Genomic DNA, 56,628 nt, shown 5'->3' with positions numbered 1-56,628 from the left:
CGCGCAGAAGGCCGTGCAGTCGGCGCTGCTCGAGCAGGAGGCCCACCAGGCCGAGCTCACGGTGCAGGTGAAGGTGCTGAAGGCCGCGGCCGACACCACCGAGTCGCAGTACAACGACGGCGTGGAGGCCGAGCGTCAGCGGCGCATCGCCGAGGAGCAGGCGGCGGCCGCCGCGGCGGCGGCCGAGGCCGCGGCGCAGCAGGCGGCCGAGGAGGCCGCCCAGAACGCCGGTGGCGGCGGCGGCTCCGACGAGGGCGGCTCGTCCAGCGGTGGCAGCGGCGGTGGCGGCTCGTCCAGCGGCGGCAGCGGTGGCGGCTCCGGCGGAGGCGGCGGAGGTGGTGGCGGCATCGTCGTCAGCCCGCCCGCGCAGTCCTACAGCGGCGCCGCCGTGGTGGCGTACGCCGAGCAGTTCGTCGGCGTGGTGCCCTACGGCTGGGGCGCGAACCCCAATGACTCCTTCGGCTGCGACGGCCTGACCCAGTACGTCTACGGACAGTTCGGCATCTCGCTGCCCCGCATGGTGAGCAACCAGGCCGCCATGGGCGTGCGGGTCTCGGCGCAGGACGCGCAGGCCGGCGACCTCGTGGTCTGGCCCGGAGCGCACATCGGCATCTACGACGGCAATGGCGGAGTCATCCACTCGCCCGACTGGGGCCGCTACGTGACCCACGCCACGAACCTCTGGGGCAGCTACTACTTCGTGCGCCTCGTCTAGAGCGAGCGTGGGCCCGGAAAGCGAGAAGTCCGCCGCAGCCAGGCTGCAGGCGGACTTCTTGTCGCGAGAAGATACTCACGAGGACATCTGTGCCCCCAGTAGGATTTGAACCTACGGCCTTCTGCTCCGGAGGCAGACGCTCTATCCCCTGAGCTATGGGGGCCCGGGGTGCCTGAACAGATTAGCAGGCAACAGCCGTCACGTCCGCCACACGCCACACCGGTACCGCCACCGCCACACCTCCCCGACCCGAGAGGAACGACGCATGCAGCGCTCCGTCACCGCCGCGATCGACGCCACGATCGACCGCGCCACCACCGTCGTGTTCTCGATCGCCGCCGCCGAGGGGGCGGAGCTCTCCCGCGAGGTGATCGAGTACCGCCTCGACGGCGAGCCCGTCGACTTCGAGACGGTGCTCGACCAGCACGGCACCCGACTGCACGTGTTCGACGTGCAGCCCGGCAGCTTCTCGGCCCGCTACGAGGCCACCGCCGAGGGCCGCACGGTGCCGGCGCCGACCGAGACGGTCGACCTCATCCGCTACCTCCGCCCCAGCCGGTACTGCGAGAGCGACACCCTGCTGCCGACCGCGCAGGCCGAGTTCCGCGGGCTCGCCGGCCGCGACCTGCTCACCGCGGTCAGCTCGTGGGTGGGGGAGGAGCTCAGCTACGTGCCCGGCTCGAGCGCTCCCACCGACGGCGCGGTGCAGACCCTGCTCCTGCGCCAGGGCGTCTGCCGCGACTACGCCCACCTCGTGATCGCGCTGCTGCGCGCGCTCGACGTGCCGGCCCGCCTCGCCTCCGTCTACGCCCCGGGCCTGTATCCCATGGACTTCCACGCGGTCGCCGAGGCGCACATCGACGGCGAGTGGCAGGTGGTCGACGCGACCACGCTGGCGCCCCGCGACTCGCTGCTGCGCATCGCCACGGGCCGCGACGCGAGCGACACCGCGTTCCTGACGAACCACGGCGGCTACCTGCGCCTGGATCGCCTCGAGGTCTCGGCCGTCGTCGACGTGCTGCCGAACGACGACATCGACCGCTTGGTGCAGTTGGGCTGACGCCGTCCAGAACCGCCCCGGGCGGTAGGATCGTACGCCGTGACTCCTGAAGCCCTCTCCGCCGCTCTGTTCGCCATCGTGAGCGACCGCCTGGCCGGTGTGCCCGACGTGTCGATCACCGAGTCCGACACCACGGTGGAGCGCCCCCGCAACCGCGACCACGGCGACTGGGCCTCGAACATCGCGATGAAGCTGGCCAAGCGGCTCGGCACGAACCCGCGCGACTTCGCCCTCGAGCTGGCGCCGTTGATCCAGCGCCTCGACGGCGTCTCGGCCGTCGACGTCGCCGGCCCCGGCTTCATCAACATCACCCTCGACGCGGCCGCCGCCGGCGAGATCGCCCGCACCGTCGTCGAGGCGGGCGAGTCGTTCGGCCACAACGCCGTGCTCGCCGGCCACACCATCAACATGGAGTTCGTCTCGGCGAACCCGACCGGCCCGCTGCACATCGGCCACACCCGCTGGGCCGCTCTCGGCGACTCGATCGCGCGCGTGCTCCGCGCATCCGGTGCCGTGGTCACGACCGAGTACTACATCAACGACGCCGGCAGCCAGATGGACACCTTCGGCCTCTCGGTGCTCGCCGCCGCCAAGGGCCTGCCGACGCCCGAGAAGGGCTACCCCGGCCCCTACATCCAGACCCTCGCCCAGCGTGTGCTGGCCGCCGTGCCCGACCTGCTCGACAAGCCCGACGACGAGGCGCTGGCCATCGCCCGCGACCTCGCCTACGACTACCAGCTGGCCGAGATCCAGCAGTCGCTGGAGAACTTCCACGTGCACTTCGACGTGTTCTTCTCCGAGCGCACGCTGCATGCTCCGGATGCGCAGACCGGCCTCACCGCGATCGACGATGCCGAGGCGCGCCTCCGGGCCCAGGGCCACGTCTTCGAGGCCGACGACGCCGTCTGGGTGCGCACCACCGACTTCGGCGACGACAAGGATCGGGTGCTCACCCGCGGCAACGGCGTGGTCACCTACTTCGCGGCCGACGCGGCCTACTACCTCAGCAAGAAGGACCGGGGCTTCGGCGAGAAGATCTACCTCCTCGGCGCCGACCACCACGGCTACGTCGGGCGCCTCAAGGCCCTCGCGGCCGCCGCCGGCGACGACCCCGACACCCTCACGGCGCTGATCGGCCAGCTGGTGAACCTGAACGGCGCGAAACTGTCCAAGCGCGCGGGCAACATCATCGAGCTCGACGACCTGCTCGACTGGCTCGGCGCCGACGCGCTGCGCTACTGGCTCGGCCGCTACCCGGCCGACTCGCCGCTCTCGCTCGACGGCGAGAAGCTGCGCTCGCGCACCAACGACAACCCCGTCTTCTACGTGCAGTACGCGCACGCCCGCACCCGCTCGGTCGCCCGCAACGCGGCCGACGCCGGGGTCACCCGCGCCGACTTCGAGCCGGCGCTGCTCGTGCACCCCACCGAGACGGCGCTGCTGGGTGCGCTGCAGGAGTTCCCGCGCGTGGTCGCGCACGCCGCCGAGCTGCGGGAGCCGCACCGCGTCGCGCGCTACCTCGAGGAGCTGGCCGGCTACTACCACCGCTGGTACGACGCCTGCCGCGTGCTGCCGTTCGGCGACGAGGAGCTCGCCCCGATCCACGGCACGCGCCTGTGGCTGAACGACGCGACGGGCCAGGTCATCCGCAACGGCCTGGAGCTGCTCGGCGTCTCGGCGCCCGACCGTATGTAGGGGAGCGGCCGCGCCGACCGGGCCGTACCGAGCCGTACCGGGCAGGATGGGCTCATGACGACCGAGACGCCGCCCGCCGAGTCCGCGCCCGCCCGCCGCCGCCACCGCCGCTGGCCCTGGGTGCTCCTCGCAGTGCTCGTGCTGCTCGCGGTCGCGCTCGTCGTGGCCGACATCGCCTTCCGCGCCTACGCCCAGAACGAGGCGGCGAGCCAGATCGAGCGGCAGCTGCCCGAGAACGTCGAGGGCGACGTCGACGTGTCCATCGCCGGCTTCTCGTTCCTCGCCCAGGTGGCGGCGGGCCGGCTCGGCGAGGTCACGCTGGACGCCCCGGCCCTCACGGTCAGCGGCATCCCGATCGCGGCCCACGTCGTGGCGACCGGCGTGCCCACCGACCTGACGCAGCCCGTCGAGGACATCAGTGCCACGGTCTCGCTCGAGCAGTCCGCCGTCGACGCGGTCGTCACCCTGCCCGGAGACGCGCAGCTCGCCCTCGGCGACGGCGACGTCTCCTACGAGGGCAGTGTCGACGTGCTGGGGCTGAGCGTCGGCTACCGCGTGACCGGGCAGGTCAGCGCATCCGGAACCGACGTCGTGATCACCCCGCAGAACGCCGAGCTCACCCAGGGCGGCAACTCGCTCGACCTCGGCGGCCTGCTGCAGGGCGTGGCGGGCGACCCGATCACGGTGTGCGTCGCGTCGTACCTGCCGCAGGGCGTCGCGGTCGACTCCCTCGACGTCGCCGGCGGGGGAGCCACCGCGACCCTCTCGGCCCGGGACTTCGTGGTCGACGACGAGAGCCTGCGCACACTCGGCACCTGTTCGTAACAGACGCCGGCGCACCCGCCGCACCCGCTAGAATCGGGGGCACGCGCGGGTGTTCACGCCTCGCGCGACGGCATCAGGGACCAAGCCAGGTCCGCTCGCCCCCAGCGCCGCCCCGCGGCCGCCGCCCGGATCGCCGCCGTCCCTCTGGCCCTCAGCCCGCCCGAGGCCGGCGCCGCTCCCTCCAGCACGCCGCTTCCTCCAGCACTAGGGATCAGCCCCATGACCGTCAGCCCCATCGCCCCCGCCTGGCTGCAGCACCCCGACGACGCGAACGCGCTCGACGCCGCGGTCTGGCCGCGGAACGCCGCCCGCGACGCCTCCGGTGAGATCACCGTCGCCGGGGTCTCCGCCTCCGTCCTGGCCGAGCGCTTCGGCACCCCGCTCTACGTCATCGACGAAGCGGATGCGCGGGGCCGCGCCCGGGGCATCCGCGACGCCTTCGCCGCCGAGGCCGCCGCGATCGGCACCACCGCCACCGTCTACTACGCCGCCAAGGCGCTGCTCACGATCGACGTCGCCCGCTGGATGGCCGAGGACGGCCTCTGGATCGACGTCTGCTCGGGCGGCGAGCTCGCCGTCGCCCTCGCGGCCGGAGCCGACCCCGCGCGCCTCGGCCTCCACGGCAACAACAAGTCCGTCGCCGAGATCGACCGCGCGGTCGGCGCCGGCATCGGCGTGGTCGTCATCGACAGCGCCATCGAGATCGAGCGGGTCGCCGAGGCGGCCGCACGCCACGGCCGCGTGCAGGCCGTGCGCCTGCGGGTGAACAGCGGTGTGCACGCGCACACCCACGACTTCCTGGCGACCGCCCACGAAGACCAGAAGTTCGGTGTGCGGCTCGACCAGGCCGCCGAGTACGCCGCGACCATCCGCTCGCACGACTCCCTGCGCTTCCTCGGCCTGCACTGCCACATCGGCTCGCAGATCTTCGGCTCCGACGGCTTCGCCGAGTCGGCGGCCCGCCTGCTCGAGGTGCACGCCGAACTGCTCGCGGGCGGCGAGGTGCCGGGCCTCAACCTCGGCGGCGGCTTCGGCATCGCCTACACCTCGGCCGATGACCCGAACCCGGTCGCCGAGCTCGCCCACGCCATCGTCGGCTCGGTCGCGCGCGAGTGCGAGCGCCTCGGCATCCCGGTGCCCGCGCTCGCGTTCGAGCCCGGCCGCTCGATCGTCGGCCCGGCCGGCGTCACCCTCTACGAGGTCGGCACGATCAAGGACGTGCTCGTCACCGTGCCGGGGGACGACGCCGCCCCCTCGACCGAGGCCGTGCGCCGCTACGTCAGCGTCGACGGCGGCATGAGCGACAACGCGCGCACCGCGCTCTACGGGGCCGACTACTCGGTGCGCCTGGCGAGCCGGGTGACGGATGCGCAGCCCGCCCTCGTGCGCATCGCCGGCAAGCACTGCGAGAGCGGCGACATCGTCGTGAACGCCGACTACCTCCCCGGGGACGTGCGGCCGGGCGACCTGGTGGCGGTGCCCGCCACCGGCGCCTACTGCTTCTCGCTCTCGAGCAACTACAACTACCTCACCCGGCCGGCCGTCGTGGCGGTCGCCGACGGTGAGGCCCGGGTGCTCGTGCGCCGCGAGACCGAGCACGACCTGCTGGCTCGCGACGCCGGGTACACCGCTGTCGACTACACCGCTGCCAGCAACACCGCCCCCTCCTCTTCCACCGCGAGCAACGGAGCCGCCCGATGATCGACTACCGCAACCTCCGCATCGCGTTGCTCGGCGCCGGCTCCGTCGGCTCGCAGGTCGCACGCCTGCTGCTCGAGCACGGCGACGAGCTGGCCGCCCGGGTGGGCGCCGGCCTGGAGCTCGTGGGCGTGGCCGTGCGCGACGTCGACGCGAAGCGCGACGTCGACATCCCGCGCGAGCTGCTCACCACCGACGCCCTGACGCTGATCCAGTCCGCCGACATCGTGATCGAGCTGATGGGCGGCATCGAGCCGGCCAAGGAGTACATCCTCGCCGCCATCAACTCCGGGGCCGACGTCGTCACGGGCAACAAGGCGCTGCTCGCGACCCACGGCCCCGAGCTCTTCGCCGCCGCCGACCAGGTGGGCGCTCAGCTGTACTACGAGGCGGCCGCGGGCGGCGCCATCCCGATCATCCGCCCCCTGCGCGACTCGCTCGCCGGCGACCGGGTGAAGCGCGTGATGGGCATCGTGAACGGCACGACGAACTTCATCCTCGACCGGATGGACGTGCAGGGCGACAGCTTCGAGAACGCCCTGGCGGTGGCCACCGAGCTCGGCTACGCCGAGGCCGACCCGACCGCCGACGTCGAGGGCTACGACGCCGCGCAGAAGGCCGCGATCCTCGCGAGCCTCGCCTTCCACACGGCGGTGCCGGTCGAGGCCGTGCATCGCGAGGGCATGACCACGGTCACGGCCGCGCAGGTCGAGGCGGCCGAGAAGGCCGGCTTCGTGGTCAAGCTGCTCGCGATCTGCGAGCGGCTGACCGACCCGGCGACCGGTGTCGAGGGCGTCGTCGCGCGCGTGCATCCGGCCCTGATCAGCCGGCGTCATCCGCTCGCCGCGGTGCACGACGCCAAGAACGCCGTCTTCGTGCAGGCCGAGGCCGCGGGCGACCTGATGTTCTACGGCGCGGGCGCCGGCGGCACCGAGACCGCGTCGGCCGTGCTCGGCGACCTCGTCTCGGCCGCGCGCCGCCATGTCGCCGGAGGCCCGGGCGTGGGGGAGTCGGTGCACGCGAACCTGCCGGTGTTCGACATCGGCTCGGTCACCACCCGCTACCAGCTGACCCTCGTGGTCACCGACAAGCCCGGTGTGCTCGCCCAGATCGCCGGCCTGTTCAGCGAGCACGGCGTCTCGGTCGAGGCGCTGCAGCAGACCGTCGCGAGTGCCGCGGCGGGCCGGTCGGGCGATCAGCCGCTCACCGCTACCCTTGTGATCATCACGCACGAAGCCACGGAGGCCGCACTCGCGGCCACGGTGGCCGCTGTCTCGGCCCACGACGCCGTCGTTCGGGTCGAGTCAGTGCTACGAGTTGAAGGAGACACGCCCTAGTGGCCGACACCACCGCCCGCATCCCCTCCCGCGGCATCGAGTCACGCGGCATCGCATCACGCCAGTGGCGCGGGGTCCTGCGCGAATACGCCGACCGCCTCGACATCACCGACGCGACGCCCGTCGTCACGCTCGGCGAGGGTGGCACTCCTCTCATCCCGGCCCCCGCACTGTCGGCCCGCACCGGTGCGAAGGTCTACATCAAGTACGAGGGCATGAACCCGACCGGCTCCTTCAAGGACCGCGGCATGACGATGGCCATCTCCAAGGCCGTCGAGCACGGTGCGAAGGCCGTCATCTGCGCCTCCACGGGCAACACCTCCGCCTCGGCGGCGGCCTACGCCACCCACGCCGGCATCACCGCCGCCGTGCTGGTGCCCGAGGGCAAGATCGCGCTCGGCAAGCTCAGCCAGGCCATCGCGCACAACGCGCAGCTCATCCAGGTGCAGGGCAACTTCGACGACTGCCTCGACCTCGCCCGCGACCTGGCGGCGAACTACCCGGTGCACCTCGTCAACTCGGTGAACCCCGACCGCATCGCCGGTCAGAAGACCGCCGCCTACGAGGTGGTCGAGGTGCTGCAGGATGCGCCCGACTTCCACCTGCTGCCGGTCGGCAACGCGGGCAACTACACCGCCTACTCCCGCGGCTACACCGAGGAGCTCGAGCGCGGCGTCACCACGAAGCTGCCCCGCATGTTCGGCTTCCAGGCCTCGGGCAGCGCGCCCATCGTGCTCGGTGAGATCGTGCGCAACCCCGACACCATCGCCAGCGCCATCCGCATCGGCAACCCGGCGTCGTGGGAGCTCGCGATCGCGGCCCGTGAGGCCACCGACGGCTACTTCGGTGCCATCAGCGACGAGCACATCCTCGCGGCGCACCGCCTGCTCTCGGCCGAGGTCGGCGTGTTCGTCGAGCCCGCGTCGGCGATCGGTGTGGCCGGTCTGCTCGAGCGCTCCGAGGCCGGGGTCATCCCGGCCGGTGCGACCGTCGTCATCACGGTCACGGGCCACGGACTGAAGGACCCGCAGTGGGCCCTCCGCACCGAGGACGGCGGAGAGGTCACCCCGACGATCGTCCCCGTCGACGCCGCGGAGGTCGCGGGCGTGCTCGGGCTGCAGAAGGCGGCCCTGTGAGCGCGGCTGCGGACGGCGGCCCGGTGAGCGCGGCCGCGTCGGCCGGCCCCCGGGTCGGCACCTCGGTCACGGTGCGGGTTCCGGCGACCACCGCGAACCTCGGCCCCGGCTTCGACACGCTGGGCCTCGCGCTCGCGCTCTACGACGAGCTGACGGTCACGGTCCGCTCCGAGCCGGGCGTCTTCGTCGACGTGCACGGTGTCGGTGCGGGGGAGGTGCCCACCGACGAGTCGAACCTCGTGGTGCGCGCGATCGCCCACACCTTCGCGGCGCTCGGCCAGGAGATGCCGGACCTCCACCTCGAGGCGCACAACGTCATCCCGCACGGCCGCGGCCTCGGCTCCTCCGGTGCCGCCATCGTGTCCGGCATCATGGCGGCCAAGGGCCTGCTCGAGGGCATCGTCGAGATCGACTCGCTCGGGCTGCTGGCGCTGGCGACCGAGCTCGAGGGCCACCCCGACAACGTCGCTCCGGCCCTCTTCGGCGGCCTCACCATCGCGTGGGTCACGCCCGAAGGCCCGCAGTCGAAGAAGCTGATCGTGCACCGCGGCGTCTCGCCGCTCGTGCTCGTGCCGCACGAGACCATGTCGACGGCGCTGGCACGGAGTCTGCAGCCCGAATCCGTGCCGCACGCCGACGCGATCTTCAACGTCTCGCGCTCCACGCTCCTGATCGCGGCGCTCATCCAGAGCCCCGAGCTGCTGCTCGCGGCCACCGAGGACAAGCTGCACCAGAGCTACCGGGCGAGCGCCATGCCCGAGACCGACCGGCTCATCCGGGCGCTGCGGGCGGAGGGCTTCCCGGCCGTCGTCTCGGGTGCCGGGCCGAGCATCCTGGTGCTCTGCAGCGACCCCGGACAGCGTCAGGCCGCGGCCGAGCTGGTGGCCGCGAAGGCCGCGACACCCTGGGAATCGCTCGTTCTGGCCGTGGACTTCAAAGGTGCTACAGTGGTCGTGCACCCGGAGAATCAGAACTAGCCTCAGTTTTCGCAGATCTGACATTCTGCGCATCTGATGTCTTGTGCATCTGATCACCATCCCTGGTCGCATTTCCTCAACTCATTTCCTGCCGCGTGCAGAGACGTATCCGGCTCGTGTTGCATCCCGCTGCTTCTGCAGTGTGATTCCTCGCAGCTGTCTGCGTCCCCCTTCCGCAGCAGTTCTCTGCCTCGCCTCTGATGCCGGCAGGGGAAGGACACCATCTCCGTGACTGACGTCAACACCACCCCCGAGCTCTCGACGCTCAAGGTCTCCGAGCTGCAGGCCATCGCCGCGCAGCTCGGCATGGCCGGCGCCTCGAAGCTCCGCAAGGGCGAGCTCGTCGAGGCCATCCGCCGTGTGCAGCAGGGCGACGACCTGCCCGCTGCCACCGCGGCCACGCTCGACCTGCCCGTCGATGCGCTCTCCTCCGAGGCTCCGGCCGCCGATGCCGCGGCGCCTGCTGCTGAGGCGCCTGCCGCCGAGGCCCCTACTGCCGAGGCCCCTGCCGCTGAGGCGCCCGCCACCGAGGCCCCCGCTGCGGAGGCGCCGGCTGCCGACCTGGCCGGCCCCATCATCCCCGACGAGCTGCTCCGCGCGGCTCCCGCCACCGGATCGGCCCCCAAGGAGCCGATCGTGATCGAGCTCCCCGAGGGCCCGGTCTCACCCAAGCGCCGCTCGCGCCGGGTCACGACCGAGCGGGTCAGCACCGAGCGTGTCAGCGCCGGTGGTCACGCCAACCACGAGAGCGCCGAAGCGCCCATCCTCCCGGCCGACGCCGCGAGCACCGCCGGTACGAGCACCGCCGGCACGAGCACCGACGCCCCGGCCGAGGGCGGCAGCGCCGCGTCCTCCACGGAGCAGGGCGAGCAGTCCGAGCAGACCGAGCAGGCGCCCCGCGAGGGTCGCGGCCGTGGTCGCAACCGCCGTGGACGCGGGGGCAACGCCGCCGAGAACACCGACGGCTCCGCGCAGAACGGTCAGCAGCAGAACGGCCAGAACGGGCAAAACGGTCAGAACGCCCAGAACGGCCAGCAGCAGAACGGCCAGAACGCGCAGAACGACCGCCAGAACGGTCAGCAGAATGACCGCGGCGACCGCCAGAACGGTCAGCAGAACGACCGTGGCAACGACCGCCAGAACGGTCAGCAGCAGAACGGTCAGCAGCAGAACGATCGCGGCAACGACCGCACCGACCGCACCGACCGCGGCGACCGCCAGAACGACCGCGCCAACGACCGCGGCGCCGAGCGCAACGACCGCAGCGACCGTTCCGACCGCTCCGAGCGCAGCCAGGGCGAGCCGAGCGAGGCCCGCCAGCAGGAGCAGTTCGACGAGCGCCGCAACGGCGAGCAGGGCGACCGCAGCGAGCGGGGCGCCCGCAACCGCTACCGCGACCGCAAGCGTCGCGGCCAGACCGGTGGCGACGACGTCGAGCCCGAGATCTCCGAGGACGACGTGCTCATCCCCGTGGCGGGCATCCTCGACATCCTCGACAACTACGCCTTCGTGCGCACGAGCGGCTACCTGCCGGGCAACAGCGACGTCTACGTCTCGCTCGGCCAGGTCAAGAAGTACAACCTCCGCAAGGGCGACGCCGTCGTGGGCTCGATCCGCCAGCCGCGCGAGGGCGACTCCAACGGCCGCCAGAAGTACAACGCGATCGTGCGCATCGAGTCGATCAACGGCCTGCCCGTCGACGAGGCGCAGAACCGCGTCGAGTTCGGCAAGCTGACCCCGCTCTACCCCCAGGAGCGCCTGCGCCTGGAGACCGAGCCCGGCAAGCTCACCCAGCGCATCATCGACCTGGTCGCCCCCATCGGCAAGGGCCAGCGCGGCCTCATCGTCGCGCCGCCCAAGGCCGGCAAGACCATCGTGCTGCAGCAGATCGCCAATGCGATCTCGACCAACAACCCCGAGGTGCACCTCATGGTCGTGCTGGTCGACGAGCGGCCCGAAGAGGTCACCGACATGCAGCGCACCGTCAAGGGCGAGGTCATCGCCTCGACCTTCGACCGTCCGGCCGAAGACCACACCACGGTCGCCGAGCTCGCCATCGAGCGCGCCAAGCGACTAGTGGAGCTCGGTCACGACGTCGTCGTGCTGCTCGACTCGATCACCCGACTCGGCCGCGCCTACAACCTGGCGTCGCCGGCCTCGGGCCGCATCCTCTCGGGCGGTGTCGACGCTTCGGCGCTGTACCCGCCGAAGCGCTTCTTCGGAGCCGCGCGCAACATCGAGAACGGCGGCTCGCTGACCATCCTCGCCACCGCGCTGGTCGAGACCGGCTCGAAGATGGACGAGGTGATCTTCGAGGAGTTCAAGGGCACCGGCAACTCCGAGCTGCGCCTCTCGCGTCAGCTCGCCGACAAGCGCATCTTCCCGGCGGTCGACGTGAACGCGTCGAGCACCCGCCGCGAGGAGCTCCTGATGGGCGCCGACGAGACCAAGATCACCTGGAAGCTGCGTCGCGCCCTCGCCGGTGTCGACCCGCAGCAGGCGCTCGAAATCGTGCTCGGCCGCCTCAAGGAGACCTCCTCGAACGTGGAGTTCCTGATGCAGGTGCAGAAGTCGATGCCCGCCCCTGCGCAGGGCCACGGCAACCACAGCGCGTCGAACCACAGCAACGGCTTCGGCGCCCACAAGGGCGAGTGATGTTCGAGTCGGTGGCCACGCTGCAGGCCGAGCACGACGACCTGCAGCGCCAGCTGAGCGATCCCGAGCTGCACGGCGATCCGGCGCGCTCCAAGCGCGTCAACCGCCGCTACGCCGAGCTCAGCCGCATCGTGGCCGCGCACACGGCCTGGCAGCAGAGCGTCGACGACCTGGAGGCGGCCCGCGAGCTGGCCTCGGAGGACCAGGCGTTCGCCGACGAGGTGCCCGCGCTGGAGGCGACGGTCGCCGAGAACGAGGAGCGCCTGCGGCGGCTGCTCATCCCGCGCGACCCCGACGACGCCCGTGACGTGATCATGGAGATCAAGGCCGGCGAGGGCGGCGCGGAGAGCATGCTCTTCGCCGCCGACCTGCTGCGCATGTACCTCCACTACGCCGAGTCGAAGGGCTGGAAGACCGAGCTCCTCGAGCGCACCGAGAGCGATCTCGGCGGCTACAAGGACGTGCAGATCGCCGTCAAGGGCCGCTCCACCGACCCGGCCGAGGGCGTCTGGGCGCACCTGAAGTACGAGGGCGGCGTGCACCGTGTGCAGCGTGTGCCGGCCACCGAGTCGCAGGGGCGCATCCACACCTCCGCGGCCGGCGTGCTCGTCTTCCCCGAGGTCGACGAGCCCGAGGAGGTCGAGATCAGCCCGAACGATCTCAAGATCGACGTCTTCCGCTCGTCGGGCCCGGGCGGCCAGTCGGTGAACACCACCGACTCCGCCGTGCGCATCACCCACCTGCCCACGGGCATCGTGGTGTCGATGCAGAACGAGAAGAGCCAGCTGCAGAACCGCGAGGCCGGCATGCGCGTGCTGCGCGCCCGCATCCTCGCCAAGCAGCAGGAGGAGCTCGACGCCGAGGCGAGCGCCGCGCGCCGGAGCCAGATCCGCACGGTCGACCGCTCGGAGCGCATCCGCACCTACAACTTCCCCGAGAACCGCATCGCCGACCACCGCACCGGCTACAAGGCGTACAACCTCGACCAGGTGATGGACGGCGCGCTCGAGCCGATCATCCAGTCCGCCATCACCGCCGACGAGGAGAGCCGCCTGGCCGCCCTCGGCGGCGACGCGTGACGCCGGAACGACGGACGATCCCCGGATGACCCTCATCGACACCGCGACCGGCGCCCCCGCCACCGTGCGCTCGATCTTCGAGCGCTCGAGCGCGATCCTCCGTGCGAGCGGGGTGACCGACCCCGAGGTCGACGCCGAGCTGCTGATCGGGCACGTGCTCGGCGCCTCGCGCGGCCGGGTGCAGTCGCTCGTGGTGACGGACGTGGCCCTCGGCGCCGAGGACACCGTCGCGATCGCCGAGGCGGTCGAGCGCCGCGCGGCCCGCGAGCCGCTGCAGCACATCACCGGTGTCGCGTGGTTCCGCTCGCTCGAGCTCGCGGTCGGCCCCGGGGTCTTCGTGCCCCGGCCCGAGACCGAGTTCGTGGCGCAGCTGGCGATCGACGCCCTGCGCGCGGTGGTGCCCGCGGAGGGCGCGCATCCGCTCGCCGTCGACCTCGGCACGGGCAGCGGGGCCATCGCGCTGGCGCTGGCCACCGAGGTGCCCCACGCCGAGGTCGTGGCGGTCGAGAACTCGACCGAGGCCTTCATCTGGGCGAAGCAGAACCTGCGCTCGGTGGGCGCCGAGAACGCCCGCATCGTCTTCATCGATCTGGCGGATGCGCTGCCCGAGCTCGACGGCACCGTCGACGTCGTGGCGTCGAACCCGCCCTACATCCCGGTCGGTGCGATCCCGCGCGACCCCGAGGTGCGCCTGCACGACCCCGAGCACGCGCTCTACGGCGGAACGGACGGCCTCGACGTCGTCCGCGACGTGTCCGCGACGGCGAAGCGGCTGCTCCGCCCGGGCGGCAGCCTCGTGATCGAGCACGGCGACCTCCAGGGCGCCGAGATGCGCGAGCTCCTCGGCGCCGACGGATGGCGGGCCGTGGCCACCCACCGCGACCTCACGGGGCGCGACCGGGCGACCACGGGCATCCGCTGATCACGGGACGCCCAGCGCTCTGCCTCTAGGATTCTCGGTATGGAACCCATCAGCTTCACATTCGGCATCGTCGGCCTGATCATCTTCATCGTGACGGTCGTGTCGATCGTCAAGAACCCCAACCACGGCGGGCTCGGCAAGTTCATCTGGATCCTGGTGGCTTTCTTCCTGTCAATCCTCGGCTCGATCCTCTGGCTGATCTTCGGCCGCGGGCGCGTCCCCAAGCGCTGAGCTCCTCCCGGGGCCCCCGGGCCTGCCGGGCCTCCCGGGGCTTCCGGGGGTGCCCCGCTATCATGAAGGTGCAATGGCTTCCCTTTACGACTGCTCCGTGTCCACCGAGCTCCTGAGCGGCATGCGCCTCGCCCGTGCCGCCATCGCCCGTGGCGAGCTCGCCGTCATCCCCACCGACACGGTGTACGGGCTCGCGGCCGACGCGTTCCAGCCGCGTGCGGTGCAGCGCCTGCTCGACGCCAAGGGCCGCACCCGCCAGTCGCCGCCGCCCGTGCTGATCCCCGGATCGCCGACCCTCGACGCCCTCGCCGTCGGCATCCCGGCCTCGGCCCGCGACCTGGTCGACGCCTTCTGGCCGGGCGGGCTGACGCTCATCCTCCGGGCGACCCCGTCGCTCGCCTGGGACCTCGGCGACACCGGGGGCACCGTCGCCCTGCGCATGCCGAGCGACCCGATCGCGCTCGAGCTGCTCGCCGACACCGGCCCGCTCGCGGTGTCCAGCGCCAACCTCACCGGGCAGCCGGCCGCCACCACGGCGCAGCAGGCGCTCGACATGCTCGGCGACAGCGTGACCGTCTACCTCGACGGGGGAGAGCGCCCGCAGGCTGTGGCCTCCACCATCGTCGACGCCACACGCCCCGACGGCACCCTGCGCGTCGTGCGGCACGGTGCCGTCTCCGACGAGCGGCTGCGCGAGGTCGTCGGCGAGCTGCTCCTGCCGGAAGCGGATGGTACGGCCCCCGACTCCTCTCGGCCCGACTCCTCTGGGCCCGGCGCCTGACGTGCGCTTCTACCTCCTCGTCGCCCTCGTCTCGGCCGTCGTCACCTTCGGTCTGACCTGGGTCATCTACAAGCTCAGCCACCGCTACCGGCTGTACCCGAAGATCCGCGAGCGCGACGTGCACACGCGGCCCACACCGCGGCTCGGTGGGATCGCGATGTTCCTCGGTGTCGTCGTCGCCATCGGGGTCGCGTCGCAGATCAGCTGGTTCCGGCTGGTGTTCGCCGAGCCCGGCAAGGTCTGGGCCATCCTCGGCGCCGCGCTGATCATCGTGGTCATCGGCGTGGCCGACGACATCTGGGACCTGGACTGGCTCACCAAGCTCGCCGGTCAGATCCTCGCGGCCGGGCTCCTGGCCTGGCAGGGCGTGCAGATCCTCTCGCTGCCGATCGGCGACACCCGCGGCATCGGCTCGCCGGCCATGTCGCTGATCATCACGATCCTCGCGGTCGTGCTGGTGATGAACGCCATCAACTTCATCGACGGGCTCGACGGGCTCGTCGCCGGGGTCGCCCTGATCGCGAACGGCGTGTTCTTCCTCTACAGCTACCTGCTGGCCCAGGAGACCTCGCCGACCGACTACTTCAACCTCGCCTCGCTGATCACCGCGGTGCTGATCGGCGCCTGCGCCGGCTTCCTGCCGCTGAACTTCCACCCGGCGAAGCTGTTCATGGGCGACGCGGGCGCGCTGCTCGTCGGCCTCCTGATGGCCACCAGCGCCATCGCGGTCACCGGCCAGGTCGACCCGGCCCAGCTCGGCCGCTCGGAGCTCCTGCCGGCGTTCATCCCGATCCTCTTGCCCTTCGCGATCCTGATCATCCCGCTGCTCGACTTCAGCCTCGCCGTCATCCGGCGGCTGCGGGCGGGCAAGAGCCCGTTCAGCGCCGACCGGAAGCACCTGCACCACCGGCTGCTCGACATGGGCCACAGCCACCTGCAGGCCGTGCTGATCTTCTACTCCTGGACGGCCGTCATCTCGATCGGCTGCCTGCTGTTCTTCGTGCTCGACCCGTACTGGCCCGCGTTCATCGTGCTCGGCCTCGGCATCGCGGTCTGCACGGTCGTCACCCTGTCGCCGCTCAGCCGCGCCAAGCGCCGCGAGTTCGCCGCCCAGTCCGCCGACGCGGGCACCCTCGAAGCCCGTGCCAAAGCCGGCGACGACCCGCTCGACGCGGCCGCCGACGACATCAAGGAGTCCACCCCGTGACCGTGAACGAACCCGCACCGCGGGGCAACTACCCGACGCCGTCCTCGACGGGGGTGTTCTCGACGATCCTGAAGTGGGATGCGGTGCTCGCCCTGGTCATCGCCGTCGTCGGGGGAGTGGTCGGCTACCTGGTCGACGGCTGGACGGGGGCGATCAGCGCCCTCATCGGCACGGTCATGGTGCTGGTGTTCGCGGGGATCACCGCGGCGAGCATCCTCGTGGCCAACCGCTTCGCCGCGTCACCGCTGTTCACGACGCTGTTCTTCGTGATCGTGCTCGGCTCGTGGATCGTCAAGTTCGCGCTGTTCATCGTGCTGGTGGTGCTGCTGCGCGGAGCCGACTTCACCAACGACGTCGTGCTGTTCCTCAGCATCGTGGTCGCCGTCATCGGCACCCTCGTGGTCGACGTCGTGGTGGTGGCGCGCAGCCGCATGCCCTACGCCTCGGACGTGCGCCTTCCCGGCCCGCAATGAGGGTCGCCAGGATTCGTCAGGATGCCCTAAGTATTGATAGGGTTGTCAAGATCGTTCCGCCGCGGGACAATGCCTTCGCATTCTCCCTGCAGCACCCCTCCCACCCGCTCGTCGTCGCGAGAACTATGAACAGTTCCACGCCCCGAACAGGAGATAGCGCTGATAGCTAACGCTGTGCACCTGCTAGCCCCCATGGCAACCTCCGATGACGGTGGTTTCCACGGTCCGTCCATCGAAGAGTTCTTCCCCGAAGTCATCTTCTTCGCGGGCACGCCGTTCGAGATGAACCGCATCATCCTCATCCGCTTCCTCGCGGTGCTGGCGATCGTGCTGATCTTCTGGATCGGCACGCGCCGCATGAAGGTGGTGCCCGGCCGCTTCCAGTCCATCGTCGAGATGGGGCTCGACTTCGCTCGGGTCAACATCGCCGAAGACCTCCTCGGCAAGAAGGACGGCCGTCGCTTCCTTCCGCTGATCACCACCATCTTCTTCATGGTGCTGTTCATGAACATCACGGGCATCATCCCGTTCCTGAACATCGCCGGCACGTCGGTGATCGGTGTCCCGCTGGTGCTCGCCGTCGTGGCCTGGTTCGCGTTCATCTACGCGGGCATCAAGAAGCACCCGGGTGCCTTCTTCAAGAACGCGCTCTTCCCGCCCGGTGTGCCGAAGGCGCTCTACATCATCGTGACGCCGATCGAGCTGGTCTCGACCTTCGTGCTGCGCCCGGTGACGCTGACGCTGCGACTGCTCATGAACATGGTCGTCGGCCACCTGCTGCTCGTGCTGTTCTTCTCGGCCACGCAGTTCTTCTTCTTCACGGCGACGCAGACGAACTTCTTCTACTCGCTGTTCGGCGTCGGCACCCTGGCCTTCGGTTTCGTGTTCACCCTCTTCGAGGTGCTGGTCGCGGTTCTGCAGGCCTACGTCTTCGCTCTTCTCACCACTGTCTACATCCAGCTCGCGCTGGCTGAGGAACACTAAGCGGTTCAGGCGTCCGCCCGAACCACCATCACGAAAGGGAACACAACGTGGCAGATGTATCGATCCTCGCTGAGGTCACCGGCAACGTCGCGACCATGGGCTACGGCCTCGCCGCCATCGGCCCCGCCATCGGCGTGGGCATCGTGGTCGGCAAGACCATCGAAGGCGTCGCCCGCCAGCCCGAGCTCGCCGGCCGTCTCCAGGTGCTGATGTACATCGGTATCGCGTTCACCGAGGCGCTCGCGTTCATCGGTATCGCGACGTACTTCATCTTCACCAACTAGTCGTCCATCTTCGATCGATAAGGAGGCTGGAATGCTGAACGCAATTCTGGCTGCTGGCGAAGAAGGCACGAATCCGCTCATCCCGGCGCCATATGACATCATCTGGTCGGCCGTGTGCTTCGTCGTCATCCTCTTCTTCTTCTGGAGGCTCGTCCTTCCGCGCATGAAGAAGCTCCTCGATGAGCGGTCCGCCGCGATCGAGGGAAACATGGAGAAGGCCGACGAGGCCCAGCGCGAGGCGGAGGCTGCCCTCCAGCAGTACACCGCCCAGCTGGCCGAGGCTCGTGCCGAGGCCGCCAAGATCCGTGAGCAGGCCCGTGTCGACGCCCAGCGCATCGGCTCCGAGGTCACCGCTCAGGCTCAGAACGAGGCCGAGCGCACCAAGGCGAACGCCCAGGTCGCGATCGAGGCCGAGCGTCAGGCGGCCCTCGTGTCGCTGCGCTCGGAGGTCGGCTCGCTGGCCATCGACCTCGCCTCGGGTGTCGTGGGCGAGTCCCTCTCCGACGACGCGAAGGCGACGGCCCTGGTCGACCGCTTCCTCGCCGACCTCGAGGCCGACACCTCGGGAAAGAAGTAGCACCATGGGTAGCGCGACCAGAGAAGCCCTCGCCGGTGCCACGGCTCGTCTGTCGAGCGTGGCCGGCGCGGTCGATCTGGCCACGGGAGAAGAGCTCTTCGCCGCTGGTCGGATCATCGGAGATTCGTCGCACCTGCTGGCAGCCCTCTCCGACCCCGGAGCAGAGCGCGCGGCGAAGTCGGCGCTCGTGCGCCGGCTGTTCGCCACCGGCTACAGCGCCACGACGGTCGACCTGCTCGACACGGTGGTGACCAGTCGCTGGTCGTCGAAGAACGACCTGCTCGCGGGCATCGAGGAGCTGGGCATCCGTGCCGTCGCCTTCTCGGCGCCCTCGTCGCTGGCGATCGACCGCGAGCTGTTCGAGTTCGCCCGGGCCGTGTCGAGCGACTCGTCGCTCGAGCTGGCCCTCGGTTCCAAGCTCGGCTCCACCGAGCAGAAGCGCTCGCTCGTCGAGCGCCTGCTCGGCGGTCGTGCCGCGAACGAGACCGTCGCGATCGTGCGTCAGCTGGTCACCCAGCCCCGCGGTCGCCGTATCGGCGAACTCATCCGCTACGCCTCCACGATCGTGGCCGACGAGGCCGGGTCGCGGGTGGCGACGGTCACCGTCGCCGCTCCGCTGAGCTCCGACCGCATCGCCCGGCTGGAGAAGGCCCTCACCGGCAGCTATCGCATGCCGGTGCGCATCAACCAGGTGATCGACCCCTCGGTGGTGGGCGGCGTCCGCATCCAGATCGGTGACGACGTCATCGACGGCAGCGTCGCGACGCGCATCAACGATTTGAGACTTCAGCTCGCTGGCTAATCAGAGGGCACAGGAACACACTGGGGGCATACCCCATCAGAAAAGGGAAAACGATGGCTGAACTTACGATCCGCCCCGATGAGATCCGCGACGCTCTCAAAGACTTCGTCGCCGCCTACGAGCCCGGCAAGGCCTCCACGACCGAGGTCGGCTACGTCATCGACGCCGCCGACGGCATCGCGCACGTCGAGGGTCTCCCCGGCGTCATGGCCAACGAGCTGATCCGCTTCGCCGACGGCACGCTGGGCCTCGCCCAGAACCTCGACGAGGACGAGATCGGTGTCATCGTGCTCGGTGAGTTCACCGGCATCGAGGAGGGCCAGGAGGTCACCCGCACCGGAGAGGTCCTCTCCGTGCCCGTGGGCGACGCCTACCTCGGCCGCGTCGTCGACCCGCTCGGCAACCCGATCGACGGTCTCGGCGAGATCGTCGCCGAGGGCCGCCGCGAGCTCGAGCTCCAGGCGCCCGGCGTCATGGCCCGTAAGAGCGTGCACGAGCCGATGCAGACCGGCATCAAGGCGATCGACGCCATGATCCCGATCGGCCGCGGCCAGCGCCAGCTCATCATCGGCGACCGCCAGACCGGTAAGACGGCCATCGCGATCGACACGATCATCAACCAGAAGGCCAACTGGGACTCGGGCGACGTCAACAAGCAGGTTCGCTGCATCTACGTCGCGATCGGCCAGAAGGGCTCGACCATCGCCTCCGTGCGCGGTGCGCTCGAAGACGCCGGAGCGATGGAGTACACCACCATCGTGGCGTCCCCGGCCTCCGACCCCGCCGGCTTCAAGTACCTCGCCCCCTACACCGGCTCGGCCATCGGCCAGCACTGGATGTACGGCGGCAAGCACGTCCTGATCATCTTCGACGACCTGTCCAAGCAGGCCGAGGCCTACCGCGCCGTGTCGCTGCTGCTGCGTCGTCCGCCGGGACGCGAGGCGTACCCCGGTGACGTGTTCTACCTGCACTCGCGTCTGCTCGAGCGCTGCGCGAAGCTGTCCGACGAGCTGGGCGCCGGCTCGATGACCGGTCTGCCGATCATCGAGACCAAGGCGAACGACGTCTCGGCGTACATCCCGACCAACGTGATCTCGATCACCGACGGCCAGATCTTCCTCCAGTCCGACCTGTTCAACGCCAACCAGCGCCCCGCTGTCGACGTCGGCATCTCGGTCTCGCGAGTGGGTGGCGACGCCCAGGTGAAGTCGATCAAGTCGGTCTCCGGAACGCTGAAGCTCGAGCTCGCCCAGTACCGTTCGCTCGAGGCCTTCGCGATGTTCGCGTCCGACCTCGACGCCGCGTCGCGTCGTCAGCTCGCCCGGGGCGCCCGCCTCACCGAGCTGCTGAAGCAGCCGCAGTACTCGCCGTTCCCCGTCGAGCAGCAGGTCGTCTCGATCTGGGCCGGCACCAAGGGCAAGCTCGACGAGGTGCCGGTGGAGGACATCCTGCGCTTCGAGGCCGAGCTGCTCGAGTACGTCGGTCGCACGACCGACATCCTCACGACGCTGCGCGAGACCAACAAGCTCGACGACGACACCGCCGCGGCCCTCGACAAGGCGGTCGACCAGTTCAAGCTCGAGTTCCAGACGGGTGAGGGCAAGCCGCTCGCCTCGGTGGGCAAGGAGCAGTTCCAGGCGACCGACAAGGCCGACGTCGGCCAGGAGAAGATCGTGAAGGGTCGCCGCTAAGCATGGGCGCTCAGCTCAGGGTCTATCGGTCGAGGATCAAATCGGCCCAGACGACCAAGAAGATCACGAGGGCGATGGAGCTGATCTCCGCCTCGCGCATCCAGAAGGCGCAGCAGCGCGTGGCCGCCTCGGCCCCGTACTCGCGTGCCATCACGCGCGCGGTGTCGGCGGTGGCCACGTACTCCAACGTCGACCACCCGCTGACCAGCGAGCGCGAGAAGCTCGACACCGCCGCCGTGGTGATCTTCACCTCCGACCGCGGTCTCGCAGGTGCCTTCTCCTCCTCGATCCTGAAGGAGGCGGAGCAGCTCGCCGAGCTCCTGCGCAGCGAGGGCAAGAACGTCGTGTTCTACCTCGTCGGCCGCAAGGCGGTGGGCTACTTCAGCTTCCGCAAGCGCGCGAGCGTGAAGGCCTGGACGGGTGGCACCGACCAGCCCCAGTTCGACACCGCGAAAGAGATCGCCGACGCCGTGGTCGAGGCCTACAACCTCGACGACCAGGAGGGCGGGGTCGACGAGATCCACCTCGTCTACAACCGCTTCGTGAGCATGGTCAGCCAGGTTCCCGAGGTCGTGCGTCTGCTCCCGCTCGAGATCGTCGAGGGCGAAGCCCCCGTCGAGCCCTCGAACGAGGTCTACCCGCTCTACGAGTTCGAGCCCGACGCCGCGACGGTGCTGGATGCCCTGCTCCCGATCTACGTCGAGAGCCGCATCTTCAACGCGATGCTCCAGTCGGCGGCAGCCGAGCACGCCGCACGTCAGAAGGCCATGAAGTCGGCCTCCGACAACGCCGACAACCTGATCCGCGATTTCACCCGTCTGGCCAACAACGCCCGTCAGTCCGAGATCACGCAGCAGATTTCCGAAATCGTCGGCGGGGCCGACGCCTTGGCCTCCGCCAAGTAGCCGATCCGGCCTCCGCCAAGTAGTCACAGAGAAGAGAGAGCACAATGACTGACACTGTCATCGCGCCGGCACAGGCGAAGGAGACGCCCCAGGGCGTCGGCCGCGTCGCGCGCGTCACGGGTCCGGTGGTCGACATCGAGTTCCCGCACGACTCCATCCCCGAGGTCTACAACGCCCTCAAGACGACGATCGCCATCGGCGAGAACCGCACCGAGATCACCCTCGAGGTCGCACAGCACCTCGGTGACGACCTCGTCCGCGCCATCGCCCTGAACCCGACCGACGGCCTCGTCCGCGGCCAGGAGGTGCGCGACACCGGTGCCGCCATCTCGGTTCCCGTCGGTGACGTCACCAAGGGCAAGGTCTTCAACGTGATCGGCGACGTGCTGAACGCCGCCCCCGGCGAGAAGATCGAGATCACCGAGCGCTGGCCCATCCACCGCAAGCCCCCGGCGTTCGACCAGCTGGAGTCGAAGACCAACCTCTTCGAGACCGGCATCAAGTCGATCGACCTCCTGACCCCCTACGTGCAGGGTGGAAAGATCGGACTCTTCGGTGGTGCGGGCGTCGGCAAGACGGTCCTCATCCAGGAGATGATCCAGCGTGTGGCCCAGGACCACGGTGGTGTGTCGGTGTTCGCCGGTGTCGGTGAGCGCACCCGTGAGGGCAACGACCTCATCGCCGAGATGGAGGAGGCGGGCGTCTTCGACAAGACCGCCCTCGTCTTCGGCCAGATGGACGAGCCGCCGGGAACGCGCCTCCGCGTCGCCCTGTCGGCCCTGACGATGGCGGAGTACTTCCGCGACGTGCAGAACCAGGACGTGCTGCTGTTCATCGACAACATCTTCCGCTTCACGCAGGCGGGCTCCGAGGTGTCGACGCTGCTCGGCCGCATGCCGTCCGCGGTGGGCTACCAGCCGAACCTCGCCGACGAGATGGGCGTTCTCCAGGAGCGCATCACCTCGACGCGTGGTCACTCGATCACCTCGCTGCAGGCGATCTACGTGCCGGCCGACGACTACACCGACCCGGCTCCGGCGACCACGTTCGCCCACCTCGACGCCACCACCGAGCTGTCGCGTGAGATCGCGTCGAAGGGCCTGTACCCGGCCATCGACCCGCTCACCTCGACCTCGCGCATCATGGACCCGCGGTACTTGGGCGCCGACCACTACCGTGTCGCGACCAACGTGAAGCAGATCCTGCAGAAGAACAAGGAGCTGCAGGAGATCATCGCGATCCTCGGTGTCGACGAGCTCTCCGAGGAAGACAAGATCACCGTGTCGCGGGCTCGCCGCATCCAGCAGTTCCTGTCGCAGAACACCTACATGGCGAAGAAGTTCACCGGTGTCGAGGGTTCCACGGTTCCGCTGAAGGACACGATCGAGTCGTTCGACGCGATCACCAAGGGCGAGTTCGACCACGTGGCGGAGCAGGCGTTCTTCAACGTCGGCCCGATCACGGACGTCGAGGAGAAGTGGGCTCAGATCCAGAAGGAGAACGGCTGATCATGGCTCGTCCTCTGAACGTCAGCGTCGTCTCGGCCGACCAGCAGATCTGGGCCGGCGAGGCCTCGATGGTGGTCGCCAAGACCGTCGAGGGCGAGATCGGCATTCTCGCCGGTCACGAGCCGATGCTCGCGATCCTCGCCGCCGGCGAGGTGCGCGTGAACGCGACGAGCGGTGAGCGCCTCGTGGCGCGCGCCGACGACGGGTTCCTCTCGGTCGAGAACGACACCGTCACGATCGTCGCGCGCGACGCCGAGCTGATCAAGTAGTCACCCTTCGAAGACCGTCGTCCCCGCTCCTCGTGAGCCGGGGCCGGCGGTCTTCGCCGTTCCCGCCGCGCACCGTGTGCAGAAAGGTTCCGGATGCTCGTCCTGCTCCCGCCCTCGGAGACCAAGCACGACGGGGGAGACGGCCCCCCGCTCGACTTCGCCGCCCTGTCGCACGCGGGCCTCACCCCGGTGCGCCGCGCCACCGTGCGGCGCCTGAAGCAACTCAGCCGTGACCGCGAGGACGCGCTGAAGCGCCTGAAGCTCGGCCCCAAGCTCGCCTCGGAGGTGGAGCGCAACCGGGCGCTCACGGTCTCGCCCACCCTTCCGGCCATGGACCGCTACACCGGCGTGCTCTACGAGGCCCTCGACGCGCGCTCGCTCGACGCCGGCGCCCGCTCGTTCGCCGCCCAGCACGTGCGCATCCACTCGGCGCTGTTCGGCCTCGTGGGCGCCGGGGACCCGGTGCCCGCCTACCGTCTCTCGCACGACTCGCGGCTCGAGGGCGACAGCCTGAAGGCCACCTGGAGCGCACCCGTCTCGAAGGCCCTGCTAGCGCATCGGGACGAGCTCGTGCTCGACCTGCGCTCGGAGGCCTACGTGCACCTCGGACCGGTTCCCGCCGCGGTCACCCGCTCGCACTTCCTGCGGGTGGTCAGTGAGGGCCCCGACGGCGTCACGCGCGCTCTCAACCACTTCAACAAGAAGGGCAAGGGGGAGCTCGTGCGCGCACTCGTGCAGCACGGCACCGACTTCGCGGAGGTGGACGAGCTGATCGCGTGGGGGAGCGCGACCGGCCATCGCCTCTCGCTCGCGCCGTCGGGCGAGCTCGTCCTGGAGGTCTGAGGAACTCCATCGTCATCAGCCGGCCGCGAACGCGATGGACTCGTGGGCGAGCAGCCAGGCCTTCGTCGGCACGCCCTCGCCGTGGCTCCAGCCGGTGATGCGCCCGGCGACCGAGAGCACACGGTGGCAGCCGACGAGCAGCGGCGTGGGGTTCAGCGCCACCGCGCCGCCGACCGCGCGCCCGGCGCCCACCTTCCCGACGGCGCGGGCGATGGCGCCGTAGTCGGTGGGCTCGCCCCAGCCGAGCGCCGCCAGCTCCTGCCAGACGGCCACCTGGAACGGTGTGCCGCGGTGCGCCAGGGGAACGGTGAACCTCTGCCGGCTGCCCTCGAAGTAGTCGAGCAGTTGCGCGATCGCCTCGTCGGCGACGCGGTCGGAGTCGAACACGAGCCCGTCGTGCGGCAGCGCCCCCGCAGCCTCGAGCGTCACCCGGGTGACCGCCTCGCCGTCGCTGACGACCTCCACCCGGCCGATCGGGGTGGTGCAGCGCTGCAGGAACGGCGCGGCAGCCCGCAGCTGAATGAGAGTGTCCATGCGGTGAGGGTAGGACGCCCTCGTCGGGCGCCTCGGCGTCAGAGGACGATCTGTGGACAGGGACGAGCATCCGCTCGGCTGTGCAGAAGGGATAACGGGAAGTTGTGCACAGGGGCGCCGCCGATGTGAGCGTTCGGGCCCTGCTGGCTAGACTCGGTGCGTGCCTACACGCCTGTCCAACTACTTCCTCCGCACGCTGCGGGAATCGCCCTCCGACGCCGAGGTGGCGAGCCATGTGCTGCTCGTGCGCGCCGGCTACATCCGCCGCCAGGCCCCGGGCATCTTCGCCTGGCTGCCGCTCGGGCTGCGGGTGAAGGCGAAGATCGAGGCGATCATCCGCGAGGAGATGGAGGCCGCCGGGGCCTTCGAGGTGCACTTCCCCGCGCTGCTGCCGAAGGAGCCCTACGAGGTCACCGGGCGGTACACGGAGTACGGACCCGGCATGTTCCGGCTGTCCGACCGCAAGGACGCGGGCTACGTGCTGGCGCCCACGCACGAGGAGGTCTTCACGCTGCTCGTGAAGGACCTCTACAACAGCTACAAAGACCTGCCGCTGTCGATCTACCAGATCCAGGACAAGTACCGCGACGAGGCCCGCCCCCGCGCCGGCCTCCTGCGCGGCCGCGAGTTCACCATGAAGGATGCGTACTCCTTCGACTACACCGATGCCGGGCTCGATGCGAGCTACCAGGCGCAGCGCGACGCCTACGAGCGCATCTTCACGCGCCTCGGTCTCGAGTACGTGATCGTCAAGGCCGACGCGGGTGCCATGGGCGGCTCGAAGAGCGAGGAGTTCCTGCACCCCACGCCCGTCGGCGAAGACACCTTCGTGCGATCCGCGGGCGGCTACGCCGCGAACGTCGAGGCGTTCACCACCCTGGCGCCCGAGCCCCGTTCGTACGAGGGCCTGACGCCGGCCGAGGTGCACGACACCCCCGAGACGCCCACCATCCAGACGCTCGTCGACGCGGCGAACGCCTCCCACCCCCGGCCCGACGGCCGGTCGTGGACGTCGGCCGACACGCTGAAGAACGTCGTGCTCGCCCTCGTGAACCTCGACGGCACCCGCGAGGTCGTCGTGGTCGGTCTGCCCGGCGACCGCGAGGTCGACCTCAAGCGCGCCGAGGTCGCCTTCGCGCCGGCCGAGGTCGAGGCCGCCACCGAGGCCGACTTCGCCAAGAACCCGGGCCTCGTCAAGGGCTACATCGGGCCCTGGACGCCTGAGGGCGCGGTGCTCGGCGAGGAGTCGAGCACGGGCATCCGCTACCTGGTCGACCCCCGGGTGGTCGACGGCAGCGGCTGGATCACCGGGGCGAACGTGCACGGCAAGCACGTCTTCGGCCTCGTGGCCGGGCGCGACTTCACGGCCGACGGCACGGTCGAGGTGGCCGAGGTGCGGCCGGGCGACCCCGCTCCCGACGGGTCCGGGCCGGTCGAGCTCGCCCGCGGCATGGAGATCGGTCACGTGTTCCAGCTCGGCCGCAAGTACGCCGAGGCCCTGGGCCTGAAGGTGCTCGACGAGAACGGCAAGCTCGTCACGGTGACGATGGGCTCCTACGGGATCGGCGTCACGCGCATCCTGGCCATCATCGCGGAGCTGAACAACGACGCGAAGGGCCTCATCTGGCCGCCCTCGGTCGCGCCCTTCGACGTGCACGTCATCGCGACGGGCAAGGACCCCGAGGTCTACCAGGCCGCGGAGTCGGTGGTGGCCGACCTCGAGGCCACGGGTCTCGACGTTCTCTTCGACGACCGGCCCAAGGTCAGCCCCGGGGTGAAGTTCGGCGACGCCGAGCTGATCGGCGTGCCGCGCATCGTGATCGTGGGCCGCGGTGTGGCCGACGGCCAGGTCGAGCTGTGGGATCGGGCGACGGGGGAGCGCACCCAGGTCGCGCTGGGTGACGTCGCCGAAAGCTTCGGGTAGTCTTTTCGTTTGACCGCCGGAGACATCGGCGGCGACAGATCTGAACAGAGGAGGCCGGAAGTGGACATCGACCTCAGCGTCTTACGCCTCTTGGAGCGTGAACGAGAGATTCCCTTCGAGGAACTCGTGGGAATCATCGAGCAGGCGATCCTGACCGCATTCCTCAAGCACACCGACCGTCCGGCCACGACCGAGGACGGCACCGACTCGGCTCGCGTGCACCTCGACCGCAAGACCGGCCACATCGGCATCTTCGTGCCCGAGCTCGACGAGGACGGCGTGCTCATCGGCGAGGCCGAGGAGAACCCGAGCGACTTCGGGCGCATCGCCGCCTTCGCCGCCAAGCAGGTCATCAACCAGCGGCTGCGCGACATCGGCGACGACAAGGTGCTCGGCGAGTTCAAGGGCCGGGAGGGCGACATCGTCGCCGGTGTCATCCAGCAAGGCCCCAACCCGCGGATGATCCACGTCGACCTCGGCACCATCGAGGCCATCATGCCGCCCGAGGAGCAGGTGCCGGGCGAGGACTACGCGCACGGCTCGCGCATCCGCGTGTACGTCACCAGCGTCGCCAAGGGGCCGAAGGGCCCCGCGATCACGGTGTCGCGCACGCACCCGTCGCTCGTGCGCAAGCTCTTCGCGCTCGAGGTGCCCGAGATCGCCTCGGGTGTCGTCGAGATCGTCTCGCTCGCCCGCGAGGCCGGCCACCGCACGAAGATCGCGGTGCGGGCCACGGAGCCCGGCGTCAACGCCAAGGGCGCCTGCATCGGCGAGCTCGGCCAGCGTGTGCGCGCGGTCACGTCGGAGCTCGGCGCCGAGAAGATCGACATCGTCGACTACTCGGAGGACCTGCCGACCTTCGTCGCCAACGCGCTCTCACCCGCCAAGGTCTCGAGCGCCTTCGTGATCGATCAGGCCACCAAGGCCGTCCGTGCGCTCGTGCCCGACTACCAGCTCTCGCTGGCCATCGGCAAGGAGGGCCAGAACGCCCGACTCGCCGCGAAGCTCACGGGCGCGAAGATCGACATCCAGCCCGACAGCATCCTCGACGGCGACTGATCGGCGCACGTCCGGAGCGGCCTCCGACGGCCGCTCCGGGAATATGGAGTACCATGGAACCCGTTAGAACGTGCGTCGGATGTCGTGCGCGCGCCTCGCGGTCCTCTTTGCTGAGGGTCGTCGCCAGGGAGTCAATCCCTGAGGGACAGGCACTGGTCGTCGATGAGACGGCCTCGCTTCCCGGGCGAGGCGCATGGGTGCATCCGACACTCGCGTGCTTCCACCTCGCGGTCACGCGTCGCGCTTTCGGGCGTGCGCTCCGGGTGGACGGAACACTCGAGACGACAACATTAGAGAACAGGCTGAACGGCACCGTGAACCATGAGTGACAACTGATGAGCGGCTCGAAATGAGACCCGTCCGCTACTAACGGCCTGCCCTGTCTGGGTGGGCCATCCAGACAGGAGAATTGTGGCTGCAAAACCACGTGTACATGAAGTCGCCGCCGAGCTCGGTGTCGACAGCAAGGTCGCCCTTGCGACGCTCAAGGAGATGGGCCAGTTCGTCAAGGGCCCCTCGTCGAGCATCGAGCCTCCCGTGGCTCGTCGCCTCAAAGAGGCACTGATCAAGGCCGGCGCCGGCGCTGCCTCCGGCGGCTCGTCCGCTCCGGCTGCCGGTTCGTCCTCGGCTGCCCCGAAGTCGTCGTCGTCCGGGCCTCGCCCCGGTGGCGCTCGTCCCGGCGCTCCGGCTCCCGGCCCCTCGGCCGGCCGCACCTCGACGCCGGCTCCCGCCGCGCCTGCTGCTCCGGCCGCCGCACCTGCGTCGGCACCGGCTCCGGCTTCGGCCGAGCGCGCCGCTGCGTCCGCTCCCGCGACTCCGGCTGCCGCCGCTCCGGCCGCGCCCGCCGCTGCCGCTCCGCAGAAGCCTGCCGACGCCTCCGCGGCGTCCGGCTCGGCGACTCCTGCGGCTCCCGCCGCTCCGGCCGCCTCCGGTGACTCCGCCGCGCCCCGCCCCGGCGGACCGCGCCCCGGCATCCCGCGTCCGGGCAACAACCCGTTCGCTAGCCAGCAGGGCATGCAGCGCCCCGGCGCCCCGCGTCCGGGCAACAACCCCTTCGCCAGCCAGCAGGGCATGGGCCGCAGTGGTTCGGGTGGTGGCGCCGGTGGTGCCATCCCGCGTCCCGGTGCTCCCCGTCCGAGCGCTCCGCGTCCCGGTTCGCCCCGTCCGGGTGCTCCTCGCCCCACGGGCTTCCAGCGCCCCGGCACCGGTGCGGGCTTCCGCCCCGGCGCTCCTCAGGGTGGCGGCGCGCGTCCGGCTCCCGGTTCGCCCGGGTTCCGTCCCGGTGGCGCTCCCGGCGGCTTCGCGCCGCGTCCGGGTGCCGGCGGTCGTGGCCGTGGCCCCGGCGGTGGAACCGCTGGTGCGTTCGGTCGCGGTGGCGGCAAGAGCAAGGCTCGCAAGTCCAAGCGGACGAAGAGGGCCGAGTTCGAGCTGCGCGAAGCCCCGTCGCTGGGTGGCGTCAGCGTCCCCCGCGGCGACGGCAACACCGTCGTCCGCCTGCGTCGTGGTGCCTCGATCACCGACTTCGCCGACAAGATCGACGCGAGCCCGGGCAACCTGGTGACCGTGCTGTTCCACCTCGGTGAGATGGCGACGGCGACCGAGTCGCTCGACGAGGCGACCTTCCAGGTGCTCGGCGAAGAGCTCGGCTACAAGATCATGATCGTGTCGCCGGAGGAAGAGGACCGCGAGCTCCTCGAGGGCTTCGACATCGACCTCGACCAGGAGCTGGAAGACGAGACCGACGAAGACCTGGAGATCCGTCCCCCGGTCGTCACCGTCATGGGCCACGTCGACCACGGTAAGACGCGACTGCTCGACGCCATCCGCAACGCGAACGTCGTGGCGGGCGAGGCCGGTGGCATCACCCAGCACATCGGTGCGTACCAGGTGGTCACCGAGCACGAGGGCATCGAGCGTCCGATCACCTTCATCGACACCCCCGGTCACGAGGCGTTCACCGCCATGCGTGCTCGTGGTGCCCAGGTCACCGACATCGCGATCCTCGTGGTGGCGGCTGACGATGGCATCATGCCGCAGACGATCGAGGCGCTGAACCACGCCCAGGCGGCCAACGTGCCGATCGTGGTCGCGGTCAACAAGATCGACAAGCCCGACGCCAACCCGGCCAAGGTGCGCCAGCAGCTGACCGAGTACAACCTGGTCGCCGAGGAGTACGGCGGAGACGTCATGTTCGTCGACGTCTCTGCGCGCAACGACATCGGCATCCAGGACCTGCTCGACGCAGTGCTCCTCACCGCCGACGCCGGTCTCGACCTGCGGGCCAACCCGAACAAGGATGCGCGTGGCGTGGCGATCGAAGCCAAGCTCGACAAGGGCCGCGGTGCGGTCGCGACCGTGCTCATCCAGTCCGGAACGCTGCGGGTCGGCGACGCGATCGTGGCGGGTACGGCGTACGGCCGTGTCCGTGCGATGGTCGACGAGAACGGCGAGACCGTCACCGAGGCGACCCCGTCGCGTCCCGTGCAGGTCCAGGGCCTCTCGAGCGTGCCCCGAGCCGGTGACACCTTCCTCGTCACCGAGGAGGACCGCACTGCTCGTCAGATCGCTGAGAAGCGTGAAGCCGCCGAGCGTAACGCCTCGCTGGCCAAGGCCCGCAAGCGCATCTCGCTCGAGGACTTCACCCGTGCACTCGAAGAGGGCAAGGTCGAAGCGCTCAACCTCATCATCAAGGGTGACGTCTCCGGTGCCGTCGAGGCACTCGAGGAGTCGCTGCTCAAGATCGAGGTCGACGACAGCGTGCAGCTGCGCATCATCCACCGCGGTGTGGGTGCGGTCACCGAGAGCGACGTCAACCTCGCCACGGTCGACAACGCCATCATCATCGGCTTCAACGTGCGTCCCGACACGAAGGCGCGCGAGCGCGCCGCTCGCGAGGGTGTGGACATCCGGTTCTACTCGGTCATCTACAACGCGCTCGACGACATCGAGTCGTCGCTGAAGGGCATGCTGAAGCCGGAGTTCGAAGAGGTGCAGTCGGGTGTCGCGGAGATCCGCGAGATCTTCCGCTCCTCGAAGTTCGGCAACATCGCCGGTGTCATCGTGCGGTCGGGAACGATCACGCGAAACGCCAAGGCGCGTGTCATCCGCGAGGGTGTCGTGGTCGGGGACAACCTGGCCATCGAGTCGCTGCGTCGCTTCAAGGACGACGTCACCGAGGTTCGCACGGACTTCGAGGCCGGTATCGGTCTCGGCAAGTTCAACGACATCCAGATCGGCGACGAGATCGAGACCATCGAGATGAAGGAGAAGCCGCGCGTCTAGCCTCGGCTGGAGCAGCGTGAGCTGACGGAGGAGTGGTGCGGCGATGTCGCATCACTCCTCCTCCCATATACGGTCTCCCATGTACGGTCCCTGATACGGAGATCCCGTATTCAGAGATCGCGTATTCAGAGATCCCAGAATCAGAAAGAGGGATGATCATGGCCGATCCGGCTCGTGCCGCCAAGATGGCGGACCGCATCAAGGTCATCGTGGCCAAGCGCCTCGAGAAGGGCATCAAAGACCCGCGCCTCGGCTTCGTCACGATCACGGATGTGCGGGTGACGGGTGACCTGCAGCACGCGTCGATCTTCTACACGGTCTACGGCGACGAGAAGGAGCGGGCCGACTCGGCTGCGGCTCTGAAGTCGGCGACCGGGATGCTCCGCAGCGAGGTCGGCAAGAACATCACGGCTCGGCTGACGCCGTCGCTGGAGTTCATCGCCGACGCGCTGCCGGAGAACGCGAAGGTGCTCGACGACCTGCTCGCCGAGGCGCGCGCTCGTGACGCCGAGGTGGAGGGTCTGGCGAAGAAGGCGCAGTACGCCGGCGACGAGGACCCGTACGTGAAGCCGAAGGTGATCGAGGAGGACTAAGTCCTTCCGCGCACCCCGGTGTGCGAGCGAATGGCTCCATTTCGAGAGAAGTGGGGCCATTCGTCGTTTCACGGGATGGGTGTGCGGCCGCATCGGGCTGAAGCACGGTGGGCGCGCGGGTCGCGAGGGGCGCGGTGGGGTCGTCGGTGCGATCGTCAGTGCGGGGGCGGGTCGGGGGGCTCGGCGGTGAGGGAGTGGAGTTCGGGGGTGGTCGTGTAGGGGGCGCCGCGGGGGCTGGTCCAGTGGAGGGTGCGGGTGCCGTCGCGGGAGGGAGTGACGCGCCAGCCGCCCTCATGCTTCAGGTGGTGGTGGCGGGAGCAGAGGTGCGCGAGGTTGTCGGGGGTGGTGCGGCCGCCCTCGCTCCAGGCGTGGGTGTGGTCGAGTTCGCAGCGGTCGGCGCGTCGGCCGCAGCCGGGGAAACGGCAGGTCTCGTCGAGCAGGGCGAGCACCGTGCGCGTGACGGGAGAGGCGCTGTAGCGGTCGGCGGCGTCATCGGCGGCGGGTGCCGGACGGGGGGCGCTGGTGGGGCTGCTCGAGCTGGTCGCGTTCATCGCGCCGGCCAGGAGGGTTCGGGTGCGGTGCCGCGTCACGGTGGTGGCGCTGGTCGCGGGGGATGGGCTGCGCGAGGGGCGAGGGCCGCCGGTCGGTGCAGCCGCGCGTGTGGGGGCCGGGGCGGCAGCGCGGAGAAGGGTGGGGGCCAGGTGCGCCAGGCGGCGGGCCGTGTCGGGGGCGATGGGGCCGTAGCCGTGGAGGGAGGCGGGGGCGTCGTCGGCGCCCGCCAGGGTCGTGGCCGCGATGGTGACGAGCACCGTGGGGACGAGGGACGGGCGGTCGCCACGGGCGAGCACGAGGTCGGTGAGGGCATCGCAGCGGCGCTGGGCGTGGGTGCGGCCGTCGTCGTCGGAACGGGCGGCGCGGGCCACACGGTCGATCAGGTCGTCGATCGCCAGGGCGTCGACCGCTGGCAGGTGGTGCAGGATCGTCGCCATGCCGTCGCACTCGGGGGTGACCGAGACGTACCGCTCCTCGAGGGCGGCGCGGGTGCGCGTGACGATCGACTCGGGGTGCAGGCGCTCCCGCAGGCGACGGGCACGGTCGTCGAAGCGGTGGGCGGGGAGCGCTTCGGCGTGGGGGAGCACGTCCCGCTCGAAGGAGGCACGAGCCTCGGCGGGCACGGTCATGGCGTGGGCCACCAACGACTTGGCGTGGGCGTAGGAGATGGCACCCGTCGAAAGTCGCGCGAGGGTCAGCGGGAGCTCGGTCACGAGGTGCTCGGCGTCGTCGATCAGGCGGGCCGTCGTGCGTTCGCTGCGCTTGGTGGCGCAGGCCACCTCCACGACCAGTCGGCGGTGAGCCCACTCCCGGCCGGCGGCGGTGGCGGCGCTGCCGTCGGCGCGTGACATCTGCTCGGCCAGCTCCGCCACACGGGCGAGGCGGCGCGTGCGGAGCGCCTCGGCGGCGGCGATCTGGGCATCGGCGGCCCGAACATCCTGAATCGCCGCGTCGAACTGGGCGCCCAGCGAGTCGACGCGGGGGGCGTCGAAGGCGGGGGCCTCGGTGAAGGCGACTGAGGAGGTGTTCATGAGATTAATTCAATCAGAGACCACCGACACTGGACTCTGTGACCCGGCCACGATCCTCGAGGGCAAGCACGGAGTGCGCGGCAGCACCTGGAGGACTGCCGCGCGCTCCGCGCTTGCCGACGATGGGCATGGGTCGCCTCCCAAGGAAGGGCGCGGCCAGGAAGGAGCTAAGGAAGAGCGTAGACGTCGTCGGAGTGGGCGATCAGGAGGCCGTCGGCCAGGAGACCCGAGAGGGCTCGGCCGAGGCGCGCGGAGTCAGGAAGGGCGTCACTCAGAGCGGCGTGGGGAACAGGGTCAGGGGAGGCCCTGAGCACGCCGAGGACGATGCCGCGCGCCTGGCGGTCCGAGCCCTCGTACTTCCTCTGCACCGGTCGCCGCGCGACGGGAGACTCCGGGTAGCCCGCCGCCCGCCAGGCGCACAGGTCGGCCACGGGGCACTGCGAGCAGCGGGGCGCGCGAGCCGTGCAGACGAGCGCGCCGAGCTCCATCATCCCGGCGTTGAAGCGCGCCGCAGCCGAGTCCGAGGCGGGCAGCAGCGCCGTCATCGCGGGCAGGTCGAGGCGCGCGTTGGGTGCCGCCGCATCCGGCGCGCCCGAGATGGCCCGCGCGATCACCCGGCGGATGTTCGTGTCGACCACCGGGTGCCGGTCACCATAGGCGAACACCGCGACCGCGCGCGCCGTGTAGTCCCCGACCCCGGGCAGCGACAGCAGCGACGGCACGTCGCGTGGCACCACCCCGCCGAAGCGGTCCGTGATCGCCACCGCGCAAGCGTGCAGGTTCAGCGCCCGCCGCGGATACCCGAGCGACTGCCACGCCCGCACCGCGTCCCCGGCCGGTGCCGCAGCGAGCGAAGCGGGCGTCGGCCACCGCACGAGCCACTCCTCCAGCCGCGGGATCACCCGCACCACCGGCGTCTGCTGCAGCATGAACTCGCTGACCAGCGTGCCCCAGGCCGTGAATCCGGGTCGCCGCCAGGGCAGGTCCCGCGCCGCGGTGGCGAACCACGAGACCACTGCCGTCGAGAACGGCGTCGGGGAGGGCATCCTGACAGCCTAGATCGGGCCGGGTGCCCGGGGCGTCAGCAGCTGTCGGCGAAGCTGCGACGCGGATGCTCGGGCGAACTCACATCGACGATGGCGCTCGCCCCGAACCGCGGCCCGGCCTCGGCCTGGTACAGCGCGTCCGCCCCGAGAACCGTGGGCGGCAGCTCGGCGTTCCGGCCCTCGAGGTAGGCGGTGAAGTTGAGCTGCCCACGCAGACCCGACCGCTGCAGGAACGGCCCGTCGAGCACCAGCACGGCGTCCGCCGGAGCCGTCAGCCAGCGCGCCTCGGCCGGCACGTCGCGCGCCGCGTCGAAGGCGGTGGTCTGGAACCCGGTGCTGCCGGCCATCCGGAACGGCTCGATCAGCACCCGCTTCAGCGTGTCGAGGTCGTAGCGGTCGAGATAGTAGCCCTCGGGGGAGTCCGCACCCAGGCGCAGGCGCTCCGAACGGGGCCGCTGGAAGTCGTCGAGCGACGCGCGAACCGCCTCGACCCCCGCTCGCGCGAACGCGGCCGCGAGCTCGTCGGCGAAGGCCCGCGTGTGCTCGACACCGTCGACTCCGACGATCACCCGGCCGAGTCGGTAGTTGTGACGGATCTCGGCCGCGAGCGTGTCGGCGTACGCACTGGCCGGAGTAGCGGGGTCAACCATGCTCCGAGCCTACGCTCGTGCACCTGTTAGCGTGGCAGCGTGAGAAAGTGCCCGGCGTGAAGAGTCCCTCCAGCACGGCCAGCGGCATCCTCTTGGTCGACAAGCCCGCCGGCCGCACCAGCCACGACGTCGTGGGTCGCACCCGCCGGCTCGCCCAGACCCGCAAGGTGGGCCACGCCGGCACCCTCGACCCGATGGCGACCGGGCTGCTCATCCTCGGCCTGAACAGCTCCACGCGACTCCTCACCTACCTGGTGGGCCTCGACAAGGAGTACCTCGCCACCATCCGCCTCGGCGCGACGACCACCACCGACGACCGCGAGGGCGAGCTGCTCGAGCGCGCACCCGCCGGAACCGTGCAGGGTCTCGACGACGAGCAGATCGACCGCGCCCTCGACGCGCAGCGCGGCACGATCGAGCAGGTGCCGAGCTCGGTCAGCGCCATCAAGGTCGACGGCCAGCGCGCCTACGCCCGCGTGCGCGCCGGCGAGGACGTCGTGCTGAAGAGCCGCACCGTCACCGTCTCCGAGCTCGAGGTGCTCGGCGCCGGCCGCGCCGGGGTCGACGACGACGGGCATCCGGTCGTCGACGTCGACGTGCGCGTCGTCTGCTCCTCGGGCACCTACATCCGCGCGATCGCCCGCGACCTGGGCGCGGCCCTCGGCGTCGGCGGCCACCTGACCGAGCTGCGGCGCACCCGCGTGGGGCCGTTCTCGGTGACGGATGCCCCGACCCTCGACGCCCTCGACACCCTCGTCGAGGCGGGCGAACCGCTCCCGCTCCGCGCGCCGGCCGACGTGGCCCGCTCCCTGTTCCCCGTGCTCGACGTGGACGGCCCGGCCGCCGCCGCCCTCGGCCACGGCCAGCGCATCCCCGTGACCGACGACGTGCCCTCCGGCCCAGTAGCCGCCGTCACCGCCGAGGGGCGCTTGGTCGGCCTCGTCGAGCGCGCCGGGGCATCGGCCAAGAGCATCGTGAACTTTCCGCCAGACGAATACGCACCCAGCCCCGGCGAGGAGACCCCGTGATCGAGTGGTTCACGATCGTGCAGGTGGCCGTGGCCGTGCTGGCGGGCATCCTGTGCGTGGTGCTCGGCCTCGCCGGACGCAAGCCCACCGACCTCACGATGGGCGCCACCGCCCTCGTCGAGGTGCTGCTGATCGTGCAGCTCGTGGTCGCGATCGCCGCCCCCGCCTTCGGCAACACCCCCTCGGGCGACCCGCTGGAGTTCTGGGTGTACCTCGTCTCGGCCGTGCTGCTGCCCGTCGCCGGCGGCTTCTGGGCGCTGGTCGAGCGCAGCCGCTGGAGCACCGTCATCCTCGGCGCGATCTGCCTGGCCGTCGCCGTCATGGTCTACCGGATGAACGTGATCTGGTTCGTGCAGGGAAGCTGAGCGGGTGCCATAAACTTCTAGAGCCATGGCTCACGACACCCTCGCCCCGACCCCGCCCCGCACCCGAGCCCGGGGCATCGGCCGGGTGCTGATCGCGGTGTACGCCATCCTGGCCCTCGGAGCCACCGGCCGCTCGGTCGTCGAGATCATCGGCAAGTTCGACCAGGCGCCGTTCGCCTACACGCTCTCCGCGGTGGCCGCCGTCGTCTACATCATCGCCACGGCCGCGCTGATCATCCCGGGCCGGGTCTGGTACCGCATCGCCTGGGTCACGATCACCTTCGAGCTGATCGGCGTGCTCACCGTCGGCACCCTGAGCCTGTTCCTGCCCGAGCTGTTCGCGAAGGCGTCGGTGTGGTCGTGGTACGGCGCCGGGTACCTCTTCATCCCGCTCGTGCTGCCCGTGCTCGGCATGCTCTGGCTGCGACGCACCCGATGAGGGCCTACCACTCGCTGGCCGAGGTGCCCGAGGGCTTCGGCCCCGCCGCCGTCACCATCGGCAAGTTCGACGGGGTGCACGCCGGCCACCGCGCCGTGATCGCCGAGCTGATCGACGTCGCCGCCCGGCGCGGGCTGACGAGCGTCGTCATCACCTTCGACCGGCATCCGCTCGCTCAGCTCGACCCCGCCCTCCGGCCCGAGGCGCTGATCGGCAACGCCCAGCGCCTGGAGCTGCTCGAGGAGACCGGGGTCGACGTCACGATCTTCCTGCCGTTCGACGAGGCCCTCGCCTCGATGACCCCGCGCGAGTTCGTCGAGCGCGTGCTGACCGGCGTCTGCCGCACCGAGGTCGTGATGGTGGGGGAGGACTTCCGCTTCGGCGCCAAGGGCCGCGGCACGATCGACACCCTGCGCGAGCTCGGCGGGGAGTTCGGCTTCGACGTCGACCTCATCCCCGACGTGCGACCGGCCGAGGAGCGCAAGGTCTCCTCGACCTGGATCAGGGAGCTCCTCGCCCAGGGCGACGTCGAGCGCGCCTCCGAGCTGCTCGGCCGGGCGCCCACCGTGCGCGGCATGGTGGTGCACGGCGCCAAGCGCGGTCGCGAGCTCGGCTACCCGACCGCCAACCTCTCACCCGAGTCCGAGGGGCTCATCCCCGCCGACGGCGTCTACGCCGGCTGGCTGACGGATGCGGGGCAGCGCTATCCCGCCGCGATCTCGGTCGGCAACAACCCCACCTTCGACGGCGTGCCGCAGAAGCAGGTCGAGGCCTACGTGCTCGACGAGGATCTCGATCTCTACGACCACGTGGTCGACGTGTCGTTCGTCGCGCGCATCCGCGGCCAGGTGAAGTTCACGGGCATCGACCCGCTGATCGCCCAGATGGACGACGACGTGCTGAACGCCCGGCGCCTGCTCGATGACGCCCGCTGACCGGGGCGGCGCCGGGGTGCGGCCGCTCTGGCAGGGCCGCACCGTCGCGCTGCTCGCCGTCGTGCTCGTCGGGCTCAACCTCCGCACCGCCGTCGCCGCGCTCTCGCCGATCTACGACCGCATCGGCCAGGACTTCGCGATCGGCGCGATCGGCATCGGTTTCCTCGGCACCCTGCCGCCCGTGAGCTTCGCCGTGGTCGGGCTGTTCGCCCCCGCGCTGCACCGGCGGTTCGGCGTGGAACGGGTGATGGTGGTGGCGATCCTCGCCATCCTGCTCGGGCATCTGGTGCGCGCATCCTCGGGCTCGTACCTCGTGCTCGTGCTCGCCAGCGCCGTGACCTTCGCGGGCATGGGCGTGGCGAACGTGCTGCTGCCCCCGCTCGTCAAGACGTACTTCCCCGACCGCATCGGGCTGCTGACCGCGCTGTACGCGACGATCATGGCGATGGGCGCCACCCTGCCGCCGCTGGTCGCCGTGCCGGTGGCCGACGCCAGCAGCTGGCGGGTGTCGGTGGGCATGTGGGCCGTGTTCGCGGTACTGGCGCTGGTGCCACTCGTGACCTTGCTGGCCAGGCGGATGCGCGACCGGCGCGATGCCGCAGACGACGCCGCCCCGGCGGACGCCGCAGGCCGGCTCGGGCCCGGCGGCGTGCCCGTCGAGGTGCCCCTCGAGCGCCGCAAGGGCTCCGGGCGCGTTCTGCGCTCGCCGGTCGCCTGGTCGCTGATGCTCGTCTTCGCCCTCACCTCGGTGAACGCCTACGCCATGTTCGCCTGGCTGCCGAGCATCCTGACCGACGTCGCCGGGGCCTCGGAGGCCGAGGCCGGCGCGCTGCTCTCGCTGTTCTCGGTGATGGGGCTGCCCGCCGCGCTGCTCGTGCCCATCCTCGCGACGAGGATGAAGACGGTCGGCCCGCTGATCGCCGCCGGCGTCGTGTTCTACCTCGTCGGCTACGGCGGGCTGCTGCTCGCACCCGGCGGACCGCTCTGGCTCTGGGTCGCGTTCATCGGCCTCGGGCCGCTGCTGTTCCCGCTGTCGCTCGTGCTGATCAACCTGCGCACCCGCACCCACGAGGGCTCGGTGGCGCTGAGCTCGTTCGTGCAGTCGATCGGCTACGGCATCGGCGCGCTCGGGCCGCTCGTGGTCGGTGTGCTGCACGACACCACCGGCGGGTGGACGGTTCCGCTGCTGTTCCTCGTGGGCACCGCCCTGGCGCTCACCGTCAGCGGGATCGTGGTGGCCCGGCCGCGGATGCTCGAGGACGAGTGGTAGCGGGACGGGTGGCAGCGGGACGGGCGGCAGCGCGGTGATTCGCCGCGCATCCGGTGGCCATGCAGAGCCGCATGAGAGAATCGACGGATGCGGCACGACCGGACGGGTCGTCGCCGCGAAGGATTGGGAAGTGACCTCGTGACGATAGAAAGAGCGGTCAGCCCCGCGCAGCGCGCCGTGGAGGTGCTCGGCGGCGACCTGACCGAAGCCACCCTGAAGCGCTACCTCGACGGGCTCCCCGGAGTCGACACCGTGGGCCTCGAGCAGCGCGCCGCCTCGCTCGGCACGCGCTCGATCAAGACCACGTCGAAGGCCTGGGCCCTCGACCGCATCATCGAGCTGATCGACCTCACCACCCTCGAGGGTGCCGACACCCCCGGCAAGGTGCGCTCGCTCGTGGCCAAGGCCCTGGTGCCGGATGCGGGGGACCCCTCGACCCCGCGGGTCGCCGCCGTCTGCGTCTACGGCGACATGGTGCCCTACGCCGTCGAGGCGCTGGGCGACGCCCACGCCGCCGGCCGGGTCACCGAGCCCGGTGACGGGCTGATCAACGTCGCCGCCGTCGCGACCGCGTTCCCCTCGGGCCGCGCCTCGCTGCCGGTGAAGCTGGCCGACACCGCCGACGCCGTGGCCGCCGGCGCCGACGAGATCGACATGGTCATCGACCGCGGTGCCTTCCTCTCCGGTCGCTACGGCCTGGTCTTCGACGAGATCGTCGCGGTGAAGGAAGCCTGCCGCCGGGCCGACGGCTCGTTCGCGCACCTCAAGGTGATCCTCGAGACCGGCGAGCTGAACACCTACGACAACGTGCGCCGGGCATCCTGGCTCGCGATCCTCGCCGGTGGCGACTTCATCAAGACCTCGACCGGCAAGGTGGCCCCGGCCGCCACGCTGCCCGTCACCCTGCTGATGCTCGAGGCCGTGCGCGACTGGCACCGCCTCACCGGCGAGAAGATCGGCGTCAAGCCGGCCGGCGGCATCCGCTCGTCGAAGGACGCCATCAAGTACCTCGTCACCGTCGCCGAGACGGTGGGCGAGGAGTGGCTCCAGCCGCACCTGTTCCGCTTCGGGGCCTCGAGCCTCCTCAACGACGTGCTGCTGCAGCGGCAGAAGCTCAGCTCGGGCCACTACTCCGGCGCCGACTACGTCACGATCGACTAGGACCACACGATGTCATTCCTCGAATACGCCCCGGCCCCCGAGTCGACGGCGATCCTCGACCTCAAGCCCGAGTACGGCCTGTTCATCGACGGTGAGTTCACCCCCGCCGCCGGAGAGTCGTTCCTGACGATCTCTCCCGCCACCGAGAAGCCGATCGCGCGCATCGCCAACGGCACCGAGGCCGACGTCGACCGCGCCGTGGCCGCCGCCCGCAAGGCCTACGAGAAGACCTGGTCGCGCATGTCGGGCCGCGACCGCGGCAAGTACCTGTTCCGCATCGCGCGCCTCGTGCAGGAGCGCGCCCGCGAGCTCGCCGTCGCCGAGTCGCTCGACAACGGCAAGCCGATCAAGGAGAGCCGCGACGTCGACGTGCCGCTCGTCGCCGCCTGGTTCTTCTACTACGCCGGCTGGGCCGACAAGCTCGAGTACGCCGGCGTCGGCGCGAACCCGCGCTCGCTCGGCGTCGCCGCCCAGGTCATCCCGTGGAACTTCCCGCTGCTCATGCTGGCGTGGAAGATCGCACCCGCCCTGGCCGCCGGCAACACCGTCGTGCTGAAGCCGGCCGAGACCACGCCGCTCACGGCGCTGCTGTTCGCCGAGATCCTGCAGCAGGCCGACCTCCCGGCCGGTGTCGTCAACATCGTCACCGGTGCCGGCGAGACGGGCCGCGCGCTCGTCAACCACCCCGACGTGAACAAGGTGGCCTTCACCGGCTCCACCGCCGTGGGCCGCGAGATCGCGCGCTCCACCGCGGGCACCGGCAAGAAGCTCACCCTCGAGCTCGGCGGCAAGGCGGCGAACATCGTCTTCGACGACGCGCCCATCGATCAGGCCATCGAGGGCATCGTCAACGGCATCTTCTTCAACCAGGGCCACGTCTGCTGCGCGGGCTCGCGCCTGCTGGTGCAGGAGTCGATCCACGACGAGGTCGTCGAGCGCCTGAAGTCGCGCCTCGAGACGCTGCGCGTCGGCGACCCGCTCGACAAGAACACCGACGTGGGCGCCATCAACAGCGCCGAGCAGCTGGCGCGCATCCGCGAGCTGAGCGAGATCGGCGAGGCCGAGGGCGCCGAGCGCTGGAGCCCGGCGTGCGAGCTCCCCGAGAACGGCTTCTGGTTCGCCCCCACGATCTTCACGAACGTGTCGACCAGCCACCGCATCGCCCGCGAGGAGATCTTCGGCCCGGTGCTGTCGGTGCTGAGTTTCCGCACCCCGGCCGAGGCGATCGCCAAGGCCAACAACACCCCCTACGGCCTCTCGGCCGGCATCTGGAGCGAGAAGGGCAGCCGCATCCTGGCCGTGGCCGACAAGCTGCGCGCCGGCGTGATCTGGGCCAACACCTTCAACCGCTTCGACCCCGCGTCGCCCTTCGGTGGCTACAAGGAGTCGGGCTACGGCCGCGAGGGCGGCCGCCACGGTCTCGCCGCATACCTGAAGGAGGGCGCTGGAGCTATGAGTGAGAGCGCAGTGCGCTCTCGCCGCGACGCCAGCCCTGAGAGAGCTGTGCTCTCTCAGTCGACGACGAAGGAGGAGCAGTAAATTGAGCACCCACGTCTCCGTTCCCAAGACCTACAAGCTCTACGTCAACGGCGCCTTCCCGCGCAGCGAGTCGGGCCGCGTCTACGAGGTGGTCGACTCCAAGGGCCGCTTCCTCGCGAACGCCGCCCAGGCCTCGCGAAAGGATGCGCGTGACGCCGTCGTGGCCGCACGCGCCGCCGTCGGCGGCTGGTCGGGCGCCACCGCCTACAACCGCGGCCAGGTGCTCTACCGCGTCGCCGAGGTGCTCGAGGGCCGCCGCGCCCAGTTCGAGGACGAGATCGTCAGGCAGGAGGGCGTGTCGGCCTCGGCCGCGCGCGCCCAGGTCGACGAGGCGATCGACCGCTGGGTCTGGTACGCCGGCTGGGCCGACAAGTACGCCCAGGTCGCCGGCAACGCCAATCCGGTCTCCGGCCCGTACTTCAACCTCTCGGTGCCCGAGCCCACCGGGGTCGTCGCGATCGTGGCGCCCCAGGACTCGGCCCTGCTCGGCCTCGTCAGCGCCGTGGCGCCCGCGCTCGTCGCCGGCAACACCGTGGTGGTCGTCGCGAGCGAGGCGCATCCGCTCTCGGCCATCACCCTCGGCGAGGTGCTCGCCACGAGCGACCTGCCGAAGGGCGTTGTCAACGTGCTGACCGGCTCTCCCGCCGAGTTGGCGCCGTGGCTCGCGAGCCACGCCGACGTGAACGCGCTCGACCTCGTCGGAGCCTCGGCGCTGGAGTGGATCGACCTCGAGATCGCCGCCGCCGAGACGCTGAAGCGCGTGCTCCCGCCCGAGGAGGGGCCGGACGCCGCCGCGCCGAGCCTCGCCCGCATCGGGGCGTTCACCGAGATCAAGACGGTGTGGCACACGAAGGCGCTGATCTAGCTGGGCTGACCGGCGCTGCGCTGACCGTTCGCCCCGAGGGCGGCGCCTCCGGCCCGCCGGGGCCGTGCGAGGGCTAGCGTGGGCAGCATGACCTCCCCACGCTTGGCCCTCGTCACGGGCGCGACCGGCTACATCGGGGGGCGTCTCGTTCCCCGCCTGCTCGACGCGGGCTTCGACGTGCGCGTGCTCGTGCGCACGCCCGAGAAGCTGCGCGACGTGCCGTGGGCCGGCTCGGTCGACATCGTCAAGGGCGACCTCGGCGACGCCGAGTCGCTGCGCGCCGCCGTCGAGGGAGTCGACGTCTTCTACTACCTCGTGCACTCGATGGGCGGCAAGGGCGACTTCGAGAAGGCCGAGGAGGCCTCCGCGAAGAACGTGGCCGCCGCGGTCGCCGACGCCGGCGTGAAGCGGGTCGTCTACCTCGGTGGGCTGCACCCGGTGAGCGGGGAGCTGTCGCCGCACCTGCGGTCGCGGGTCGCCGTCGGGCGCATCCTGCTCGACTCGGGTGTGCCCACCGCCGCCCTGCAGGCCGGAGTCGTGATCGGTTCGGGCTCGACCTCGTTCGAGATGATCCGGCACCTCACCGACGTGCTGCCGTACATGCCGGCGCCGAAGTGGGTGCGCAACCGCATCCAGCCCATCGCCGTGCGCGACGTGCTCTACTACCTCGTCAAGGCCGCCGACCTGCCGGCCGACGTGAACCGCACCTTCGACATCGGCGGGCCCGACGTGCTGCGCTACGGCCAGATGATGAACGGCTACGCCCTCGAGGCGGGCCTCGCCCAGCGGCCGATCGCCGCGCTGCCCGTGCTGACGCCGTGGCTCGCCTCGCAGTGGGTGAACCTCGTCACGCCGATCCCCCGGTCCCTCGCCATCCCGATCATCGCGTCGCTGCAGTTCGACTGCGTCACCCACGAGCACGACATCCGCAGCTACATCGACGACCCCGAGGGCGGGCTCACCCCCTACCGGCGGGCCGTGCGGCTCGCGCTGGGGAAGATGAAGGCCGGCGAGGTCGAGACCAGCTGGCAGGACGCCTTCGTGCCGGGCGCCGTCAGCGACCCGCTGCCGAGCGACCCCGACTGGGCGGGCCACACCGTCTACCTCGACGTGAAGCAGCGCACCACACCGGCGCCGGCCGACGAGCTCTGGCGCGTGATCGAGGGCATCGGCGGCGAGAACGGCTGGTACTCCTTCCCGATCGCCTGGGCCGTGCGCGGCTGGATGGACAAGATCGTGGGCGGCGTCGGCCTCCGGCGCGGCCGGCGCAGCCAGACCGAGCTGCACACGGGCGACGCGCTCGACTTCTGGCGGGTGGAGCAGATCGACCGCGGCTCGTTCCTCAGGCTGCGGGCCGAGATGAAGGTGCCGGGCGGCGCCTGGCTCGAGATGCGGGCCACCCCGTCAGAGGACGGCGGTTCGATCTACGACCAGCGCGCGATCTTCTTCCCGCGCGGGCTCGGCGGCCGGCTGTACTGGTTCGCGATCCTGCCGTTCCACGGCGTGATCTTCAACGGCATGGCCAACCGGATCACCGAGACCGCCCTGCTCGCTGCCCGGAAGGACGCGGCGAAGACCGGTTCGGCAAAGCCGGCCGGAGCGGGGATCGTCGCCTCCGGCTAAAATGGGGATCTACTTCACCTGGAGGTGCGGATGTCCGGAAAGCCCAAGACCGTCTTCGTCGGAGACAGCCTGATCGAAGGCGGCCGCTGGCAGGAGTGGTTCCCCGAGCTCGAAGCCGTGAACCTCGGAGTCGGCGGAGACACCACCGAGGGTCTGATCGCGCGGCTCGACGAGGTCGCCGCCGAAGACCCCGACACGGTCGTGCTCCTGATCGGCACGAACGACGTGGCGAACCGCCGCGGCATCGAGCAGGTCGTGCGCGGCATCGAGACCGCGCTGGCGAACATCCGGGCCGCGTCGCCCGACGCGCGCATCCTGGTGCAGTCGGTGCTGCCGCGCGGCGCCGAGTACGCCGAGTTCGTCAAGGAGATCAACCGGCACGTCTGGCAGTTCGCCGCCACCGTGCGGGCGCACTACCTCGACCTCTGGCCCGTGATGGCCGTCGAGTCGGGCGAGCTCAACCCCGCCTTCACCGAGGATCGGCTGCACCTGAACGAGGAGGGCTACAAGGCGTGGCTCTCCGAGCTCGAGCCCGCCCTCGAGCGGGTGCACGACCTGCCGCCGTCGAGCCGGCCGATCCGCCTGCCCGAGCTGCAGGCGCAGATGGCCGCCGAGCAGGCGAAGCGGGCCGAGCAGGAGTAGCAGCAGCTGTCGCAGCAGTAGTGGCGCCGCGGGCGGAGGCCTGCGCTAGAGCCGCCTCAGCAGGCGCTCGAAGAAGCGGATGCCCGTGAACCACGTGTCCACGTGCATCCGCTCGTTCTTGGCGTGCAGGGTGGCGCGCTCGTCGGCCGACATCTCGAACGGGCTGAAGCGGTAGACCGACCGGCTGTGCGGCGAGAACCACCGCGAGTCGGTCGCGCCGGTCTGCACGTACGGAGTGACGACCGTGCCGGGGTAGCTCGCGACGATCGTCTCGGCGAGCAGGTCCCAGTCGGGGCCGTCCATGCGGGAGACCCGGGCCGGGCCGTTCTGCATCGTCGTGTCGACCCGCACCAGCGGGTCGGCGATCGAGCGCTCGAGGTGCCGCCGGGCCTCGTCGACGGTCGAGCCGACGGCGATCCGCACGTTCACGACGGCCTGCGCCCGCTCGGCCAGGGCGTTCGCGGCCGGGGAGCCCGAGAGCTGGGTGACGGCCATCGTCGTGCGCACCATGGCGGCCGTCTCGTCGCTCAGGCGGGCGAAGACCGGGACGATCAGCGGTCGGAAGAGCCCGACGCGGGTGAAGACCGTGCGCAGCGGGCTCGCCGCGTGGGCGCCGATGGTGGCGATCATGCGGGCCGTCACCGGGTTCAGGCCCGCCGGGAACGGGTGCCGCTCGAGGCGCGTGATGGCCCGGGCCAGCCGGTTCGTGGCGGTGTCGGCCGGGGGAGTCGAGGCGTGTCCGCCCGCCTGCTCGACCGTGAGGGTGAAGTTCGTGGTGCCCTTCTCGCTCACGCCCACCACGGCGACGGGCACCTCGACCGTGGGGAAGGCGCGCTCGATCACGGCGCCGCCCTCGTCGAGCACGAGGCCGAGCTCGACACCGCGCCCGTGCAGCAGGCGGGAGGCGGCCTCGGCGCCGGTGCCCGCCGTCTCCTCGTCGTGGCCGAAGAGCAGGTAGACGTCGTGCTCGGGGGAGAGGCCGGTGGCGAGCGAGCGCTCGACCGCCTCGAGCACGGCGGTGACCGAGCCCTTGTCGTCCAGCGTTCCGCGGCCCCAGAGCACGCGGTCGGCGCCGTGTCCCGTCAGCTCGGCGGCGAAGGGCGGATGCTCCCAGCCCTCGTCGGTCGCGACCACCACGTCGTAGTGGCCCATCAGCACGGCGGAGCGGCCGGGGGTGCGACCCGGCCAGCGGAAGAGGAAGGTGCGCCCGTGCATCCGCTCGAGTTCGAGGTGCTCGTGCACGAGGGGGTACAGCTCGCGGAGGGCGTCGGCGAAGGCGTCGAAGGCGGCCTCGTCGCGCTCGGCGGGCGGCAGCGACATCGTGGGGATGCGGATCAGGGTGCGGAGGCGCTCGAGGGCGGCCTCGTCGTCGGCGTGGTCGTTCACACCGTGGCCGGTTCGGTCTGGGTCACCGGCTCGGGCTGACCGGCGAGCGGTGGGCGGGCGCCGAGGCGCTGGATGGCGATGGCCGCACAGCGCACGCCCTCGCGGCCCGCCGCCTCGAGCCGGGCCTCATCGATCGTCTCGGCGTCGAGGCGGCCACTCGTCAGCAGGGCGTGCACGAAGCCGGCGCTGAAGGCGTCCCCGGCGCCGGTGGTGTCGACCGGGTCGACCAGCAGGGCCGGCACGCGCACGACGAGCGGATGCCCGCCCGCCCGCCTGACCGCCGCGAGCACCCCGTCCCGCCCCATCGTCAGCACCACCACCGGGGCGTGGACGAGCAGCGCGGTCGCGACCTCCGCCGGATCGACGACGGCCGTCAGCGCGCGTCCCTCGTCGAGGTTCGGCAGGAGCACCGTGGCGCCGCGGGAGGCGTCGAGCACCGTATCGGCACCGTGGTCGGCGATGAAGCCGGCCGATCCCGGGTTCACCGAGATGGTCATGCCGGCCGTAGTGGCCTCGGCGATCAGGGCGGCACACGCGCGCACGGCGCTCAGGCGTTCGGTGCCGGGCACGTCGTTGAAGAGGGAGTAGCCCGTGAGGTGCAGGTGCGCGCCGGGTGCGAGCAGGGCGCGGTCGACGTCGGCGGGGCCGGTGAGCACGTTCGCGCCGCGCTCGGTGAGCATCGTGCGGGTGCGGTCGGGCTGCAGCACCACGACGATCGTGCCGGTCGGGCGCTCGGGGTCGGGCCGGAGGTGGGCCGCCACGCCGGAGTCGGCCAGCTCGGCCGCGTGCCGGTCGACGTCGATCGCGCCGACCCGGCCGAAGAAGTGCGATTCCGCCCCGAGGTGCCCGAACCAGGCCGCCGCGTTCGCCGCGGATCCGCCCGAGCGTCGCTCGATCGTCGCCGCGGTGTCGGTGTCGGGCCGGATCTCGCCGGCCGGGGTGACGATGACGTCGTCGAACACGTCGCCGAACGCGATCACCCGCGGGGCGGCCAGGGGCGCGATCACCCGCGGGGAGGCCAGGGGCGCGATCACCCGCGGGGAGGCCAGGGGCGCGATCACCCGCGGGGAGGCCAGGGGTGCGATCACCCGCGGCACGGGCATCCGCGGGTCGCTCACGGGATCAGGCCCCGGCGCCGTTCAGCGCGCTCCACGAGCGCGCGATGCCGCCGGCGAGCCGCACGTTGTTGCGGGCGATGTCGAGGTTCACCTCGAGGCTGCGGCCGCCCGACTCCTCGACGATGAAGCCGAGCAGGAACGGCGTGACCGCCTTGCCCGAGACCCCGGCGGCGTCGGCGGCGGCGAAGGCGGTGGCGAGCACGCGGTCGTGCTCCGCCGGGTCCCACTGCTGATCGGACGGCAGCGGGTTGGCCACCACGATGCCCTGGCCGTGGCCGAGCAGGTCCTGGCCGCGCATGACGCGGGCGATCTCGTCGGTGTCCTCGACCGACCAGTCGATCGTGTAGCCCGAGGTGCTCAGCCAGAAGCTCGGGAAGTCGGTGGTGCGGTAGCCGACCACGGGCACGCTGAGGGTCTCGAGCCGTTCGAGCGTGGCCGGGATGTCGAGCACCGACTTGACGCCCGCCGAGACGACCGTGACACCTGACAGCGCCAGCGCCGAGAGGTCGGCCGACTCGTCGAAGGTGTCGGAGGCGCCGCGGTGCACGCCACCGAGGCCGCCCGTGGCGAAGACGCGCACACCGGCGCGGCCCGCGAGGTAGGCGGTGGCGGCGACGGTGGTCGCCCCGCTCGCGCCCTTGGCCGAGAGGATCGGCAGGTCGCGCACGCTCGCCTTGGTCATGTCCTCCTCGGCGATGCGGCGCACGCCGTCGTCGTCGAGTCCGATGCGGGGGATGCCGTCGAGCACCGCGATGGTGGCGGGTGTCACACCGGCGTCACGGAGGATCGCCTCGAACTCGCGGGCCGCCTCGAGATTGCGGGGGCGGGGGAGTCCGTGCGAGATGATCGTCGACTCGAGAGCCACCACGGGGCGGCCGGCGGCGAGGGCCTCGGCGACCTCGTCGGAGACGCGGAAGGCCTCGGTCTGTGCCGGTGACTCGCTCTGGTCGTACGTCGCCGCCATCAGTGCAGCCGCGCCTTGAGCGCGACCACGGGGTCGGCGGCGTTCAGGATGCCCGGCCCGAAGCGGAGCATCGTGACCGTGTGCGACACCGGCCCCCCGCCGATGCCCGAGCCGGCCGAGAGCCGCACGGCGACCGTCGCGCGCTCCCACGTCAGGATGGCCTCCTGCGCCAGCTGCACGGTCAGCCCGAGCGGCTGCGTGTTGCCCGAGCGCACGTCGGGCAGCGAGTAGCCGCCGAGCCCGGCGAGGGTGGAGTAGACCTCCGACACGTCCTTCTGCGGCAGCGGCACCGCACCCTGCCCGGCGAAGACGGTCACGAACAGCCGCGCGGCGAGCTCCTCGGGATCGGCGGTCCAGAGCCCCTCGGGGCCTGCGAAAAGGGGGGTCGAAGCACCCGACGTGAATGACATGGGTTCACCCTACCGAGCGCCGCGTAGGATTGGCGAGACATGAGCGCGCGACAGACCACCCCCGACTTCACCCGTCCCGCACTCGCCCCCGGGCTCCTCGGCGCGATCGCCCTGGTGGCCTTCCTGGCGGTCATCGGCGACGACGGCTGGTTCACCGTGGCCCGCTTCGCGATCGCCATCCTGGCGCTGATCATGCTCGTCTTCGCCGTTCAGGCGAAGCAGTGGTGGTGGCTGCCGCCGCTCGCCGCGATCGCCGTGCTGTGGAACCCCGTGCTGCCGATCGACCTGCCGCTCGTCGGCTGGCAGATCGCCCACGGCGTCGGCGCGGTCGTGTTCATCGCCAGTGGGCTGCTTATCAAGGTGCATCGCGTAGACTGAGCGCGCCACGGGATTTCCCGCTCCTCGCGCCGACCGCGATCCCCATCGCCTTGCTCGACCGCCCAGGCCCCGTGCACTCCGCCTCACTCCCCAGGAGAACGATGTCAAGGTCCGGCAACCGCCGTACGCGCACCGCAGACAACACCGGTCTGATCCCGATCCTCGCCCGCAAGGTGCGCGAGGTCGAAGCCGCCGCCCAGCGCGGCAAGGTCGCCCCCGCCAACCGCACGAAGTTCCTCGTGGTCGCGCTGCTGATGCGCGAGGAGCGCGCGAGCATCAAGACCGACACCACGATCGGCGACGCCGAGCGGGCCGAGCAGCTGAAGCGCCTCGACGGCATCGCGTCGATCCTCGCGCGCACCGCCGCCCGCGACACCTCGCTGATCGCCCTGCTCGAGAACGACGCCGCGCTCTCGCCGGCCGCCCGCAGCCTCCGCCGCGAGTACCTGGAGGACGCCGGCTACGAGGTGCCCGACGACGAGCCCGAGGCGCCCGCGCCCACCGCCACCGTCGTGCCCCCCGAGCTCGCCGAGCGCCAGGTCGTGCCCGTGTCGGTCAAGTCGCGTCAGCTCGCGAACCCGTTCATGGCACCCGACCTCACGCCGTCGAAGCCGCACGGCGTCGGCCGGCTCTCGAACTGGGAGCTGCTCGGCCCGCTCTACCGCGCCTTCGAGTACGGCGCCGGCGGCCGGGCCGCCAGCATGGAGCTGCCCGAGGCCCCCACCATCGACCGCCTCTCGCCCCCCGGGCACGAGCTGATGGTGCACCAGTCCCGCTTCCTGCAGAGCGTGCAGGCCGGGCACCGCACCTTCCTGCTCGCCGACGAGCCCGGTCTCGGCAAGACGGCGCAGTCGCTCTTGGCCGCATCCGTCGCCGACGCCTACCCGCTGCTGGCCGTCGTGCCGAACGTGGTGAAGATGAACTGGGCGCGCGAGGTCGAGCTCTGGACCCCGCACCGCCGCGCCACCGTCGTGCACGGCGACGGCGAGACGCTCGACGCCTTCGCCGACGTCGTGGTGGTCAACTACGAGGTGCTCGACCGGCACCTGTCCTGGCTCGGCAGCATGGGCTTCCGCGGCATGGTCGTCGACGAGGCGCACTTCATCAAGAACATGACCTCGCTTCGCTCGCGCAACGTGCTGGCGCTGGCCGACCGCATCCGGCACACCGCCCCCGGCGGCAACCCGCTGATGATGGCCCTCACCGGAACGCCGCTGATCAACGACGTCGACGACTTCCGGGCGATCTGGCAGTTCCTCGGCTGGATCGACGGCGACAAGCCCGGCCCCGAGCTGATGGAGCACCTCGAGGAGATCGGGCTCACCCCGGCCGACGCGGGCTTCTTCGCCGAGGCGCGCGAGGCCGTCATCGACATGGGCATCGTGCGCCGCCGCAAGATCGACGTGGCCGCCGACCTGCCCGCCAAGCGCATCGTCGACCTGCCGGTCGAGCTCGACGACGACTTCGGCCGCTCGATCCGCGAGGCCGAACGCGAGCTCGGTGCCCGCCTCGTCACCCGCTACCGCCGCCTGGTCGCCGCCCGCGCGAACGCCCGCGGCGACGAGGTCGACGAGCTGCCCGACGACGACCTGATGCGCCTCGTCGCCCGCCAGGAGCTCGAGGACACGCAGGCGAACGAGGACGGGCTGAACGTCTTCACGATGGTGCGCCGGATCGGCACGGCGAAGGCCGGGCTGGCCGCCGACTACACCGCGCAACTCGCCCGCTCGGTGGGCAAGGTCGTGTTCTTCGCCAAGCACATCGACGTGATGAACGCCGCCGAGGAGCTCTTCGCCAAGCGGGAGCTGAAGACGGTGTCCATCCGCGGCGACCAGTCGGCGACCCTGCGTCAGCGCGAGATCGACGCCTTCAACAACGACCCCGAGGTGGCCGTGGCCGTCTGCTCGCTCACCGCGGCGGGCGTCGGCCTCAACCTGCAGGCCGCCTCGAACGTGGTGCTCGCCGAGCTGTCCTGGACGGCGGCCGAGCAGACCCAGGCCATCGACCGCGTGCACCGCATCGGCCAGGCCGAGCCGGTCACCGCGTGGCGCATCGTGGCCGCGCAGACGATCGACACCCGCATCGCCGAGCTGATCGACTCGAAGCAGGGCCTCGCGGCGCGCGCGCTCGACGGCTCCGACCAGGCGATCGGCTCGACCGACAGCGTGCAGCTCGACGCCCTCGTCGGCCTGCTCCGCTCGGCGCTCGAGGACTAACCTTCCCCTGGAACGATCGTATGTGTACGGTGTTCACATGCGATTCATGATGTTCGTGATGGGCGACGAGACGCCCGATGCCGAGCCCGACGAGACCGACGTCGACGTGTGGGTCGACGAGCTCGACGGTGCTGGCCAACGCCTGATGGGCGACATCCTCGACCCCGGCACCGCCCGCGGGGTGCGGGTGCGGGCGGGCGAGACGATCGTCACCGAGGGCCCGCTCGTCGGCGTCACCGATGCGATCTGGGGCTTCGACCTGCTCGAGGCGCGCGACCTCGACGAGGCGACGGCGCTGGCAGCCCGGCATCCGATGGCCAGGAACGGCCGCCTGGAACTGCGGCCGTTCCCCGAAGGCTGACGCGAGCGACCGGCCTGGTCGGCCCGGGCTGCCGCTGCTACGCGCGACCGAGTACGTCGAGCATCCACGCGTACTCGTACGACACCTCGCGCCAGCGCTCGTAGCGGCCCGAGACGCCGCCGTGACCGGCCGACATCTCGGTCTTCAGCAGCACGGGCGCGCCCACCTCGCGGAGCCTCGCCGTCCACTTCGCGGGCTCGACGTAGAGCACGCGGGTGTCGTTCAGGCTGGTCACGGCCAGGATGCGCGGGTACGCCTGCTCAGTCACGTTCTCGTACGGCGAGTACGACTTCATGTACGCGTAGACCTCCGGGTCGTGCAGCGGGTCGCCCCACTCGTCCCACTCGATCACGGTCAGGGGGAGCGACGGGTCGAGGATCGAGGTCAGCGCGTCCACGAACGGCACCTGCGCCAGGATGCCCGCGAACAGCTGCGGCGCCAGATTCGCCACCGCACCCATCAGCAGCCCGCCGGCGCTGCCGCCCTGCGCCACGAGCGTCGACGGCGCGGTGAAGCCGAGTTCGATCATCCGCTCGGCCGCACTGACGAAGTCGGTGAAGGTGTTCTTCTTCGTGAGCGTCTTGCCGTCTTCGTACCAGTGGCGGCCGAGCTCGCCGCCGCCCCGCACGTGCGCGATCGCGAAGGCCACGCCGCGGTCGAGCAGCGAGAGCCGGGCGACCGAGAACGACGGGTCGATCGAGGACTCGTAGGAGCCGTAGCCGTAGAGCACCAGCGGGCCCGGGGCGTCGGCGTCGAGCACGCCCCGGCGGGCCACCAGCGACACGGGCACCCGCGTGCCGTCGGCGGCCGTCGCCCACTCGCGGCGCTGCTCGTATGCCGCGGGGTCGTAGCCGCCGAGCACCGACTGCTGCTTCAGCAGCGTCGAGGTGCCGGTGGCGATGTCGTGGTCGAACACCGACGAGGGCGTGACGAACGAGGTGTAGCCGAAGCGGATGGTCGGCTGCTCCCACTCGGGGTTGCCCGAGGTGCCCACCGAGAACAGCGGCTCGTCGAACGCGAGCTCGGTGAACGCGGCGCCCTCGAGCGACGTCGTGCCCGGCAGCGGCAGCATCGCGATGCGGGTGAGGCCGTCGCGCCGGTAGTCGATCGTGAGGTGGCCGGCGAAGGCGTCGACGTCCTCGAGGCGCACGGCCTCGTCGTGCGCGATCACGGTCTCCCACGAGGCGCGGTCGAGCGGATGCGCGGGGTCGACGGCCACGAGCTCGAAGTTCAGCGCCTGGTCGTTGTGCAGCACCAGCAGCCGGTCGCGGCCGCCGACCACCGCGTGCTCGACCGCGTACTCGACGCCCTCGCGCCGGGGCCAGACGATCTGGAAGCCCGCCTCGGGGTGCTCGGTGTCGAGCAGGAGCACCTCGCTGGTGATCTTCGAGCCGACCGCGATCTCGAGGTAGCGACGGCTGCGGGTGAGCCCGACGCCGACCCAGAAGCGCTCGTCGGGCTCGGTGAAGACGACCTGGTCGTCGGCGCCCGTCGTGCCGACGACGTGCTGCCAGATGGTGTCGGGGCGCCAGGCGTCGTCGACGGTGGGGTAGTAGACGCTCGCGCCGTCGCCCGAGAAGACGGCTCCCGGGAAGGTGTCGGCGACCTCGTCGGGCAGGTCCTCGCCGAGCTCCAGGTCGCGGATGCGGAGGGTGTAGCGCTCGTCGCCGACGACGTCGACCGCGTAGGCGAGCATCCGCCCGTCGGGGGAGACGTCGAAGGAGCCGAGCGAGTAGAACTCGTGGCCGGCGGCCTGCTCGTTGTCGTCGAGCACGACCTGCTCGCCCTCGATCGGCACGCCGGGCTCGATCGTCGGGGGAGTCCAGTCATGGGGGCCCGAGATCGGCGCACGGCAGTGCACGCCGTACTGCGAGCCCTCCGCGGTGCGGGTGTAGTACCAGTGGCCGCCGTCGCGCACTGGCACCGAGAGGTCGGTCTCCCGGGTGCGCCCCTTGATCTCGTCGAAGATCTCCTGCCGGAGCCCGGCGAGGTGCGCGGTGGCCTCGTCGGTGAAGGCGTTCTCGGCCTCGAGGTAGGCGATCACCTCGGGGTCCTCCTTGTCGCGCAGCCACTCGAAGGGATCGGAGACGGTGTCGCCGTGGTGCACACGATCGAACGGGACCTTGCGAGCGCGGGGAGGGAGCGATGCCATGACTCCAGCGTAGATCGCCCATGAACATGAACGGCGGGTGAACGAATAGGGTTGCAGGGTGGATCTCACCGTCGTCGTCGTGCTCGTCATCGCGCTGGCCCTGTTCTTCGATTTCACGAACGGCTTCCACGACACGGCGAACGCCATGGCGACGCCCATCGCCACGGGGGCGCTGAAGCCCAAGGTCGCCGTCGCGCTGGCCGCCGTGCTCAACCTCGTGGGTGCCTTCCTCAGCACCGAGGTCGCCAAGACCATCTCGGGCGGCCTGATCAAGGAGGGCGACGGGGGCGTGCAGATCATGCCCGAGATGATCTTCGCCGGCCTGATCGGCGCGATCGTCTGGAACCTGCTGACGTGGCTGTTCGGCCTCCCCTCCAGCTCCTCGCACGCCCTGTTCGGCGGCCTGATCGGTGCCGCGGTGGTCGGCGCCGGCTTCGGGGTCGTCGACTACGGCGTGCTCGTGTCCAAGGTCATCCTGCCGGCGCTCGTCGCGCCGCTGGTCGCCGGGCTCGTCGCGTTCGTCGCCACCCGGCTCGCCTATGCGATCACGCGGATGCCGAGCGACAGCACGCAGTCCGGCGTCCGCGGCCGGTTCCGCTACGGCCAGATCTTCTCCTCGTCGCTCGTGGCGCTGGCGCACGGCACCAACGACGCGCAGAAGACGATGGGCGTCATCACGCTCACGCTGATCGCGTCGGGGCTGCAGCCCGCCGGCTCGGGCCCGGAGTTCTGGGTGATCATCACCTGCGCGCTGGCGATCGCCCTCGGCACCTACATGGGCGGCTGGCGCATCATCCGCACCCTCGGCGCCGGCCTCACCGAGGTCAAGCCCGCGCAGGGCTTCGCCGCCGAGACCAGCACGGCCGCCACCATCCTCGCGTCGAGCCACCTCGGCTTCGCGCTCAGCACCACCCAGGTCGCCTCGGGCTCGGTGATCGGCTCCGGCCTCGGCCGCAAGGGAGCGTCCGTGCGCTGGCGCACCGCCGGCCGCATCGGGCTCGGCTGGCTGATGACCCTCCCGGCCTCCGCCATCGTCGGCGCCCTGGCCGCGTTCGTCGCCGGCATCGGGCCCGCGGGGCTCCTGATCGACCTGATCGCGGGCGTCGCCATCATCGTGACGATCTTCGTCGTCTCGCGCCGCAACAACGTCGACGCGAAGAACGCCCTGAGCGAGGTCGACGCGGCCACCATCGCGGTGCGCACGCCGAAAGCCACCCGCCGCAAGCGAAAGGCCGAGAAGTGATCGACTGGGGAGCGTTCCTGATCGTGGCGGCGGCCGCCCTGGTGTCGACCGCCGTGGTGGTGAGCCTGTACTCGTTCGGGCTGCGCTTCCAGAGCCTGACGCACCCCGACGCCGCCACCGGCGAGCCGGTGCGGCCGGGCTGGGCGCGAGCGCTGTCCTACCTGTGCTTCGGCCTGAGCGTCTGCGCGGTGCTCTTCGGAATCTATTTGATAGTGCCTTTTCTGCACGGCTGAACCTACGATGACGAGATGACGTCCGAGCCGATCATCGCGCCCCTCACCCCCGTGGTCCCCGTGCTGCGCTCGGGCTTCGACGAGGGGGTCACCCGCTCGCTGCGCTGGCGCACCGCCCAGCTGACGGCGATGAGACGGATGCTCGACGAGAACTCCGCCGCCCTCGAGGACGCCCTCTTCACCGACCTCGGCAAAAACCCCACCGAGGCGGCGCTGACCGAGCTGAACGTGGTGATCGCCGAGATCCAGCACACGCTGAAGCACCTCCGCGGCTGGCTCCGCCCGACGCGGGTGCCGGTTCCGCTCGCCCTGGCGCCCGCCTCCGCGTCGACCATGCTCGAGCCGCTCGGCGTCGTGCTCGTGATCGCCCCGTGGAACTACCCGCTGCAGCTGCTGCTGCAGCCCGCCGTCGGAGCCCTCGCCGCCGGCAACGCCGTGCTGCTGAAGCCGAGCGAGCTCGCACCCGCCACCTCCGCCGCCCTCGCGGAGCTCGTGCCGCAGTACCTCGACGACCGAGCGGTCGCCGTCGTCGAGGGCGGCGTGGAGGTCACCACCCAGCTGCTCGCCGAGCGCTTCGACCACATCTTCTACACGGGCAGCACCGCCGTCGGGCGCATCGTGATGACCGCCGCCGCGAAGCACCTCACACCTGTCACCCTCGAGCTCGGCGGCAAGACGCCCGTCTACGTCGACGACACCGTCGACCTCGCCGCCGCGGCGAAGCGGATCGCCTGGGGCAAGTTCCTGAACGCCGGCCAGACCTGCGTCGCCCCCGACTACCTGCTCGCCACCCGGGAGGTGGCGGCCCGTCTGGTGCCGCACCTCGTGGCCGCCGTCGCCGAGTTGTACGAGGGCGACCCGCGCTCCAGCTCGAGCTACGGCCGCATCGTGAACGACCGACAGTACGCGCGGCTGAAGGGCCTGCTCGACAGCGGCACCGTCGTCACGGGAGGGCGCACCGACGACCGCACCCGC

54 protein-coding genes and 1 tRNA gene (2 of these 55 only partly in view) are annotated in these 56,628 nt (G+C 70.8%); 45 read left to right on the top strand and 10 right to left on the bottom strand.

From position 1 onward, the window contains the following. Window positions 1-715: the 3' portion of an NlpC/P60 family protein gene (locus ITJ64_RS14940; protein WP_194681525.1), read on the top strand. It extends 629 nt beyond the left edge of the window; the window shows 715 of its 1,344 coding nt (coding positions 630-1,344); its start codon lies beyond the left edge, outside the window; the stop codon is at window positions 713-715. Between the two features lie 90 nt (window positions 716-805). Here ITJ64_RS14940 and ITJ64_RS14935 read toward each other — a convergent pair. Continuing rightward, a tRNA-Arg gene (locus tag ITJ64_RS14935) sits at window positions 806-878 on the bottom strand. 102 nt (window positions 879-980) lie between these two features. Here ITJ64_RS14935 and ITJ64_RS14930 point away from each other — a divergent pair. The 23 genes from ITJ64_RS14930 to ITJ64_RS14820 all read left to right on the top strand — a co-directional run bounded on the left by ITJ64_RS14930 (window position 981) and on the right by ITJ64_RS14820 (window position 24,654). Next, window positions 981-1,775 carry a transglutaminase family protein gene (locus tag ITJ64_RS14930; RefSeq protein ID WP_173181216.1) on the top strand — a complete coding sequence of 265 codons (795 nt, stop codon included), beginning with the start codon at window positions 981-983 and terminating at the stop codon, window positions 1,773-1,775. A 39-nt stretch (window positions 1,776-1,814) separates the two neighbouring features. After that, window positions 1,815-3,470: an arginine--tRNA ligase gene (gene argS / locus ITJ64_RS14925; protein WP_194681524.1), complete on the top strand. Its 1,656-nt coding sequence runs from the start codon at window positions 1,815-1,817 to the stop codon at window positions 3,468-3,470. A 54-nt stretch (window positions 3,471-3,524) separates the two neighbouring features. Continuing rightward, window positions 3,525-4,295: a DUF2993 domain-containing protein gene (locus ITJ64_RS14920; RefSeq protein ID WP_194681523.1), complete on the top strand. Its 771-nt coding sequence runs from the start codon at window positions 3,525-3,527 to the stop codon at window positions 4,293-4,295. Between the two features lie 219 nt (window positions 4,296-4,514). Then, window positions 4,515-5,996 (top strand): diaminopimelate decarboxylase, encoded by a 1,482-nt coding sequence (gene lysA, locus ITJ64_RS14915; protein WP_194681522.1) that lies wholly within the window; start codon window positions 4,515-4,517, stop codon window positions 5,994-5,996. Then, on the top strand, window positions 5,993-7,330 hold the full coding sequence (locus ITJ64_RS14910) for a homoserine dehydrogenase (RefSeq protein ID WP_194681521.1): 1,338 nt from the start codon (window positions 5,993-5,995) through the stop codon (window positions 7,328-7,330). Before lysA ends, ITJ64_RS14910 begins: the two co-directional genes overlap by 4 nt. Window positions 7,331-7,380: 50 nt before the next feature. Further along, a complete protein-coding gene (gene thrC, locus ITJ64_RS14905; protein ID WP_194682174.1) occupies window positions 7,381-8,466 on the top strand; it encodes a threonine synthase in 1,086 nt (361 codons plus the stop codon). 23 nt (window positions 8,467-8,489) lie between these two features. Next, window positions 8,490-9,443 (top strand): homoserine kinase, encoded by a 954-nt coding sequence (gene thrB, locus ITJ64_RS14900; RefSeq protein WP_194682173.1) that lies wholly within the window; start codon window positions 8,490-8,492, stop codon window positions 9,441-9,443. A 228-nt stretch (window positions 9,444-9,671) separates the two neighbouring features. Further along, the gene (gene rho / locus ITJ64_RS14895) at window positions 9,672-12,098 is read left to right on the top strand and encodes a transcription termination factor Rho (RefSeq protein ID WP_194681520.1); all 2,427 of its coding nucleotides are present in this window, start codon (window positions 9,672-9,674) and stop codon (window positions 12,096-12,098) included. After that, a complete protein-coding gene (gene prfA / locus ITJ64_RS14890) occupies window positions 12,098-13,177 on the top strand; it encodes a peptide chain release factor 1 (RefSeq protein WP_194681519.1) in 1,080 nt (359 codons plus the stop codon). The genes rho and prfA overlap by 1 nt, the downstream gene beginning before the upstream one ends. A 25-nt stretch (window positions 13,178-13,202) precedes the next feature. Continuing rightward, window positions 13,203-14,099: a peptide chain release factor N(5)-glutamine methyltransferase gene (gene prmC, locus ITJ64_RS14885; protein ID WP_194681518.1), complete on the top strand. Its 897-nt coding sequence runs from the start codon at window positions 13,203-13,205 to the stop codon at window positions 14,097-14,099. Between the two features lie 39 nt (window positions 14,100-14,138). Beyond that, window positions 14,139-14,330: a PLDc N-terminal domain-containing protein gene (locus tag ITJ64_RS14880; protein WP_194681517.1), complete on the top strand. Its 192-nt coding sequence runs from the start codon at window positions 14,139-14,141 to the stop codon at window positions 14,328-14,330. Window positions 14,331-14,403: 73 nt separating this feature from the next. After that, complete coding sequence (locus ITJ64_RS14875) at window positions 14,404-15,111, top strand: L-threonylcarbamoyladenylate synthase (RefSeq protein WP_194681516.1); 708 nt, start codon at window positions 14,404-14,406, stop codon at window positions 15,109-15,111. A 1-nt stretch (window position 15,112) separates the two neighbouring features. Next, window positions 15,113-16,318, top strand: coding sequence for an MraY family glycosyltransferase (locus ITJ64_RS14870; RefSeq protein ID WP_194681515.1), 1,206 nt, complete (start codon window positions 15,113-15,115; stop codon window positions 16,316-16,318). Further along, entirely contained in the window at window positions 16,315-16,791 is a 477-nt protein-coding gene (locus ITJ64_RS14865; RefSeq protein WP_228508685.1) for a hypothetical protein, read from the top strand. Before ITJ64_RS14870 ends, ITJ64_RS14865 begins: the two co-directional genes overlap by 4 nt. A 192-nt stretch (window positions 16,792-16,983) precedes the next feature. Beyond that, window positions 16,984-17,775 (top strand): F0F1 ATP synthase subunit A, encoded by a 792-nt coding sequence (atpB, locus tag ITJ64_RS14860; RefSeq protein ID WP_194681514.1) that lies wholly within the window; start codon window positions 16,984-16,986, stop codon window positions 17,773-17,775. A gap of 95 nt (window positions 17,776-17,870) precedes the next feature. After that, a complete protein-coding gene (gene atpE / locus ITJ64_RS14855; RefSeq protein ID WP_171707255.1) occupies window positions 17,871-18,059 on the top strand; it encodes an ATP synthase F0 subunit C in 189 nt (62 codons plus the stop codon). A 31-nt stretch (window positions 18,060-18,090) separates the two neighbouring features. Next, a complete protein-coding gene (locus ITJ64_RS14850; protein WP_194681513.1) occupies window positions 18,091-18,636 on the top strand; it encodes a F0F1 ATP synthase subunit B in 546 nt (181 codons plus the stop codon). A 4-nt stretch (window positions 18,637-18,640) separates the two neighbouring features. Further along, window positions 18,641-19,438, top strand: coding sequence for a F0F1 ATP synthase subunit delta (locus tag ITJ64_RS14845; protein WP_194681512.1), 798 nt, complete (start codon window positions 18,641-18,643; stop codon window positions 19,436-19,438). A gap of 53 nt (window positions 19,439-19,491) precedes the next feature. Next, window positions 19,492-21,129: a F0F1 ATP synthase subunit alpha gene (gene atpA, locus ITJ64_RS14840; protein WP_194681511.1), complete on the top strand. Its 1,638-nt coding sequence runs from the start codon at window positions 19,492-19,494 to the stop codon at window positions 21,127-21,129. Between the two features lie 2 nt (window positions 21,130-21,131). Further along, window positions 21,132-22,034, top strand: coding sequence for a F0F1 ATP synthase subunit gamma (locus ITJ64_RS14835; RefSeq protein ID WP_194681510.1), 903 nt, complete (start codon window positions 21,132-21,134; stop codon window positions 22,032-22,034). A gap of 44 nt (window positions 22,035-22,078) precedes the next feature. After that, window positions 22,079-23,542 carry a F0F1 ATP synthase subunit beta gene (gene atpD, locus ITJ64_RS14830; RefSeq protein ID WP_194681509.1) on the top strand — a complete coding sequence of 488 codons (1,464 nt, stop codon included), beginning with the start codon at window positions 22,079-22,081 and terminating at the stop codon, window positions 23,540-23,542. Between the two features lie 2 nt (window positions 23,543-23,544). Further along, the gene (locus tag ITJ64_RS14825; RefSeq protein ID WP_179548545.1) at window positions 23,545-23,811 is read left to right on the top strand and encodes a F0F1 ATP synthase subunit epsilon; all 267 of its coding nucleotides are present in this window, start codon (window positions 23,545-23,547) and stop codon (window positions 23,809-23,811) included. 93 nt (window positions 23,812-23,904) lie between these two features. After that, the gene (locus ITJ64_RS14820; protein ID WP_194681508.1) at window positions 23,905-24,654 is read left to right on the top strand and encodes a YaaA family protein; all 750 of its coding nucleotides are present in this window, start codon (window positions 23,905-23,907) and stop codon (window positions 24,652-24,654) included. A 15-nt stretch (window positions 24,655-24,669) separates the two neighbouring features. Here ITJ64_RS14820 and ITJ64_RS14815 read toward each other — a convergent pair whose 3' ends face one another. Beyond that, window positions 24,670-25,188: a methylated-DNA--[protein]-cysteine S-methyltransferase gene (locus ITJ64_RS14815; protein WP_228508684.1), complete on the bottom strand. Its 519-nt coding sequence runs from the start codon at window positions 25,186-25,188 to the stop codon at window positions 24,670-24,672. A gap of 160 nt (window positions 25,189-25,348) precedes the next feature. Here ITJ64_RS14815 and ITJ64_RS14810 point away from each other — a divergent pair, with 160 nt between their 5' ends. From ITJ64_RS14810 to rbfA, 5 genes are all read left to right on the top strand, one after another. Next, window positions 25,349-27,112, top strand: coding sequence for a proline--tRNA ligase (locus ITJ64_RS14810; RefSeq protein WP_194681507.1), 1,764 nt, complete (start codon window positions 25,349-25,351; stop codon window positions 27,110-27,112). A gap of 60 nt (window positions 27,113-27,172) precedes the next feature. After that, entirely contained in the window at window positions 27,173-28,171 is a 999-nt protein-coding gene (gene nusA, locus ITJ64_RS14805; protein WP_194681506.1) for a transcription termination factor NusA, read from the top strand. Window positions 28,172-28,224: 53 nt separating this feature from the next. Next, complete coding sequence (locus ITJ64_RS14800; RefSeq protein WP_194681505.1) at window positions 28,225-28,500, top strand: YlxR family protein; 276 nt, start codon at window positions 28,225-28,227, stop codon at window positions 28,498-28,500. Window positions 28,501-28,582: 82 nt separating this feature from the next. After that, window positions 28,583-31,453, top strand: a complete 2,871-nt coding sequence (gene infB, locus ITJ64_RS14795) for a translation initiation factor IF-2 (RefSeq protein ID WP_194681504.1) — start codon at window positions 28,583-28,585, stop codon at window positions 31,451-31,453. A gap of 158 nt (window positions 31,454-31,611) precedes the next feature. Next, window positions 31,612-32,046: a 30S ribosome-binding factor RbfA gene (gene rbfA, locus ITJ64_RS14790; protein WP_194681503.1), complete on the top strand. Its 435-nt coding sequence runs from the start codon at window positions 31,612-31,614 to the stop codon at window positions 32,044-32,046. 155 nt (window positions 32,047-32,201) lie between these two features. Here rbfA and ITJ64_RS14785 read toward each other — a convergent pair whose 3' ends face one another. The 3 genes from ITJ64_RS14785 to ITJ64_RS14775 form a co-directional block, all read right to left on the bottom strand. After that, window positions 32,202-33,629 (bottom strand): HNH endonuclease signature motif containing protein, encoded by a 1,428-nt coding sequence (locus tag ITJ64_RS14785; RefSeq protein ID WP_194681502.1) that lies wholly within the window; start codon window positions 33,627-33,629, stop codon window positions 32,202-32,204. Between the two features lie 167 nt (window positions 33,630-33,796). Continuing rightward, on the bottom strand, window positions 33,797-34,675 hold the full coding sequence (locus ITJ64_RS14780; RefSeq protein WP_194681501.1) for an A/G-specific adenine glycosylase: 879 nt from the start codon (window positions 34,673-34,675) through the stop codon (window positions 33,797-33,799). A 35-nt stretch (window positions 34,676-34,710) separates the two neighbouring features. Beyond that, on the bottom strand, window positions 34,711-35,325 hold the full coding sequence (locus tag ITJ64_RS14775; protein ID WP_194681500.1) for a hypothetical protein: 615 nt from the start codon (window positions 35,323-35,325) through the stop codon (window positions 34,711-34,713). A 56-nt stretch (window positions 35,326-35,381) separates the two neighbouring features. On the opposite strand from ITJ64_RS14775, the gene truB reads away from it, so the two are divergent. The 10 genes from truB (at window position 35,382) to ITJ64_RS14725 (ending at window position 45,192) form a co-directional block, all read left to right on the top strand. After that, complete coding sequence (gene truB, locus ITJ64_RS14770; RefSeq protein WP_194681499.1) at window positions 35,382-36,353, top strand: tRNA pseudouridine(55) synthase TruB; 972 nt, start codon at window positions 35,382-35,384, stop codon at window positions 36,351-36,353. After that, window positions 36,350-36,718: a hypothetical protein gene (locus ITJ64_RS14765; RefSeq protein ID WP_194681498.1), complete on the top strand. Its 369-nt coding sequence runs from the start codon at window positions 36,350-36,352 to the stop codon at window positions 36,716-36,718. Before truB ends, ITJ64_RS14765 begins: the two co-directional genes overlap by 4 nt. 25 nt (window positions 36,719-36,743) lie before the next feature. Then, entirely contained in the window at window positions 36,744-37,157 is a 414-nt protein-coding gene (locus tag ITJ64_RS14760; RefSeq protein WP_194681497.1) for a hypothetical protein, read from the top strand. Continuing rightward, window positions 37,154-38,092, top strand: a complete 939-nt coding sequence (locus ITJ64_RS14755) for a bifunctional riboflavin kinase/FAD synthetase (protein WP_194681496.1) — start codon at window positions 37,154-37,156, stop codon at window positions 38,090-38,092. The genes ITJ64_RS14760 and ITJ64_RS14755 overlap by 4 nt, the downstream gene beginning before the upstream one ends. Next, window positions 38,079-39,362 (top strand): MFS transporter, encoded by a 1,284-nt coding sequence (locus tag ITJ64_RS14750; protein ID WP_194681495.1) that lies wholly within the window; start codon window positions 38,079-38,081, stop codon window positions 39,360-39,362. The genes ITJ64_RS14755 and ITJ64_RS14750 overlap by 14 nt, the downstream gene beginning before the upstream one ends. Before the next feature lie 138 nt (window positions 39,363-39,500). Continuing rightward, the gene (gene deoC, locus ITJ64_RS14745) at window positions 39,501-40,523 is read left to right on the top strand and encodes a deoxyribose-phosphate aldolase (RefSeq protein ID WP_370545201.1); all 1,023 of its coding nucleotides are present in this window, start codon (window positions 39,501-39,503) and stop codon (window positions 40,521-40,523) included. 9 nt (window positions 40,524-40,532) lie between these two features. Then, a complete protein-coding gene (locus ITJ64_RS14740; RefSeq protein WP_194681493.1) occupies window positions 40,533-42,062 on the top strand; it encodes an aldehyde dehydrogenase family protein in 1,530 nt (509 codons plus the stop codon). 1 nt (window position 42,063) lies between these two features. After that, on the top strand, window positions 42,064-42,927 hold the full coding sequence (locus tag ITJ64_RS14735) for an aldehyde dehydrogenase family protein (RefSeq protein ID WP_194681492.1): 864 nt from the start codon (window positions 42,064-42,066) through the stop codon (window positions 42,925-42,927). 87 nt (window positions 42,928-43,014) lie between these two features. Then, window positions 43,015-44,550, top strand: a complete 1,536-nt coding sequence (locus ITJ64_RS14730; RefSeq protein WP_194681491.1) for an SDR family oxidoreductase — start codon at window positions 43,015-43,017, stop codon at window positions 44,548-44,550. Window positions 44,551-44,580: 30 nt separating this feature from the next. Then, window positions 44,581-45,192 carry a GDSL-type esterase/lipase family protein gene (locus tag ITJ64_RS14725; RefSeq protein ID WP_194681490.1) on the top strand — a complete coding sequence of 204 codons (612 nt, stop codon included), beginning with the start codon at window positions 44,581-44,583 and terminating at the stop codon, window positions 45,190-45,192. Window positions 45,193-45,237: 45 nt separating this feature from the next. Here the strand turns inward: ITJ64_RS14725 and ITJ64_RS14720 are convergent, their stop codons facing one another. From ITJ64_RS14720 to ITJ64_RS14705, 4 genes are read right to left on the bottom strand one after another with little or no spacing between them, the layout of a single operon-like run. Further along, window positions 45,238-46,578: a M20/M25/M40 family metallo-hydrolase gene (locus ITJ64_RS14720; protein ID WP_370545200.1), complete on the bottom strand. Its 1,341-nt coding sequence runs from the start codon at window positions 46,576-46,578 to the stop codon at window positions 45,238-45,240. Beyond that, the gene (locus ITJ64_RS14715) at window positions 46,575-47,696 is read right to left on the bottom strand and encodes a PfkB family carbohydrate kinase (protein ID WP_194681489.1); all 1,122 of its coding nucleotides are present in this window, start codon (window positions 47,694-47,696) and stop codon (window positions 46,575-46,577) included. Before ITJ64_RS14715 ends, ITJ64_RS14720 begins: the two co-directional genes overlap by 4 nt. Before the next feature lie 4 nt (window positions 47,697-47,700). After that, window positions 47,701-48,660 (bottom strand): pseudouridine-5'-phosphate glycosidase, encoded by a 960-nt coding sequence (locus ITJ64_RS14710; protein ID WP_194681488.1) that lies wholly within the window; start codon window positions 48,658-48,660, stop codon window positions 47,701-47,703. Further along, complete coding sequence (locus ITJ64_RS14705; RefSeq protein ID WP_173181175.1) at window positions 48,660-49,070, bottom strand: hypothetical protein; 411 nt, start codon at window positions 49,068-49,070, stop codon at window positions 48,660-48,662. The genes ITJ64_RS14710 and ITJ64_RS14705 overlap by 1 nt, the downstream gene beginning before the upstream one ends. Window positions 49,071-49,109: 39 nt before the next feature. Here ITJ64_RS14705 and ITJ64_RS14700 point away from each other — a divergent pair, with 39 nt between their 5' ends. The 3 genes from ITJ64_RS14700 (at window position 49,110) to ITJ64_RS14690 (ending at window position 52,025) form a co-directional block, all read left to right on the top strand. Continuing rightward, window positions 49,110-49,448, top strand: coding sequence for a DUF6804 family protein (locus ITJ64_RS14700; RefSeq protein ID WP_194681487.1), 339 nt, complete (start codon window positions 49,110-49,112; stop codon window positions 49,446-49,448). Window positions 49,449-49,549: 101 nt separating this feature from the next. Continuing rightward, entirely contained in the window at window positions 49,550-51,664 is a 2,115-nt protein-coding gene (locus ITJ64_RS14695) for a DEAD/DEAH box helicase (RefSeq protein ID WP_194681486.1), read from the top strand. Between the two features lie 37 nt (window positions 51,665-51,701). Then, window positions 51,702-52,025: a YciI family protein gene (locus ITJ64_RS14690; RefSeq protein ID WP_194681485.1), complete on the top strand. Its 324-nt coding sequence runs from the start codon at window positions 51,702-51,704 to the stop codon at window positions 52,023-52,025. A 37-nt stretch (window positions 52,026-52,062) separates the two neighbouring features. On the opposite strand, the gene ITJ64_RS14685 is transcribed toward ITJ64_RS14690, so the two are convergent. Beyond that, entirely contained in the window at window positions 52,063-54,177 is a 2,115-nt protein-coding gene (locus ITJ64_RS14685; protein ID WP_194681484.1) for a S9 family peptidase, read from the bottom strand. 58 nt (window positions 54,178-54,235) lie between these two features. Here ITJ64_RS14685 and ITJ64_RS14680 point away from each other — a divergent pair, with 58 nt between their 5' ends. The 3 genes in view from ITJ64_RS14680 to ITJ64_RS14670 are tightly spaced (at most 15 nt apart) and all read left to right on the top strand, a layout consistent with a single transcriptional unit that may run on beyond the window. Beyond that, window positions 54,236-55,420 carry an inorganic phosphate transporter gene (locus tag ITJ64_RS14680; protein ID WP_194681483.1) on the top strand — a complete coding sequence of 395 codons (1,185 nt, stop codon included), beginning with the start codon at window positions 54,236-54,238 and terminating at the stop codon, window positions 55,418-55,420. Continuing rightward, on the top strand, window positions 55,417-55,653 hold the full coding sequence (locus ITJ64_RS14675; RefSeq protein WP_194681482.1) for a hypothetical protein: 237 nt from the start codon (window positions 55,417-55,419) through the stop codon (window positions 55,651-55,653). The genes ITJ64_RS14680 and ITJ64_RS14675 overlap by 4 nt, the downstream gene beginning before the upstream one ends. A gap of 15 nt (window positions 55,654-55,668) precedes the next feature. Further along, window positions 55,669-56,628: the 5' portion of an aldehyde dehydrogenase family protein gene (locus tag ITJ64_RS14670; protein WP_194681481.1), read on the top strand. 444 nt of this gene lie beyond the right edge of the window; the window shows 960 of its 1,404 coding nt (coding positions 1-960); its start codon is at window positions 55,669-55,671; the stop codon falls past the right edge of the window.

This window comes from Herbiconiux sp. VKM Ac-1786 (genome assembly GCF_015350805.1).
Taxonomy (GTDB): Bacteria; Actinomycetota; Actinomycetes; order Actinomycetales; family Microbacteriaceae; genus Herbiconiux.
The sequence above is the reverse complement of the archived record's forward strand: the minus strand, read 5'-3'. Positions and strand labels throughout refer to the sequence as shown.

Bases quoted from the DNA above. Each gene is read 5' to 3' on its own strand.
- ITJ64_RS14730 (WP_194681491.1), top strand. From the start codon at position 43,015: ATGACCTCCCCACGCTTGGCCCTCGTCACGGGCGCGACCGGCTACATC.
- ITJ64_RS14910 (WP_194681521.1), top strand. From the start codon at position 5,993: ATGATCGACTACCGCAACCTCCGCATCGCGTTGCTCGGCGCCGGCTCC.
- ITJ64_RS14825 (WP_179548545.1), top strand. From the start codon at position 23,545: ATGGCTCGTCCTCTGAACGTCAGCGTCGTCTCGGCCGACCAGCAGATC.
- ITJ64_RS14820 (WP_194681508.1), top strand. From the start codon at position 23,905: ATGCTCGTCCTGCTCCCGCCCTCGGAGACCAAGCACGACGGGGGAGAC.
- ITJ64_RS14760 (WP_194681497.1), top strand. From the start codon at position 36,744: ATGGCTCACGACACCCTCGCCCCGACCCCGCCCCGCACCCGAGCCCGG.
- ITJ64_RS14920 (WP_194681523.1), top strand. From the start codon at position 3,525: ATGACGACCGAGACGCCGCCCGCCGAGTCCGCGCCCGCCCGCCGCCGC.
- ITJ64_RS14750 (WP_194681495.1), top strand. From the start codon at position 38,079: ATGACGCCCGCTGACCGGGGCGGCGCCGGGGTGCGGCCGCTCTGGCAG.
- ITJ64_RS14710 (WP_194681488.1), bottom strand. From the start codon at position 48,660: ATGGCGGCGACGTACGACCAGAGCGAGTCACCGGCACAGACCGAGGCC.
- prfA (WP_194681519.1), top strand. From the start codon at position 12,098: ATGTTCGAGTCGGTGGCCACGCTGCAGGCCGAGCACGACGACCTGCAG.
- ITJ64_RS14845 (WP_194681512.1), top strand. From the start codon at position 18,641: ATGGGTAGCGCGACCAGAGAAGCCCTCGCCGGTGCCACGGCTCGTCTG.
- ITJ64_RS14930 (WP_173181216.1), top strand. From the start codon at position 981: ATGCAGCGCTCCGTCACCGCCGCGATCGACGCCACGATCGACCGCGCC.
- ITJ64_RS14875 (WP_194681516.1), top strand. From the start codon at position 14,404: ATGGCTTCCCTTTACGACTGCTCCGTGTCCACCGAGCTCCTGAGCGGC.
- ITJ64_RS14780 (WP_194681501.1), bottom strand. From the start codon at position 34,675: ATGCCCTCCCCGACGCCGTTCTCGACGGCAGTGGTCTCGTGGTTCGCC.
- lysA (WP_194681522.1), top strand. From the start codon at position 4,515: ATGACCGTCAGCCCCATCGCCCCCGCCTGGCTGCAGCACCCCGACGAC.
- ITJ64_RS14725 (WP_194681490.1), top strand. From the start codon at position 44,581: ATGTCCGGAAAGCCCAAGACCGTCTTCGTCGGAGACAGCCTGATCGAA.
- ITJ64_RS14695 (WP_194681486.1), top strand. From the start codon at position 49,550: ATGTCAAGGTCCGGCAACCGCCGTACGCGCACCGCAGACAACACCGGT.
- ITJ64_RS14755 (WP_194681496.1), top strand. From the start codon at position 37,154: ATGAGGGCCTACCACTCGCTGGCCGAGGTGCCCGAGGGCTTCGGCCCC.
- ITJ64_RS14690 (WP_194681485.1), top strand. From the start codon at position 51,702: ATGCGATTCATGATGTTCGTGATGGGCGACGAGACGCCCGATGCCGAG.
- atpD (WP_194681509.1), top strand. From the start codon at position 22,079: ATGACTGACACTGTCATCGCGCCGGCACAGGCGAAGGAGACGCCCCAG.
- atpA (WP_194681511.1), top strand. From the start codon at position 19,492: ATGGCTGAACTTACGATCCGCCCCGATGAGATCCGCGACGCTCTCAAA.
- ITJ64_RS14800 (WP_194681505.1), top strand. From the start codon at position 28,225: ATGGAACCCGTTAGAACGTGCGTCGGATGTCGTGCGCGCGCCTCGCGG.
- ITJ64_RS14740 (WP_194681493.1), top strand. From the start codon at position 40,533: ATGTCATTCCTCGAATACGCCCCGGCCCCCGAGTCGACGGCGATCCTC.
- atpB (WP_194681514.1), top strand. From the start codon at position 16,984: ATGGCAACCTCCGATGACGGTGGTTTCCACGGTCCGTCCATCGAAGAG.
- ITJ64_RS14815 (WP_228508684.1), bottom strand. From the start codon at position 25,188: ATGGACACTCTCATTCAGCTGCGGGCTGCCGCGCCGTTCCTGCAGCGC.
- prmC (WP_194681518.1), top strand. From the start codon at position 13,203: ATGACCCTCATCGACACCGCGACCGGCGCCCCCGCCACCGTGCGCTCG.
- ITJ64_RS14785 (WP_194681502.1), bottom strand. From the start codon at position 33,629: ATGAACACCTCCTCAGTCGCCTTCACCGAGGCCCCCGCCTTCGACGCC.
- ITJ64_RS14685 (WP_194681484.1), bottom strand. From the start codon at position 54,177: ATGGCATCGCTCCCTCCCCGCGCTCGCAAGGTCCCGTTCGATCGTGTG.
- atpE (WP_171707255.1), top strand. From the start codon at position 17,871: ATGGGCTACGGCCTCGCCGCCATCGGCCCCGCCATCGGCGTGGGCATC.
- ITJ64_RS14850 (WP_194681513.1), top strand. From the start codon at position 18,091: ATGCTGAACGCAATTCTGGCTGCTGGCGAAGAAGGCACGAATCCGCTC.
- ITJ64_RS14775 (WP_194681500.1), bottom strand. From the start codon at position 35,325: ATGGTTGACCCCGCTACTCCGGCCAGTGCGTACGCCGACACGCTCGCG.
- rbfA (WP_194681503.1), top strand. From the start codon at position 31,612: ATGGCCGATCCGGCTCGTGCCGCCAAGATGGCGGACCGCATCAAGGTC.
- ITJ64_RS14700 (WP_194681487.1), top strand. From the start codon at position 49,110: ATGAGCGCGCGACAGACCACCCCCGACTTCACCCGTCCCGCACTCGCC.
- ITJ64_RS14880 (WP_194681517.1), top strand. From the start codon at position 14,139: ATGGAACCCATCAGCTTCACATTCGGCATCGTCGGCCTGATCATCTTC.
- ITJ64_RS14835 (WP_194681510.1), top strand. From the start codon at position 21,132: ATGGGCGCTCAGCTCAGGGTCTATCGGTCGAGGATCAAATCGGCCCAG.
- ITJ64_RS14705 (WP_173181175.1), bottom strand. From the start codon at position 49,070: ATGTCATTCACGTCGGGTGCTTCGACCCCCCTTTTCGCAGGCCCCGAG.